The sequence below is a fragment of the Amycolatopsis sp. NPDC005232 genome, assembly GCF_040607795.1.
In the GTDB taxonomy this organism is placed as follows: Bacteria; Actinomycetota; Actinomycetes; order Mycobacteriales; family Pseudonocardiaceae; genus Amycolatopsis.
Genome location: NZ_JBEXHL010000054.1, coordinates 1 through 45,163 on the forward strand (window position 1 = coordinate 1; position 45,163 = coordinate 45,163).

Consider the following 45,163-nt stretch of genomic DNA (forward strand, 5'->3'; position numbering starts at 1 on the left):
TCTAAAAAAAAAAAATTAAAAAAAAAACAAACAACAAGAAACCCCCCCAGCTGAAACACAAAAACCCGGCGCCCCCGCACCCCCCGCCCCGCCCCCCGCCCCTCTTTTCGCCTGGTGTGTCAGCGGCGCTGCTGCGGCGGCCCGCCCTGGGGTCCGCCGAACGGGCCCTGCTGCGGGAACGGCCCGCTACCCGGACCCTGCTGACCCTGCTGGCCGCCGAACTGCTGCGGCGGGCCCTGGTACGGGCCACCCGGCGGCGTGGTCGGGGGCTGCGGCTGCGGGAGCGACGGCGGGTTCTGCTGCTGGACACCCGGCGGCGGCGTGCTGGGCGGCGGCGTGGCCGGGGCCGGCGGTGCGGGCGGCTCTTCCTCGGCCGGTGCGGCCGGAGCCGCGGCTTCCGGCGCCGGGGTGGGTCCACCGAGGGCGCGGCGCGGCAGCGCGGTGTTGAGCGGGCTCGGCACTTCCTTGCGCGCCACGGCTTCCGCCGCGGCGACGGCCTCGGCGACCTTCGGGTCGGTCGAGGTGTCGAACCAACCGGCGACCTCGTCGTCGTCGAGGTCGGGCTTTTCGGCGGTGTCGTCCTTCGGCGGCTCGTAGCGGAACACGCCGTCGTCGCCGGGAGCGCCGAGCGCGCGGGCGAAGCCTTCGAGGGCCTTGCCGTAGTCGCTCGGGATCATCCAGACCTTGTTCGCGTCGCCCTGCGCCATCTGCGGCAGGGTCTGCAGGTACTGGTAAGCGAGCACCTCGGGCGTCGGCCGGCCGGCCTTGATGGCGGCGAACACCTTCTCGATCGCCTTCGCCTGGCCCTGGGCCTGCAGGTAGCGGGCGGCGCGTTCACCCTGCGCGCGCAGGATGCGGGACTGCCGCTCGGCCTCGGCCGCGAGGATCGCGGCCTGCTTCTGACCTTCCGCGGAGAGGATCTGGCTCTGCTTCTGACCTTCCGCCGTCTTGATCGACGACTCCCGCTGGCCCTCGGCGGTGAGGATCATCGCGCGCTTCTCACGGTCGGCGCGCATCTGCTTTTCCATCGAGTCCTGGATCGACGGCGGCGGGTCGATCGCCTTGAGCTCGACTCGCGCGACGCGGATGCCCCAGCGGCCGGTGGCCTCGTCGAGCACACCGCGCAGCTGGCTGTTGATCGCGTCGCGCGACGTCAGCGTCTGCTCCAGGCTCATGCCGCCGACCACGTTACGCAGCGTGGTGGTGGTGAGCTGCTCGACACCGATGATGTAATTGGAGATCTCGTAGACCGCGGCGCGCGAGTCGGTGACCTGGAAGTACACGACGGTGTCGATGTTCACCGTCAGGTTGTCCTCGGTGATCACCGGCTGCGGCGGGAACGAGACGACCTGCTCGCGCAGATCGATCCGGGCGCGGACCTTGTCCAGGAACGGCACCAGGAAGGTCAAGCCAGGCGCGGCGACCGCGCGGAACCGGCCGAGTCGCTCGATCACCGCCGACTGGGCCTGCGGCACCACCATGATCGCCTTGACCACCGTGATGATGACGAACAGGACCAGCAGCGCGACCACGACGATCGCAATTGTGGACAAGAGCGTTTCCCCTTACCTAGTACCGTTTTCCGGAGTTCTCGCGATCACGACACGATGTCCACCACGGCGGTGGCGCCGGAGATCTCGACGACGGTGACGCTGGTGCCCGGCGCGATCGGCGGGTGCGACTCGTGCACGGCGCGCGCCGACCAGATCTCTCCCCGGATCTTCACCTGCCCGGCGTCATAGTCCACTGTGGACACCACGACGGCGCGGGCGCCGATGAGCGCGTCCGTGCCCGTGGGTGTGTGGGAGCCGGCGAGGAAGCGGCGCTTGAGCACGGGGCGGGCCAGCGCCAGCAGCGCGACGGAGCTGACGGCGAACACGGCGACGTCGATGAAGATGTTGCCGGTGATCGCTTCGGAGCCGGCGCCGAGCAGCGCGGCGATGCCGAGCATGATCAACACGAAGTCGCCGGAGATGACTTCCGCGATCATCAGGACGATGCCGATGATCAGCCAGATCAATGCTACTGCCATGTGGTCATGCTCTCAGATCGCGCCGGTTCGCACCGGGCAAGTGACTCGACGTGACCGACGCGTGACCTTGCCCGGAACCGGGCATACCGGGCTCATTTCGTGCTCATTCAGAGGGCTCGGTGACGAAGTCGATGAGCCGTTCGACGGCGCCGATGAGCGGGGTCTCGAGGTCGCGGAAACTGCTCACGGCGGCCAGGACCCGTTGCCAGCCTTCATAGGTCTCGCCCCAGCCGAGCGCCTCGCAGATGCCGACCTTCCACTCGGTGCCGCGCGGGATCTGCGGCCACGCGCGGATGCCGACGGCGGCGGGTTTCACGGCCTGCCAGATATCCACGTATGGGTGACCGGTCACGAGCACCTGCTCGTCGCGGACCTGCGCGACCAGCCGCGACTCCTTGCTGCCTTTCACGAGGTGATCGACCAGCACGCCGAGGCGGCGGCCGGGCCCGGTGCCGAACTCGGCGACCCTCTCGGCCAGCACGTCGACGCCGTCGAGCGGTTCCACGACGACGCCTTCCACGCGCAGGTCGTGGCCCCACACGCGCTCGACGAGCTCGGCGTCGTGCTTGCCCTCGACCCAGATCCGGGAGTCCCGCGCGACGCGCGCCTGCAGGCCCTGCACCTTCACCGACCCGGACGCCGACACCTGCTTGACGGGCGCGGCGGCCTTGCGGACCGGCACGAGCGTGACGGGCTTGCCCTCCAGCAGGAACGCCGCGGGGCCAAGCGGGAACACACGCTGGCGACCCTTGGCGTCCTCGAGGACGACGTTGCCGTACTCGATCTTCACGACCGCGCCGCAAAAGCCGCTGGCGGGGTCTTCGACCACGAGCCCGCGTTCGGCCGGGATCTCGGGGATCTTCCGCTTGCGCGGACCCGACAGCACGTCGTCGTACGAATGTGAGCGCACGGCTCCGAAACTAGCAGCGAAGCGAAGCTTCTCGGTTGAGGGTGGTGGCGGGGGCATGGATGGAGCTAGTGCGGTTCGTGGGGTGAAGTCCTGCCGCCACGCCGGGCGGCGGCTGATCCTTGACGCGCTTCGGTAGGCCGGAAATGTCGTACCCACGTGCGATTCTTCGGGTTCCTGCCGTTCCAAGGGGAGGTCGAGGTCATGGCGGGTGGGGGGCTCTTCGGGTCACTGACCGAAACGGTCGAGGCGCCCGGGCAATGGTTGGTGCTGGTGACGGGGCTGTTCGCGGCCGCGGTGTCGACGGGGACGTTCGCGTTCCTGACGAGCGAGAAGGATCTGCTGATCGGGCGCGCGAACGTGCTGGGGACGGTGTTCCACGAGGGCGGGCACGCGCTCGCGAGCGTCGTCACCGGCGGTGGGGTGTACCGGATCGCGATCACCAGCGCCGACAGCGGCGCCACGTGGTCGTGGACGCGATCGCCGTGGTCGCGGACGTTGACCAGTGTGGCCGGGTACGCGATGCCGTCGCTGGCCGGGCTGGGTGCCGCCGGGCTGCTGCGGCACGGCTACGCGCCCGCCGTCCTCGCGCTCACCACGCTGGTGATGGTGCTCGTGCTGGTGGTCACGCGTGACCTGATCACCTTCGTCGCGGTCGTCGCGCTCGGGATGGTCACCTTCACCGTCTGGCGGACGGCGCCGGGGTGGGTGCAGAACGCGGTCGCGTACGGCGAAGCGTGGCTGCTGCTCACCAGCGAGATCGGCGGGCTGGCCGCGCTCGTGTCCAACCGGGTGCGCCACGGCCTGCGGCACCACACCGACGACGCGGCCGGCCTCGCGGAGCTCACCTCGATCCCGGCGTTCGTGTGGATCGCCGGCTGGTTCGTGGTCATCGGCTGGGCACTGGAGAAGGCGGTGCCGCTCTTGTGGCCGTGACGTGCCGGTTCAGCGGGCGGGCGTGGATTCCTTCGGCGGGGTGCGGGTGCCGTGGAGGGTTTCGGCGAGGTCCGCGTACAGGCGCGGCGCCAGTTCGGCGACGGTGTCGCGGGCTTCGGCGGGCAGGTTGCCGAGTGCGTCCTGGACGGCGCCGGGGTCGCCTTCGTACATCATGATCCCGAGCACGACCGGGAGCTTCTCGGCGGGGAGCTCGGCCGCGCCCCGGGCGACCATGGTGTCCCACTCCGCGGCGGTGATGTGCTGTTCGATGAGCGGGAGCACGTAGTCCTCTTCCGCGCCGAGGTGTTCGTGCAGCACGGTGATCAGCGGGTCGAGGACGGCCAGCACGGCGTCGCGGTGCGCGGTGTTCGGCTCGGCGCGCCAGGCCGCGACGGCGTCGGTGAGGTCGACGCCGAGGAACGCGATGCGTTCGTGGTGGCGCTCCATGCCGTACACGAGTGGGGCGACGTCGGCGGGGCAGCGTTCGAGCAGGTTGGGCCAGATCTCGAGATCTTCGGCGTGATGGTGGTGGTGCAGGATCGTGCTGACGAGCCCGAGGTGGTCGGCGACGAGCGCGGCGCGCTGCGTGTCCCCTTCGGCGACGCCGGCGATCAGCTTCGGCATCAGCCCGAACTCGCGGCGCAGCGCGGTGTGCACCATGCGCATCTCGCGGGTCATCGCGCCGGGAGCCTTCGTTGCGGTCATGTCAGTCCTTCGGCAGCGGGAGCCGGCGCGTGCGCGCGCGGCATCCGCGACACGGGGCCTGAGGCGGCGGCGGTTGAACCCTAGGCCGAACAGTGACGAGCGCCACACCCGCTAAGGCAGGAGGGCGAGGACCGCGTCGGTGAAGGGCGTCGGGCCGGTGCGGCGCAGGGGTCCCATCGCCATCAGCGGGGCGAGCGCGACGCACCACGCGCGGGTGCGGTCGGGGTCGGGCAGCCGGGCGAGGCCGTCGTCGAGCGTGCCGCCGTCGGCGAGCGGGAGGAACGCCCAGTCGACGCCGTCGAGGGCGGGGTCGCCGACGCACGGGCGGGGGTCGATCGCGACGATGCCGCGGGCCGGGCCGGCGTCGAGGACGTTGCCGGGGTGCAGATCGCCGTGGACGAGGGCGACGGGACCGGTCGTGGCGAGGGTTTCGGCGCGGGTGCGTCCGGCGTGCAGGACGTCGAGCGGCAGCTGCTCTTCCGCTCTGCTGCCGCGCAGCCGGCGCTCGGCGAGGTCGAACATCGTGTGGACGCGCTCGAGCTGGGTCGGGAACGGGCCGTCCGCCGCGACCTCGTGGAGCTGGCCCAGCAGGTCGCGCACCTGATCCCAGGGTATGTCGGTGCCGGTCAGGGTCGTGCCGGGCACGAGGCCTTCGAGCAGGATCGCACCTGCGGCGAGGTCGGTGTCGAGCAGCTGCACGACCCGCGGCAGACCGGCCCACGCCTGCAATGCCGTGGCTTCGGCCTGGGCGATCCCGGGATCGGGGCACAGCTTCAGGACGTAGGGACCGTCGGGGCCGTCGCACAGCAGCGTCCGGCCGGTGTTGCCCGGGCGCGCTTCCCGGACAGTGAGGTGCCAGCGGTGCGCGAGGCGCGCGACGAGGTCGGGCAGCGCGTCGCACCACGGTCCGACGCCCGCGCCGAACCGGTCGACCAGCCGGGCGCGGGCCGCGGTGTCCAGCGAGTCGCTCAGAAGAGCGGCCAGGGGATCGCGCGCCAGTCGTCACCGGGTTCGGGAAAGACGCCTTCGGCGAGCAGGAAGTCGGCGCGCTGTGAGAGCGCGCGGACCTCGAAGGTGGTGATGTGCTCGCCGAGGTCGGCGCCGAGCTTGCCGTCGAGGTCGGACCGCAGCTTGCGCAGCTTCTCCGCGGTGTCGTCCCCGAGGCGCTCGCCGATCCAGCCCCACAGCACGGTCCGCAGCTTCGGGTCGGTGTGCAGGCAGATGCCGTGGTCGACGCCGTAGACACGGCCGTCGGTGCCCGCGAGCAGGTGCCCGCCCTTGCGGTCGGTGTTGTTCACGATGACGTCGAGCACGGCCAGCTCACGCATCCCAGGGTGGTCGGCGTGCACCAGCACCGCCGGGTCGCCGAGGCGGTCGTGGGCGTGCAGCACGGTGCGCCAGCCTTCGGGAACCTCGTCGGGGGCGCAGACGTCGACGACGTCGTCGTCCTCGGCGGTCTCCACCCACAGCTGGACCATGCCGGGCCCGAACGGCCCGTCACGCAGGACCGTGGGCGGGACGGCGCCGAGGCCGGACGCGTCGGCGATCATCGCGGTCGCGACCTCACGGCCGGCGAGGGTGCCGTCGGGGAAGTCCCACAGCGGCCGCTCCCCCGACACCGGCTTGTAGACCACACGGCCGGTGACGCCGTCGAGCTCGATCGCGCAGAACAGGGTGACGTTGGAGGCGTCGACGAGCCGGCCCTCGACGTCGATGCGGCCGTGGGTGACGAACTCGCGCGCAGCGGGGTCCGTCGGCTCCGGCGGAGTGCTGGCCACCGGCGCCCTCAGTCCTCGGCCACGTCGACGTCGCGGCGGTAGCCGTTCTGCCGCGGACAGATGTGCCCGGTCGAGTCGAGCGGCTCACCGCACAGCGGGCACGGCTTGCGCCCGGCGTTGACGACGCGGTCGGCGCGCTCGGCGAAGGCGCGGGCGCCGACCGGGGTGAGGAACACGCGCACGGCGTCGGGACCCTCTTCGGTGTCGTCGAGGACCACGGTCTCGTCGACCTCACCCTCGGTGATCGCGAGGAGCTCGATCACGACGGCGCTGGAGTCGGCGTCCCAGCCGAGACCCATGGTGCCGACGCGGAACTCCTCCTCGACGGGGACCGTGAGGGGGTCGACGTCGAGCTGGTCGTCGGGGACGTCGGTGGGCACGTCCGCGCCGAAGCGGCTGGCGACCTCCTCCAGAAGGGAGCCGAGGCGTTCGGCGAGAACGACGACCTGCTGTTTCTCGATCGTCACGCTGACCGTCCGGACATCTTCCGACGCCTGGAGGTAGAACGTGCGATCGCCGGGCTCGCCGACCGTTCCGGCGACGAACCGGTCGGGCTTGCGGAAGACGTGGATTACTCGAGACATAGCACCCCCGACCCTAGGCCACGGTCGCATGATCGGCATCCGCCGCCCCTGGTTGATCGGGATTTCGGTGCGGTGCGTGCGGGTGCGGATACGCAGCGGATCGCCGTTAGGCTTTCCGGGTGCCACAGATCTCTGCATACGGAACCTGGACCTCACCCGTTTCGGCGGCGGACGTGGCGGCCGCGGGAGGTGGCGCACAGTGGCCGGCGACCGTGGGTGACGAACTGTGGTGGGCCGAGGCCCGACCGGCCGAAGGTGGCCGCGTGGCGCTCGTGCGCGCGGTCCCGGGTGGCGGGGTCGAGGACGTGGTGCCCGCGCCGTGGAACGTCCGCAACCGGGTGCACGAGTACGGCGGCCGCCCGTGGGTCGCGATCGGTGCCGTCGTGGTTTTCACCCATTGGGCCGATCAGCGGGTGTACGCGTCCGTCGCCGGTGAGGTGACGCCGCTGACGCCGGAGCCGGCCGAGTCGCAGGGCGTGCGCTACAGCGATCTCCGCGCAGGCCGCGCCGGCGAGGTGTGGGCGGTGCGCGAGCGCAGCACCGGGCCGCGCCGCACGGACATTTCCCGCGAGCTCGTGGCCATCCCCCTCGCGGGCGGTGCCGAGCGGGTGCTCGTGGAGGGGCACCGCTTTTTCACGGCGCCGCAGCTCTCGCCCGACGGCGCGCACGCGGCGTGGCTCGCGTGGGACCACCCGGCGATGCCGTGGGACGGCACGGAGCTGTTCGTCGCGCCCGTGGACGGCGACGGGGTGTTCGGTGAGGCCCGCGTGCTGGCCGGTGGCATCGACGTGGCGGTCTGCCAGCTGGAGTGGGAGACGCCGGACCGGCTGCTGGCGCTGCTGGACCCGGACGGCTGGTGGAACCTGCACCGCGTCGGGCTCGACGGGTCGGTGGTGAACCTGGCGCCGGTGGAGCAGGAGATCGGCGGTGCGATGTGGAAGCTCGGCGCGAGCTGGTTCGCCCCGCTCGGCGGCGGGCGGCACGCCGTCCTCACGGAGGACGGGCTGGCGGTGCTCGACGAGCACGCCGGTTCGGTGACGCCGGTGGTGCCGGAGCTGAGCGTGTGGTCGACGTCGGGGCTGGCCGCGGTGCCGGGTGGTGTCGCGGGGATCGCCGGGGGCGCGGATCGCGAGAGCGCCGTGGTGCGGGTGGATCTCGAGGCGGGCACGTGGACGGCGCTGACGCCGCAGCCGGCCGACCTGCCGTCGTCGGATTACCTGCCGATGCCGCAGGAACGCGTGTTCACCGCGGCGGACGGTTCGCGGATCCCGGCGTTCGTGTTCGCGCCGCGGAACCCGGACTTCACCGGTCCCGAGGGTGAGCGGCCGCCGTTCCTGGTCCACGTGCACGGCGGGCCGACCGGGCGCAGCGACGCGGCGCTGGACCTGACGATCGCGTACTTCACCAGCCGCGGCATCGGCGTGGTGGCCGTGAACTACGGCGGCTCGACCGGCTACGGGCGGGCGTTTCGGGAGCGGCTGCGCGAGCAGTGGGGTGTGGTGGACGTCGGCGATTGCGTGGCGGTGGCCGAGGCGCTCGTGGCCGAGGGCGCCGCCGACGGCGCGCGGCTGGGGATCCGCGGCGGCAGTGCGGGCGGGTTCACGTCGGCGGCGTCGATCACGATGACACGCACGTACGCGGCGGCGACGGTGAAGTTCCCGATCCTGGACCTCGCCACGTGGACGGGCGCGGGCGGCGAGACGCACGACTTCGAGTCGCAGTACCTGGTGGGGCTGGTCGGGCCGTACCCGGAGACCGAGCAGCGCTACCGGGAGCGCTCGCCGATCACGCACGCGGGTTCGCTGGCGGGGCCGGTGCTGTTCCTGCAGGGGCTGGAGGACCAGATCTGCCCGCCGGAGCAGGCGGACCGGTTCGTCGCCGGGCTGGCCGGCAGCGGCGTCGACCACGCCTACCTGCGGTTCCCGGGTGAGCAGCACGGGTTTCGGCGGGCGGAGACGATCGTGACGGCGCTGGAGGCCGAGCTGTCGTTCTACGGCCAGGTGTTCGGGTTCGCGACGCCGGACGTGGCGAAGCTGGAGTTGTCCCGATGAGACCACCCCGGCTGGTGCCCGGGGACACGGTGGCGCTGGTGGCGCCGTCTGGTCCCGTGGCGCCGGACCTGCTCGACGCGGCGCTGCCGGTGCTGCGCGGCTGGGGCGTGAAGGTGCGGGTCGGCGAGGCGGTGCACGGCTCGACGTCGGGCTACCTGTCGGCGCCGGACGAGGTGCGGGCGGCGGAGTTCACGGCCGCGTGGCTCGACCCGGAGGTCTCGTGCGTACTCGCGGCCCGCGGCGGGTACGGCTCGCAGCGGATGCTCGACCTGATCGACTGGGCGGCGTTGCGAGCTGCCGGCCCGAAGGTGCTGGCAGGCTCGTCCGACGTGACGGCGCTGCACCGCGCCGTGGCCACGCACCTGGACCTGGACACGCTGTTCTCGCCGATGCCCGCTTCGGTCCTGTTCGACGAAGCCGCGGCCGAGCACCTGCGCCGCACGCTGTTCGAACCGGAGCGCACGCGTGTGCTGTGGGCGCCGGAGGCGGACGTGCTCGTGCCGGGCCGCGCGTCGGGGGTGCTGGTGGGCGGGAACCTGTCGCTGCTCGCGGCCGGGCTCGGCACGGCCGAGCAGGGGTCGGCCGAGGACGGGATCGTGCTGCTGGAGGACGTGACCGAGAGCGTCTACCGGATCGACCGGATGCTGACGCAGCTGCTGCGCTCGGGCTGGTTCGTGGGGGCGCGGGGCGTGGTGCTGGGTTCGTGGGCCGCGTGCGGCGACCCGGCCGAGATCCGGTCGCTGGTGCTGGACCGCTTGACGCCCTTGGGGATCCCCGTGCTGGGCGACTTCGGGTTCGGCCACGTGGCGTCATCTCCGACCTTGCCGCTGGGCGCGCGGGCTTCACTGGACACGGAGCTGGGCACGCTGACCCTCGACTCCCCCGCGCTGGCATGAAGCTCTCCGCCGACGAAGCCCGTTCCCGCTTCGCCGCCGCGCGTGTGGCCCGCCTGGCGACGGCGTCGGCTTCGGGCGTGCCGCACCTGGTGCCGGTGACCTTCGCGGTGTCCGGCTCGGAGATCGTCTTCGCCGTCGACCACAAACCGAAGTCTTCGACGGCGTTGCGGCGGCTGGCGAACATCGCGGAGAACCCGTCGGTGTCCTGGCTGGTCGACGCGTATTCCGACGACTGGACGCAGCTGTGGTGGGCCCGGGCGGACGGGGTCGCGCGGGTGGTGGCCGAAGGTGAGCGGGCCGAGCGGGTGGCGTGGTTGGTGGCGAAGTACCCGCAGTACGCGTCGCGGCCGCCGGAGCATGCGGTGGTGTCGACTTCCGTCGGCGATTGGCGGGGTTGGGCGTTCGCGTAACGATCGTCCGGTGATCGGCGATCATGGGGCGTGCTGAGGAAAACGGTCGTGCTGGCCGGTCTGGTCGTGCTGCTCGCGGGGTGCTCTTCGGGTGCGGTCGGGTCCGCCTCGGGCTCGTCGGCCCCGAAGCCGTCGCCGACGAGCTCGCATTCGCCGAAGCCGAAACCGCCGGATCTGTCCCAGTTCCTGCCGACGGACGAGGCCTTGGCGCCGACCGGCTTCGCGCTCGACGACGAGGTGCGGTCGGTCATCAACGCCGTGTACCCGAAGAAGCTCATGGCCGCGTGCGGGCGGAAGACACTCGAGGCCTGGGACCAAGCCGAGGTGGAGGGCAACTCGGCGGGCTTCTTCAAGCTCGGCGCGGGCCCCGACCCCGGGCTGACGTCCGAGGTCGTCGATGAGCGCATGGGCCGGTACGACGGAATGACCGGCGCGCAGGTCATCACCAAACTCAAAACCGCACTGGCGTGCGGCACCTTCACGGATTCCGCCGTGGACTTCCGGATCGACGGCGCGTTCGACGCCCCGACCCTGCCGGGAGTCGACTCGCAATACGGCTTCTGCGCCACACAGACCGATGACGACGAGAGCCATCGCTGCGTCCTGCTGCTCTCTCACGGTGACCGGGTGGAATCCCTTCAATCCGTCGAGTTCGACAACGGGAACCTGCCGGCCGGCACGGCGAAGGAGGCCGTGCGCTCCACGTTGCCGATGTTCGCCGCGGCCTTCACGAAGGACCGGTAACGATCACCGGGTGATCGACGATCTTGGTGCGTGCACAGACAGATTATGTGGAAAACAGCGCTGGTGTCCGGTCTCGCGGTCCTGGTCGCGGGGTGTTCGTCCGGTGCGGCGACGACGCCGCCCAGCGTGACGGCGAAGGCGCCGCCCGTGTCGAGCAGCGCGCCGCCTTCGCCGGTGGTGCATCCGCCGACCTTGGAGCGGCTGCTGCCGACCGACGACGAACTGGCGAAGGTCGGGCAGGACGAGTACGTGCAGCCGGTCGAGTACATCATCGGCGAGACCACGCCGTTGCGGCTGGTGAACGCCTGCGGTGCGGCGCAGCCGTGGGATGCGAAAGCCAAGCTGGGCGCCCAGGCGCATTCGAGCGATCGCAGCGGGGAGATCGCGCAGCTCGTGGCCGAGTACGACGGTTACACAGGTGCTCAGGTCGTGGATGGCGTGAAAAAGGCGCTCGCCTGTGGCCACGTGACGGTGCAGCACCTTGATTTCGCGTCGGTCCGCGAGTTCACGGCGCCGAAGGTGGCGGATGCGCAGTACGGGTTCTGCGCGGCGCCGACCGAACCCATCGGGGTGCGGATCTGCGTGCTGGTGCTGGGCAAGGGTGATCGTGCCGAGGCGCTCGTGTTCAAGAACATCGACTGGGTCGACAAGGCGGGCCAGTCCGTGTTGAAGAAGGTCGCCCCGGTGTTCGCCGGGGCGCTCGCGCGGCCTTAGTCCTGGGAAGCAGAGGAAGCAGCAGGAGCCGCGGGGAGGAACTTGTCTTCCCGCGGTCGCCGCCACGCCGCGATGAGGCCCAGCGGGTCCGGGCGCAGCAGCGACGCGGCCGCGTAGAGGCTCACCACCACGACGATCGCGATGAACCACCAGTCGTACAGGGCCTGCTCGCCGGTCGGGTAGTACACGAGGGTCACGAAGACTGACACGGCGACCACGGCGGAGAGGTTGCGGCGTCCCCAGGGGAACGCGGAGATGAGCACGAAGCCCCACGTGAGGTACCACGGCAGGGTCGGCGGCATGAGGATCGCGACGGCCAGCAGGGTGATCGCGGCGCGGTAGACGGCCGTGGCGCCGCCTTCGCGGGCGAGCCACCACTGGCGGATGCCGAAGGCTGCGAGACCGAGCATGGCGATCGCGCGGGCGACGGTGACGAACGGCGAGGATTGGACGTTGGCGACGAGGTGCACGAGGTTGTACACGGCTTCGCCGATGCCGGTCGGGAAGTTGAGCCAGTTGGCGATGAGCTGGGGCGCCGCGAGGCCCGACCACCAGCCGAGGTTGAGCGAGCCCAGTGAGAGCCACGTGCCGGCGACGAACACGGGCAGGAAGAGCCCGACGGACGCGGCGCCGGCCTTGAAGAAGTTCTTGACCTTCGACTCGCCGGTCATGTTCGCGGCCCACATCCACACGAGGAAGGGCAGCGCGACGGCGGCGGTCGGTTTGATCAGCATGCCGATGGTGACGAGCACGACGGCGACGATGTACTTGCGTTCGAGCGCGGCGAGGACGCCGGTGGTGAGGAACCCGAGCATCATGAGGTCGTTGTGCGGGCCGCCGAAGAGGTGGATGACCATCATCGGGCTGGCGACCGCGAGCCACAGCGCCACGGGCAGCTTGCCGCCGAGGTGCTTCACGAGCCGTGGCAGCGCCCACAGGGTCATGCCGAGGCCGACGAGCAGCACGACGCGGGTGAGGATCACGCCGGCGATCATGTTGTCCTGCGTGATGGACACGATGCCCTTGGAGATCAGCAGGAACAGCGGCCCGTACGGGGCGGGCGTGGTCTGCCACAGCGGGTGGACGTTCTGCACCACGTTGGGGAGCACGTCGAGCTCGGCGGGGCCGTTGGCGTACGGGTCGAGTCCGTAGAGCAGCTGCGCGCCCTGGCCGAGGTAGGAGAAGACGTCGCGGGTGAACAGCGGCGGCGACACCAGCAGGGGCGCCATCCAGCACAGCGCGGCGATGAGGATCGGTTTGCTGCCGATGCGGCCGGCGAGCACGTAGCGGCCGAGGCGGACCCAGGCCCAGACGACGAGCGCGAAGCCGAGGTAGAGCAGTGCGTTGGCGAGCGCGCGGCCGTGGCCGTAGCGGATCCACGAGAGGGGCCCGTGGCCGAGGACGGGGTCGCGGATCAGGATCCCGCCGGCGCCGAGCGCGGCGAGCATGAGCAGCGTGGTCCCGATGGTGCCCATCGCGATCGTGCGGTACGGGAACCGCGAGGGCGTGAGGAATCGCGCGTCCGGGGCGCTGATCGCGGACGGCTGCGCGGAGTCGGTGGTGGTCGCCATTTCGATCCAGGAGATTACCGGGTGAATCTTCGCCTCACCGCACGGGCTCCCGCTCCGATGCCATTTCGCGCACCTGTTCGGATGGCCGGCGTGCGGTCCGGGTGAATCTTCCGCCCGTGGGTGGTGAACGTCGGTTTTTCCGGAAGTGGCCCGGAACGCTCAGCTGCCGCTGGTCGCGCGCTGAGCCGTGCCGCCGGGCAGGGCGGCGAGCAGGGATCGCGTGTACTCGTGCCGGGGGTCGAGCAGGACCTGTTCGACGGTGCCCGTTTCGACGAGCTCGCCCCGGTACATCACGGCGACGCGGTCGGCGATGTTCCAGGCCAGGCCCAGGTCGTGGGTGATCACGAGCCCGGCGAGGCCGAGCTCGCGCCGCAGCCGTAGCAGCAGCGCGAGGATCTCGCCGCGCACGGACGCGTCGAGCGAGGCGACGGGTTCGTCGGCCACGAGCACGGCGGGTTCGAGCGCGAGGGCACCGGCGATGACCACGCGCTGGCGCTGGCCGCCGGAGAGCTCGTGGGGCAGGCGGTCGAGGAACTTCTCCGGGGGCCGCAGCTCCGCCGCCTCCAGGGCCTTGAGCACGGTCTCGCGTTCGGCGGGCAGGCCGTGGATGCGCGGGCCTTCCGCGACGGCTTCGTAGACCGTGTGGGCGGGATTGAGCGCGCTGGTGGGGTCCTGCAGCACGAGCTGGACCTTGCGCCGGTACGCGCGCAGCGCGGCGCCCCCGGCGGGAATGGGTTTGCCGTCGTGGCGGACCGCGCCGGAGTCGCCTTTCTGCAGACCGAGCAGCGTGCGCGCCAGCGTGGTCTTGCCGGAGCCGGACTGGCCGACCAGCGCCACGATCTCGTCGCGGCGCACGGCGAGGTCGACGCCGTTGACAGCGTGGATGCGCTTGCCGGTGCGGTCGCGGAAGCTCACGTGAAGGTTCTCGGCTTCGAGCAGCGGCGTGTCGTCGGGCCCGGCGCGGTGCTCGGGTTCGGGGGGCAGCGGGGTGCTGGTGGCCGGGGCGAAGCGGGACACGGGGTCGCCGACGGTGGGGAACGCGGCGGCGAGCGCGCGGCTGTGTTCGTGGTGCGGGTCGGCCATGAGCTCGGCGCTGGGGCGTTCTTCGACGAGCTGCCCGTCGTACATCACGGCGATGCGGTCGCAGGTGGCGGCGAGCACGGACAGGTCGTGGCTGATCATGACGAGCCCGATGTCCTGTTCGGCCACGAGCTTCGACAGCAGCGCCAGCACCTGGGCCTGCACGATCACGTCGAGCGCGGTGGTGGGCTCGTCGGCGATCACCAGGCGGGGTGAGCAGGCCAGGGCCATCGCGATCATCACGCGCTGCTTCTGCCCGCCGGACAGCTCGTGCGGGTAGGCGCCGGCGCGCGAGGTCGGCAGGTCCACTTGTTCGAGCAGCTCGGCGACGCGGGCCTTCACCTGGGTCTCGCTGAGCGCGCCGGTCTCGGGTGGGTGCAGGCGCAGGGGTTCGGCGATCTGCTCGCCGACGCGGCGCACGGGGTTGAGCGCGTGCATGGCGCCTTGGAACACCACCGACGCCTCGGCCCAGCGCACGGTGCGCAGCCGGCCCCAGCGCATGGTGCTCACGTCTTCGCCGTCGAGCAGGATTTCACCGGTCACCGCGGCGCTGCGCGGGAGCAGCCGCAGGACACTCATGGCGACGGTGGACTTGCCCGAGCCGGACTCCCCCGCCACGCCGAGCGTGCCGCCCGCTTCGAGACGCAGGTCGACGCCGCGGACGGCGGGGATCTCGCCACCGCCGGTGCGGTAGGTGACGCCGAGGTTTTTGAGTTCGAGCAGGGCGGTCACTGGTGTTGTCCTTTGAGCCTCGGGTTCAGCACCGTCTCCAGCCCGCGCCCGACCAGGGTGAAGAACAGCACGACGAGCACGATCGCGATGCCCGGCGGCAACAGGTTCCACCAGGCTCCGCGGGTGACGGCGCCGGTGGAGAGGGCGGTCTGGAGCATCGCGCCCCAGGAGATGGCGTTCGGGTCGCCGACGCCGAGGAACGCCAGGGTCGCGTCGGCGATCACGGCGTTGCCGACGACCAGGGTGGTGTTGGCGAGCACGAGCGGCAGCACGCCGGGCAGCACGTGCCGGCCGATGACGTGGAGGTGGCCGCCGCCGAGAGCACGGGCGCGCTCGATGTAGGGGCGGCTCTCGATGGTGAGGGTCTGGGCGCGCACGAGCCGGGCGGTGCTGGGCCAGGCGGTGAGACCGATGGCGAGGATGATCGTGCGCGGGCTCTGCGGCAGCACCGCCGAGAGCGCGATCGCGAGGATCAGCGACGGCAGCACGAGGAAGAAGTCGGTGAATCGCAGCAGGATCGCCGAGAACCAGCCGCCGAAGTGCGCGGCGGCGATGCCGACGATCGCACCGATCAGCACGCTCAGCACGGTGGCGGAGAATCCGACGAGCAGCGAGAGCCGGGTGCCCCAGATCGTCATGAGCAGCACGGAGCGGCCGTCGATGTCGGTGCCGAGCCAGAACTGCCCGTCCGGTGGGCTGAGGGGGCGGCCGGTGGCCTTGGTGACGTCGAGACCGTCGGAGTCGCTGATCAGGGGTAGCAGGATCGCGACGACGACGGTCACGGCGAGCAGGCAGAAGCCGATCAGCGCACCCTTCTGGGTGGCGAAGTCGCGCCAAGTGCGCGCGACCGCCGCGCGCCGCCGGCGCCAGGTGATGGCGCGCGAGGTCTCGGTCGGGGCGGAGGTGGTCATGCGGTGCGCACCCTCGGGTCGAGTACGCGGTAGAGCAGTTCCGCGAACAGGTTCATCAGGACCACGGCGCTCGCCAGCACGACGAGCACGCCTTGCAGCACCGGGAGGTCGGGCCCGTGGATCGCGTCGTAGGTGAGCTGCCCGAGACCGGGCCAGGAGAACACGGCCTCGACGGTCACGGCGCCGGAGACGACCATGCCGAACTGCATGAACACCAGCGTCACGGTGGGCAGCAGCGCGTTGGGCACGGCGTGGCGGCGGCGCACGAGGTCCTCGCGCAGGCCTTTGGCGCGGGCGGTGGTGAGGTAGTCGGCGTTCATCTCCCCCAGCAACGACGAGCGCATCACCAGCATGTACTGCGCGTAGAAGACCACGAGCAAGGTCACGCACGGCAGGATCAGGTGGTGCAGCACGTCGAGCGTCTGCGGGAGGAAGCCGGGCGCCGCGTCGGGTGAGTGCATGCCGCGGCTGGGGAACAGGCCGCCGGTGGCGACGAGCAGGATCAGGCCGAGCCAGAACTGCGGGACCGACCACAACGTCAGGGCGATGCCGGTCTGGGCGCGGTCGAAGAAGCTGTTTCGCTTCCACGCGGCGCGGATGCCGAGCCACAAGCCGATCGCGACGGCCAGCACGGTGGCGCTGCCGACGAGCAGCACGGTGGGCCAGAGGCGTTCGCCGATCATGTCGAGCACGGGCCGGCGTTCGATGTAGGACTCGCCGAAGTCGCCGCGGAACAGGCCAGTGAAGTAGTCCCAGAACTGCGTGAGCATGGGCTTGTCGATGCCGAGGCGGTCGCGCAGTTCGGCGATCTGGGCGGGGTCGGTGGGACGTTCGCGGACCATGAACGCCACCGGGTCGCCCGGCAGGAGCCGGAACAGCAGGAAGCCCAGCACGATCACGAGCAGGATGCTGGCGACGGCTTCGGCGACCTTGGTCAGGACGAAGCGGAGGGTCCCGGTCCCGCTTCGCTGCTCGTCGGGGTCGACGAGCAGCGAAGCCGGGTCCGAAGGGGAAAGTGCCTGCGTCAAGAGGATTTACTCCCGGTCGTCCGCGGCTTTGCCGCGCCGGCCGATCAGGACGCCGCCGCCGACGAGCACCACGACCACGACCGCGCCGAGCACGATCCACAGCACGGTGTTCGAGCCGCCGCTCTCGGCGGCGGTGTTCTCCGTGCCTGCGGGGACGGCGCCGTAGACGCCCCAGTATCCGGTCTGCTCCAGGATCGAGCCCTGGGGCTGCGGCTGGGTCTGGAAGCCGGAGAACTTGTCGGAGCGGTAGGCCTCGAGCGCGTTGTCGTAGTCGAGGACGACGTTCACGGCCTGGCTGTAGAGGCGCGCCTGGGCCTGCTTGACGTAGCCGGCGCGGGTGGCCGGGTCGGTGTTGGTGAGCTGCTGCTTGTAGAACCCGTCGTAGGTCGGGTCGCAGAAGAAGGTGTCGGTAGTGGCGCCCTTGCCCTCGGCGTTGGGCCGCGAGGCGCAGGTGTGCAGTGCGAGCGCGTAGTCCGGGTCGGGGTTGGTGGCGTAGCCGGAGATCACGAGGTCGTAGTTGCCGGCGGTGGTGCGGTCGTTGAGCTCTTCGTCGGAGACGAGCTCCTGCTTGACCGAGATGCCGATCTGCTGCAGCCAGCCCGTGACGTACTGCGCGGTGCGCTGGTCGAATGCGCGGTTGGCGTGGCCGGTGAGGCGCAGCTCGAGGCGCGCGCCGCCCGGGGCGATCCGGACGCCGTCCGGGCCCTTGGTGTAGCCGGCCTGGTCCAGCGCCGCGTTGGCGGCGGCGAGGTCGAACTTGCGGGCCTCGGTCGGTGCGGGATCCCAGTGGTAGGCGGAGTAGATCGGCGGGACGACGCCTCCGCCGAGCTGGCCGTAGCCCCCCATGACCTTGTCCACGATGGTCTTGGTGTCGATGCTCTGGGCGATGGCCTGGCGCAGACGGAGATCCTTCAGCACCGGGTTGCCGTTGCCGATGGGCTTGTTGTTCACGTCTTCGACGCCGAAGTTGATGTTGATCTCGTTGTAGCGGCGCCCGGGTGCCTTGTTGGTGGCGATGTTCGGCTGGCCCGCGAGGGCGTCGAACTGGGTCGGGGTGAGCCGGTTGATCACGTCGACCTCGCCCTGCTTGAGGGCGTTGACGGCGGCCTCGACGTCCTTGAACACGAGCAACTGCAGCTCGTCGACCTTGGGCGCGCCGCGCCAGTAGGACGTGTTGGCCTTGAACTTCACGTACTCGTTCTGCTTGTACTCGGTGAGCTGGTACGGGCCGTCGCTCACGCCGACCACGGACAGGTCGTCGGTCTTCGGGTCGTTGAGGTCCTTGATCGGCGCCCAGATGTGCTCGGGCACGATCGGCACGTCGAGCAGGTCCATGGTGGCCTGCACGGCCTTCGTCTTGACGACCAGCGTCGTGTCGTCCGGCGCGGCGACGCTCTGGAAGTTGGCGACGTAGTTGCCGTTCGCGGTGCGCGCGGTCTCGTCGTCGAGCATGCGCTGGAAGGTGAACGCCGCGTCCTTGGCCGTGACCGGCTGCCCGTCGGACCACTTCACGCCCTGGCGGATCTTGAACGTCCAGGTGAGCTTGTCGGGCGAAGTCGTCCACGACTCCGCGAGCGCGGGCGAGGCTTCGGCCTTGTCCGCGCTCGGGATGGTGAGGAACTCGTAGATGAACCGGCCGACCTGCGTCGACGCCGCGAGCGACGCCGTGAACGGGTTCAGGTGATCGATCCCGGTCGTGAGCGCCACCCGCAGCACTTTCGGCTGCGCCGGCTGCTGTGCCACGGCGGTGCCCGCCAGCGGCAGAATCGCCATGGTTCCCGCGGCCAGAACCGCGATGGCGCGGTTCACCCCGCGCCGAACGTGCTTGATCCGCACTTGAAGACCACCCCATCGTCTAGCCCCAGATTCGAAAAGTAACCACATACCGAGGGAAGGGCGCAATATGTTCCGACAACTGTGCGGGTCCGATCGTTATGTGCGAAGCGGGGTCACCGTGGGTGACCTCGGGTGTTCCGCCGCGGGCCGGACGTAGGATGACTAGAGTGCCCGCATGCGGATCATGGTCTCGGCGGACATGGAAGGCGCCACGGGCGTCACGTGGACCGACGACGTCGTGCCCGGCACCGAGCCCTGGCAGCGGTTCCGGCGGTTGTTCACCGGCGACGTCAACGCGGTGCTGGAGGGGTTGTTCGATGCCGGTGCGTCCGACGTCCTCGTGAACGAGGCGCATTCGTCGCAGCGGAACCTGTTGCTGGAGGAGCTGGACCCGCGGGCGCGGATGCTCACGGGGCGCCACAAGCCGTTGTCGATGATGCAGGGCATCGATTCCGGTGTGGACGGTGTGGTGTTCCTCGGATACCACGCGGGCGCCGGGTTCGACGGGGTGCTGTCGCACACCTACCTGGAGAACCAGATCACCGGGGTGTGGCTGGACGACGTGCCCGCGAGCGAGGGCCGGCTCAACGCGGCGCTGGCCGCGGAGTACGGCGTGCCGGTGCTGCTGGTGAGCGGTGACGACCAGGCGTGCGAAGACGCCCGTGACTACGCTCCGGAGGCGGAGCTGGTGCCGGTGAAGGAGTGCGTGAGCCGGTACGCGGCGATCTGCCTGCCGCCGGCGCGCACGGCGGAGCTGCTGAGGACGGCGGCGCTGGACTCGTGCGTGCGGGCCGGGAGGGTGGAGCGGTTGCCGGGGCGGCACCGGATCGAGGTGGAGTTCGACGCGAGCCACCTGGCGCAGGCGACGGCGGTGATCCCGACGGTGGAGCAGATCGGCACGCGCCGCGTGGGGTTCGACGCGCCGAGCATGACCGAGGCGATGAAGGCGTTCAAGGTGGTCACGGCCATCGCGGCGGGGGCGGTGCAGGGCATCTATGGCTGACGTCGTCGAGGTCTGCGCGGACTTGATCCGGTTCGACACGACCAACCGCGGTGGCGGCGACTCCGAGGGCGAGCGGGAGGCGGCGGAGTACGTCGCCGAATTCCTGGGGCGGCACGGGGTTTCGGCGAAGATCGTGGAGTCGGCGCCGCGGCGGGCGAATGTGATCGCGCGGATCCCGGGTGCCGATCCGGCGTTGCCGGCGCTGCTGGTGCAGGGGCACCTGGACGTGGTGCCGGCGGACGCGGCGGACTGGTCGGTGGCGCCGTTTTCCGGTGAGGTGCGTGACGGGTTCCTGTGGGGCCGGGGCGCGGTGGACATGAAGGACTTTTGCGCGATGGTGCTGTCCGCCGTCGCGTCGGGGCTGCGGCCGCGCCGGGATCTGGTGCTGGCATTCGTGGCGGACGAGGAGGACAAGGGCGACTTCGGGGCGCATTGGCTGGTCGAGCGGCACCCGGAGCTGTTCGAGGGCTGCGTCGCGGCGATCAGCGAGTCGGGTGGCTACAGCTACCACGTGCCGGCGGCCGACGGGCGCACCGTGCGGCTGTACCCGGTCGGGACGGCCGAACGCGGCACCGCGCACATCAAGCTGACCGCGCGCGGCCGGGCCGGGCACGGTTCGCGCCCCAACGACGAGAACGCCGTGACCCTGCTCGCCGACGCGTTGCACCGGATCGCCGGGCATCGCTGGCCGGTGCGGCTGACCCCGACCGTACGGGCGTTCCTGGACCGCACCGGTGCGGCTTTGGGTGTGCCCGTCGACCTTTCTTCGGGTGACGCGGTGGACGCGACGGTGGCGCGGCTCGGTCCGGCGGGTTCGCTGGTGGTGCCGACGGTCCGCAACAGCACCACGCCGACGATGCTGTCCGCCGGCTACAAGGTGAACGTGATCCCGTCGACCGCGACGGCCCAGGTGGACGTGCGAGTGCTGCCGGACGCGGAGGACGAGCTGTTCGAGGCCCTCGACTCGCTGCTGGGTCCCGGGGTGACGCGGGAGTTCGTGGCGCACCAGCCGCCCGTGGAGGCGCCGGTGGACTCGCCGTGGTTCGACGCCATGGCCGCCGCGCTGCGCGGCGAGGATCCCGACGCCGTGGTGGTGCCGTACTGCATGGGTGGCGGCACGGACGCGAAGGCGTTTTCCAAACTGGGCATGGCGTGTTACGGCTTCGCTCCCCTGTCGCTGCCCGAGGGGTTCCCGTACCGCGCGATGGCGCACGGCGTCGACGAACGCGTGCCGGTCGAGGGGCTCCGGTTCGGGACGCGGGTGCTGAAGCGGTTCCTGGAGTCCTGTTAGGCGCCCTTGTCCCGCGGGGGTTCTGGTGACCGGCGGGCGAAGCGGGTTGTGGGCGATCGCGTGGTCGTTGGAAGGTGGCGGCCTCGAACGGCCGCATCGGATAGTGAAACCGGTGGATTGGCCGGCCGGCCGTTGAGTCTCAGCGTTGTGTGATCAGTCGGGCCACTGGTCGCAGTATTCGATGTGGAGTTCGCGAGCGTGGGCCAGGATGCCGTCGCCTACGTGCAACTCTGTGCAGTAGTGCGGGTAGTTCGGGGTTGCGACGAAGGCTGGCCCCTGTCTTGCGATGTCGAGGAAGCGCCCGGCGGTCTCTCGGAACACCTTCGCGCTGCCGGTCATGAACAGTGTCTCGGCGTGCAGGTGTTGGTGGAACTTGTCGTGGTTGTCCCGGTAGTGGCGGGCCGCGTAGTCGATGGACATCTCATCGGCGTGGTCTGCCTCGGGCAGGGTGGCGGTCTGGGGGCGGCCGGGGCTGAGCCGTTGTCGCACTTGCTTCCATCAGGCCGGGGCTGAGCCGTTGTTGCACTTGCTTCCATCAGGCCGGGGTGAACTGTAAGGAATGGTGCAGCAGCACCAGGTCGAGTCGGGGGCTGGTGGTGCCAGGGCAGTTGCAGGCTGGCGGGCGGTTGGCCCGTATCGGCAAGTGGGTCAGTGAGCGTGGTGAGCGGGCGGCGAGCATCCACAGGCCGGCGATCATGAGGGCGGCGTCCTGGGCGAGGTATACGGCCAGGTGCCAGTCACGGTCCGTGAGCAGCGTGTGTGTCAAGGGACAGGCGGGCCGGATGACCCTGAACTCGTCGGTTCCCAGACGGGCGTGGTGGATGGTGACGGGCAGCTTCATCTGGCGCGGTGGCCGTCCGTGACGCTAGGCGCGCCAGGCGCCCGGCAGGTTCTGCGGGTGCGTGCGGTCGAGTTCCGCTTCGAGGGTGGCTTGGCGCTGTTCGGCGGCTTCGGCGCTCGGGAGGCCGAGGCGTTCGGCGATGCGTTCCCAGGACCAGCCGCGCCGGCGGGCCTGGTTGATGAACTCGGGTTCGGACTGGTCGACGATTCGGCGGCTGGTGACGACTTCGCGGCCCCAGGCGTCGAGCACGTCGTCGGGGGCCGCGTGGCCGAGCTGGGCGGCCATGAGCAGCGCGGTGAGCACCTCGGTCGGAGGAAGGTCCGGGAGGTGCTCGGTGAACCAGCGTTCGAGGATCGGGTTCACGTCAGGCCGTCCGGGTGAACTGGGCCCACCAGCGGCTGCCGTCGCGGACGCGGTCGACGGTGGTGGCCTGGACGCCGTCGCGGGCGAAGGAGACGAGTTCGGCGCGGTTGAGCGGCCAGGGTGGTCCGGACCAGGTCGCGAGGTCGATGCTCTCCTCGGCGAAGGCGCCGACGACGAGAGTGCCGCCGGGCGCAAGGAAGCCGGCCACCGACGCGATCGCCGCGTCGCGCACGGACTTCGGCATGGACTGCACGGTGAGGATCTCGACGACGACGTCGAAGGCGTGGTGCCATTCGGCGGGCGGGTCGAGCAGGTCGGCGGTGCGGTAGGAGACGCGCGTGTCGGGGAAGCGGTTCAGCACGGCCTTGATCGCGCTGGGCGAGACGTCGAATGCAGAGGTCGCGTAGCCGGCCTCTGCGAGCAGTTCCGCGTCGTCGCCCATGCCGCACCCGACGACGAGCGCGCTGCGGCCCTGGCCGGGGTTCGCCGCCGCCCAGGCCGCGAGCTCGGGACCCGGTTCGCCGCGGTACCACGGCACGACGGCCTGCCCCGCTTCGGCCGCGGCGTAGAGGGGTTCGAACCATCCCGTCGGGTCGCCGGAGGCCAGCGCGGTCTCGGCGCGGCGGCGCGCGGCGTCGTCGGCCGCCGCCTGGTCGATGGCTTCAGGGGGCATCTTCCCCTTATACCGGCGGCGGCCATCCGGTGCGCGAGATTTCCGGATGCGCCACCCGGCCGCGCAAGGCTCCCTGGTGTGAACCCGGTGACGGCCGACTGTGCGGCTGCGGTTCACTGATCGCCATGGACCGACTGCCCGACCTCCAGACCAGCCTGCTGATCCGCACGGACTTCGCCGATCCGGCGGGTTGGGACGCGGTCTGCACCGCCGTGACGACCCCGATCGAAGAGGATTTCCTGCCGGACCTGCACGTGGTCGACGACCCGGCGTACCGCGACGCGACCGCGGACCAGTTGGTCGCGCTGGCGCCGGAGTGGGCGCTGCTGGTGCTGGCGGACCGGACGGCGCTCGCGTCGGCGGAGCTGCCGTTGCTGGTGGTTCGGGTAAGCCCGCGCGTGAGCGGGCGGCTGCGGGTGGTCGCGGAGCACCTGTACTCGATCGAGAACAACATCGCGCTGGCCAACATGGATTGGGAGGAGTTCACGTCGGCGGCGGACGAGGACGGGGTGTTCCGCGGGTTCTGATGCGTCCGGCGACCGGATGCGCCAGCGGGTACGTCCGGCGTTGTCCGTTTCCGGCCAGGTTTGCCCACCGGATCTTGACATCGATGTCACACGCGGGTTTCCCTTCCGTAGCGCCGCCGCCGGGAGGGTTCCTGCGCGGGCGCGCCCGACCCGCCCCGACAAGCTGGGAGCAACGATGCCCCGAAGCGTCAGATCCGTCCGCGCCGCGCTGGTCGCGGTCGTGGCGGCGGCCGGATTGGTCGCCGTGCCGGCGACCTCGACCGCCGCGGCGGACGCCCCTCCGCCGGATTTCTCGTCCTCGTTCGAGCCGTCCGATCCGCAGCCGACGTGGCAGGACACCGTTGACACCGATGCCGCGGGGCAGCCGCGGACCTCGGGGGTCAACGGCGCGAACGGTGCCACGATCCCGGGTGACATCCGGGGCAAGGTGACCGAGACGAGCGCGAGCAGCGAGAACACCGACGGTGGTGAGGTCTCGGCGAACCTGGTCGACGGCACGACGGACACGAAGTGGCTTTCGTGGGAGCCCACGGCGTGGGCGCAGCTGACGTTGTCGGAGCCGGTGGCGATCACGCACTACGCGATCAGCTCGGCCAACGACTTCCCCGGCCGTGATCCGCAGGACTGGACGCTGCAGGGGTCGAACGACGCGCAGCAGTGGACGGACCTGGACAAGCAGTCGGATCAGTCGTTCGACGCGCGGTTCCAGGAGCACCAGTACAAGCTGGTGGCGCCGAGCGCGGCCTACCGCTACTACCGCCTCGACGTGACGCGCAACCACGGCGACGACATCCTGCAGATGTCGGAGCTGCTGCTGGCCAACGACGACGCGCCGCCGCCGCCGTTGCCGAACATGCGCAGCTTCGTCGACTCCGGGCCCACCAGCGGGTACACCAACAAGAACCGCGTGGGCTTCACGGGGAAGAAGGCGTTCCGCTACGCCGGCACGCAGACCGCGGCCGGGCACGGATACTCCTACAACAAGGTGTTCGACGTGAACCTGCCGGTGGTCCCGACCACCGAGCTGTCCTACAAGGTGCAGCCGCAGCTCACGGGCAACGACCTGAAGTACCCGAGCACGAACGTCGCGATCGACCTGGCGTTCACCGACGGCACGTACCTGTCGGGGCTGGGCGCGACGGACCAGTACGGGTTCCCGCTCACGCCGTCGGGCCAAGGCGCGAGCAAGATCCTGTACGCGAACCAGTGGAACCTGGTGCGTTCGGCGGTCGGCACGGTCGCAGCGGGCAAGACGATCGACCGGATCCTCGTGGGCTACGACAACCCGAACGGGCCGGGCGCGTTCCAGGGCTGGCTCGACGACGTGAAGATCTCAGCGACCCCGACGCCGCCGGCGAGCCAGCGCCCGAGTGACAACGTGCTGACCACGCGCGGCACGATGGCCAACGGCACGTTCTCGCGGGGCAACAACTTCCCGGCCACGGCGGTGCCGCACGGGTTCAACTTCTGGACGCCGGTGACGGACGCGGGTTCGGATAGCTGGCTGTACAACTACTCGACGCAGAACAACGCGGACAACCGTCCGCAGCTGCAGGCGTTCTCGGCGAGCCACGAGCCGAGCCCGTGGATGGGTGACCGGCAGAGTTTCCAGGTCATGCCGTCGGCCGCGGCCGGGGTGCCGGACGCGAACCGCGACGCGCGGGCACTGGCGTTCTCCCACGACAACGAGGTCGCGCGGGCGCACTACTACGGCGTGACGTTCGACAACGGGATCAAGACGGAGATCGCGCCGACCGACCACGCGGCGGTCATGCGGTTCTCCTTCCCGGGCAACGACTCGAGCCTGATCTTCGACAACGTGAACAACTCCGGCGGGCTCACGCTCGACCCGGCCACGGGCACGCTGACCGGGTACTCGGACGCGAAGAGCGGGCTGTCCGCGGGTGCCGGGCGGATGTTCGTCTACGCGAGCTTCGACAAGCCGGTGACCGCCGGGGCGAAGCTGACCGGCCAGGGCCGCGACAACGTGACCGGCTACCTGCGGTTCGCCGCGGGCGCGGACAAGACGGTGACGATGCGGATCGCGACGTCGCTGATCAGCGTGGAGCAGGCGAAGAAGAACCTCCAGCAGGAGCTCGCCCCGACGGCCACATTCGACTCCGTGCGCGACGCCGCGCAGCAGGCGTGGGACAAGCAGCTGGGCGTGATCGAGGTGCAGGGCGCGTCGAAGGACCAGCTGGAGACGCTGTACTCGAACCTCTACCGGCTGTTCCTGTACCCGAACGAGGCGTTCGAGAACACCGGCACGCCGCAGGCCCCGGCCTACAAGTACGCCAGCCCCGTGGCAGCCAAGACCGGCTCGGACACCGCGACGCAGACCGGGTCGAAGATCGTGGACGGCCAGATCTACGTCAACAACGGTTTCTGGGACACCTACCGCACTACGTGGCCGGCGTATTCGCTGCTCACGCCGGACATGGCCGGGAAGATGGTCGACGGGTTCGTGCAGCAGTACCGCGACTCGGGCTGGATCGCGCGCTGGTCCTCCCCCGGTTACGCGGACTTGATGACGGGCACGAGCTCCGACGTCGCGTTCGCCGACGCCTACCTCAAGGGCGTGACGAACTTCGACGTGAAGTCGGCCTACGACGCGGCGCTGAAGAACGCCACGGTGACCCCGCCGAACTCGGCGGTGGGCCGCAAGGGTCTGGACCAGTCGATCTTCCTCGGCTACACGCCGAACACGACGGGTGAGGGCTTCTCGTGGGCGATCGAGGGCTACGTCAACGACTTCGGCATCGCGAACCTGTCGAAGAAGCTCTACGACGAGGCGCCGGCGAGTGACCCACGCAAGGCGGAGTACCTGGAGAACTACCAGTACTTCACCAGCCGCGCGCAGCAGTACGTGAACCTGTTCGACCCGAGCATCGAGTTCTTCCAGGGCAAGGACGCAAACGGCAAGTTCACCAAGACGGCCGACCAGTACGACCCGCGGGTGTGGGGCGGGGACTACACGGAGACCGACGGCTGGAACATGGCGTTCACCGTGCCGCAGGACGGGCAGGGGCTGGCGAACCTCTACGGCGGCAAGGACAAGCTGGCGCAGAAGCTGGACCAGTTCTTCGCAGACCAGGAGACCGCGACCTTCCCGGGCACCTACGGCGGCGCGATCCACGAGATGCGGGAGGCGCGGGACGTGCGGATGGGCCAGTACGGCCACTCCAACCAGCCTTCGCACCACCTGCTCTACATGTACGACTACGCGGGTCAGCCGTCGAAGACGCAGGCCAAGGTGCGTGAGGCGCTCTCGCGGTTGTACTCGGGCAGCGAGCTGGGCCAGGGTTACGCGGGCGACGAGGACAACGGTGAGATGTCCGCGTGGTACGTGTTCGGCGCGATGGGTTTCTACCCGTTGCAGATGGGCAGCCCGAACTACGCGATCGGGTCGCCGCTGTTCACCAAGGCGACGCTGCACCTGCCGGGTGGTGACGTGGTGATCAACGCGCCGAAGAACTCGGCGAAGAACGTCTACGTGCAGGGCCTGAAGATCAACGGCAAGGCCTGGACGTCGACGTCGCTGCCGCAGGACGTGCTCTCGCACGGGGCGACGCTCGACTTCGACATGGGCCCGAACCCCTCGGTCTGGGGCACGGGTGCCGACGACGCGCCGAAGTCGATCACCACGGGCGACGCGGTGCCGACGCCGCTGCACGACGAGACGGGCGCCGGCAAGGGCACGCTGTCCACTTCGGACGGTTCGAACGCGGCGGCGCTGATCGACAACTCGTCGCGCACCGAGGCGAAGGTGACCGGCGCGGTGACCTACCAGCTGAACTCGACGGACGAGGCGGTCACGCACTACACGCTGACCTCGCCGAAGGGCGCGGGTGATCCGAAGAGCTGGCAGCTCGAGGGTTCCTACGACGGGAAGACGTGGGCGGTCGCCGACCAGCAGACCGGTCAGACGTTCCCGTGGCGGCAGCAGACGCGGGCGTTCGCGGTGGCCAACCCGGCGCACTACGCCTACTACCGGCTCACGGTGACCGACAGCAGCGGCGGTCCGGCGTCGCTGGCGGAGTTCGAGCTGCTGGGCCGGCCGGACGCGTCGTGCACGAAGACGCTGACGGGTGTGCAGAAGGGTCCGTTGGCGGTGTCGAGCGGCACGGTGTGCCTCGAGGGCGCGACGGTGTCCGGTCCGGTGACCGTGTCCGCCGGTGCGTCGCTGGTCGTGCGCGGTGGCTCGATCGCGGGTCCGCTCGCGGCGACGGGTGCGGGCCAGGTGGTGCTGAACCGCACGAAGGTGTCGGGTCCGGTGGCGATCACGGGCACGACCGGGGCCGTCTCGGTCGAGCTGACCGACATCGGCGGCCCGGCGACCTTCACGGGCAACCACGGGCCGGTGCTGGCCGGCAGCACTGTGGGCGGGCCGCTGGCCTGCACGGGCAACACGCCCGCCCCGACCGACCACGACCTCGCCAACACCGTCCGCGGCCCGGCCGCAGGACAGTGCGCGAAGCTGTAGCCGGCTGAGCTGACAGGTGTGGCCCCGCAGGGTTTCCTGCGGGGCCACACCTGTGTCCGGAGGTTCGCTACTTCGGTGCCTGGAAGCCGCCGATCTCGCGTTCGAGCAGATCTGCCAGCCGCAGTGGGGTGCGGTCCTCGAACATCGGGCCGATGAGCTGCACTCCCACCGGCAGGCCCTCCGGGGAGCGGCCCGCCGGGATGGCCGTGGCGGGCAGACCGGGCATGGTGGCGAGACCGGCCCAGACGAGCTGGTCGAAGTACGGGTACCCGACGCCGTCGATGTCGAGGCGCCGTTCCAGTGGGTTGGGGTCGTGGTCGTGCGGGAACGCGGGGGTGGGGGTGATCGGGCACACCACGGCGTCGAACTCGGCGAACAGCTGCCGCCACGCGTGGCGGTGGAGTTCGCGACGGTAGTTCGCCTCGAGCCAGTCGCGGTGGCTGAACACCATGGCGCGCAGCCGCACGGCGTCGAGACTCCGGTCGTCCGGGCTCAGCCCGGCGGCGCGGGCCTGCAACTGCTCGTATCCGTCGAGGGGAAACCGCGCGACGGAGCCCGAAATCAGCAACTGCATGTACAGCGTCGCCCCTTCGGCCAGGTCAGGCAGCAGCGGACTGTGCCGGTGGACGCGGGCACCGCCGTCGACGAGCGCGTCGGCCACCCGGTTCACGCCCGCCCGCACGGCGGACCCGATCGGGATGAGCGGATGGTCGTCGAGGACCAGGACGCGGAAGTCGGACAGCTTCTCGTGGCGTGCGGGCGGCAACGTCACGTGGTGCGCCTTGCCGAGCGTCAACGGGTCCGGTCCGGCCATGACGTCAAGCAGGAGCGCCAGGTCGCGGGCGGTGCGAGCCATCGGACCGACGACGGCGAGGTCGAGGTCGACCGGCAATGGCGGTGCCGGCGGCGCGACCATGCCGCCGCGGGTGGCCGCCAGCCCGAGTGTCGGCTTGTGCGCGTAGATGCCGCAGAAATGCGCGGGGGTGCGCAGCGAACCGGCGAGGTCGGAGCCGATGGACAATGCGCCGAATCCGGAAGCCAGGGCCGCCGCTGATCCGCCGGAGGAGCCGCCCGGCGTGCGATCGTGATCCCACGGATTGTTACTGGTGCCGTAGATCTCGTTGAAGCTCTGGATGTCCTGCAGACCCAAGGGCACGTTGGTTTTTCCGAGCACCACCGCGCCGGCGGCTTTCAGCCGCGACACCTGCACCGCGTCTTCGGCCGGCACGTGGTCGCGGTGCGGTGGCAGGCCCCAAGTCGTGGGCAATCCGGCGATGTCGTAGGACTCCTTGACCGTCACCGGAATGCCGAGCAGGGGCCGGTCCTCGCCGCGGGCGCGTGCCTGGTCGGCACGGTGCGCGGTGGCCCGTGCCCGGTCGAAGTCCGGCACGCAGATCGCGTTGATCGCCGGGTCGTCCCGTTCGATCCGGGAGATCGTTTCGTCGGTCAGTTCCACCGAGGTCACCTCGCCGGCCCGCAAGGCCGTGGCGAGCTGTTCGGCCGAGTGAAAACTCCATTCCATGAAATCCGACCCTAGCCGCGATAAAAGTCCACGCCCGGAAAAGGACGTGATGAGTGTTGAGACATCCATCCCGTTGCCGGAAACGGAATTTCGTGGCCTGAGAGGGCGAAATCGGCTCGCCACACAATGGCGACAATGTCAATTCGAAATCCCCCTACCGGCAATTCGCCGGATCAGTGGTGCCCGGGAGGTCGTGGTCACGGCAGGCCGACCAGTGGCGCAGCGACTACCGTGAGCGCGTGACCAGCGCCGGGTTCTTCTCATCGTTCGAGGCGGGTGACCCGCAGCCGGTCGCCTCCGGTGTCCGCGTGGACAGCGGACCCGATCGGTCCCCCACCTCGAAACCAGGTGTGGGGTTCACCGGCGTGCGCGCGCTGCGCTACAGCGGTGTGGCGCGGACGGTGCTGTTCGAGACCGACGTCGAGGTCACCGCCCACAGTGCACTGTCCTACGTGGTCTTCCCGGCGTCGGACGCGTCGGTCCCTTCCTACCGCAGCACGTTCGTCGCACTGGACGTCGAGTTCGACGACGGCAGCACCGCCGGGTTCTCGGCCACCGAGCAGGGGCACGCGAAGACGATGCTGGTGGACCAGTGGAACCTCGTGCGCCGGCCGCTGGGCGCGTTCGCCGGGCGCCGCGTGCGCCGGATCGTGCTGCTCACCGACGCGCTGGGCGGCCGTGACGTCAAGGGCTGGCTCGACGACGTGCGCATCGGCGAGCACCACCCGCGCACCGGCGACGCGGTCGACCACGTCCGCACGACACGGGGCACGCACTCCGGTTTCGGCTTCTCGCGCGGCAACACGTTCCCGGCCACGGCCGTGCCGCACGGGTTCAACTTCTGGACCCCGGTCACCGACGCGCGGTCGCTGGACTGGTTCTACTCCTACCACCGGCACAACACGGCGGCGAACGAGCCGGCGCTGCAGGCGTTCGCGCTGAGCCACCAGCCGAGCCCGTGGATGGGCGACCGCCACACCTTCCACCTGATGCCCGGCACCGGTCCCGTCGAGACCGACCACCGGCGCCGCGCGCTCGCGTTCTCCCACGAAGACGAGACCGATCGGCCGCACCACTACGGCGTGCGGTTCGGCAACGGCGTCGCGGCGGAGGTCGCGCCCACCGACCACGCGGCGATGTTCCGGTTCACCTTCCCCGACGGCGCCGGCTGGGTGGTCTTCGACAACGCCCGCAACCGCGGCGGCCTGCGCGTGCACCCGTCGACCGGGGTGGTCACCGGGCACACGTGGGTGCGCAGCCGCCTGTCCACCGGAGCGCGGCGGATGTTCGTCTACGCGCAGGCCGACGTGCCCGCGTCCGGCGGGGGCCGCGGCCCGTTCCGACGCCGGGTGGCCGGCCACCTGGAGTTCGCCGCGCCGGAGGTGACCCTGCGGATCGCGACGTCGCTGATCAGCCTCGCACAGGCGCGGCGCAACCTGGAGCTGGAGATCCCGGCCGGCACCACGTTCGACGAGGTCCGCGACCGCGCGCGGGAGAAGTGGCAGGACCTGCTGGGGCGCGTCGAGCTCGAGGGCGCGAGCGAGGACGAGCTGGCCACGTTCTACTCGAACCTCTACCGGCTCTACCTCTACCCGAACCGCGCGCACGAGAACACGCCCGACGGCATCCGCCACGCCAGCCCCGTCGCCCGCGGCCGCGCGTTCAGCACCCGCAAGCACACCGGCGCGAAGATCGTCGACGGCGAGCTGTACGTCAACAACGGCTTCTGGGACACCTACCGAACCACCTGGCCCGCGTATGCGCTGCTCACCCCCGGGCGCTGCGGCCGGATGATCGACGGGTTCGTGCAGCAGTACCGCGAAGGCGGCTGGATCGCCCGCTGGTCCTCTCCGGGCTACGCCGACCTCATGACCGGCACCAGCTCCGACGTCGCCTTCGCCGACGCCTACCTCAAAGGCGTGCGCAACTTCGACGTCGAGTCCGCCTACGACGCCGCGCTGAAAAACGCGACCGTCGCCCCGCCCCGCGCCGGCGTGGGCCGCAAAGGCCTCGACACCTCACCGTTTCTCGGCTACACGCCCACCTCGACCCGTGAAGGCCTCTCGTGGGCGCTGGAAGGCTGCCTCAACGACTTCGGCCTCGCCAACCTCGCCGACGCGCTCGCCCGCGAAAGCGAAGGCCCCCGGGCGCGCCGCCGCGCCGACAACGCCGCCTACCTGCGCCAGCGCGCCCAGCACTACGTGCACCACTTCGACCCGCGCATCGGCTTCTTCCAGGGCCGCACCCCCGACGGCGGCCGGCACTTCCCGGCGCGGGGCTACGACCCCAAGGCGTGGGGCGGCGACTTCGTGGAGACCAACGCTTGGAACACGGCGTTCTCCGTGCCCCACGACGGGCCCGGCCTCGCCGCCCTGCACGGCGGCACCGCCGGCCTCGAAGCCAAGCTCGACACGTTCTTCACCACCCCCGAGACCGGCCGCAAACCCGGCGCCTACGGCGGCCTCATCCACGAGATGACCGAAGCCCGCGACGTACGCATGGGCCAGTACGGCCACTCCAACCAGCCCTCGCATCACATCCCGTGGATCTACGCCTACGCCGGCGCGCCCGCGAAGCTGCAGCGCACCGTCCGCGAGGTCCTGCGCCGCCTCTACCTCGGCAGCGAACTCGGCCAGGGCTACCTGGGCGACGAAGACAACGGCGAGATGTCCGCCTGGTACGTCTTCGCCGCGCTCGGCCTGTACCCGCTCACGGTCGGCAGCCCGCGGTACGTGGTGTGCGCGCCGCTGTTCCGCCAGGCGACCCTGCACCTGGAGAACGGCCACGACCTCGTGATCCGCGCCCCCGGCGCCGCGACGGCCGCCGACACTGGGGACACGGTCGACACGCCCTACGTCCACGGCCTCACCATCGACGGCCGGCCCCACCACGCCGCGACCCTCTCCCACGCCGTGCTCGCCCGCGGCGCCGTGCTGGAATTCGACGTCCGCAGCGAGCCCGGCACCTGGGGTACCGAACCCGCCACGCCGGCGAAGCCCGCGCCGCTGACCGACCTCGTCGGCACCGCCTACAGCCCCGACGGTCCCGCCGCGCTCCTCGTCGACGACACCAGCCGCACCGAAGCCACCTTTACCACCCGCACCCCGGTGGTCGAGTTCTCCGTGCACGGCAACCCCCGCGAAGTCACGATGTACACACTCACCTCGGGCAGCCGCGACGGCGACCCGACCGCGTGGGTGCTGGAAGGCTCCGCCGACGGCCGCCGATGGACGGTGCTCGACCGTCGCAGCGACGAGTTGTTCCGCTGGCGCCGCCAGATTCGCCCGTTCGTCCTCGACAACCCCGCGGCCTGCGAGCACTACCGTTTGCGTGTCACGGCGGCGAACCGCCGCCGCGTCACCCTCGCCCAGTGGGAGCTGCTCGCCCGATGATCGCCGACCTCCGCGACGCCGCCCTCGACCGGCTGGCGGGAGCCGATCCCGGCCTCGTCCGCCTGCGGCTGGCCGGCTCCGCCGTGCTGGGCATCATCATCGCCATCCTCGTGCTGCAGCCCCTGCACTTCCCGCTCACCACGTCACTGGTCGCCGCCATCGCCGCGATGATGAGCGCGTTCACCGTCAACGACCCCACCAGCGCCGGCCAAGCCGTGACGCTGTGCCTCGCGGCCGTCGTCGGCGCCTGCTCCATCACCCTGGCCACCATCGGCGCCGCCTACCCACCGCTCGACAGCATCGTCTTCGTCCTGCTGATCTTCGTCGCGGTCTACATCCAGCGTTTCGGCCCCCGCGGCACCGCACTGGGCTCCATGGCGTTCTTCCTGTTCTTCTTCCCCATGTTCCTGCAGGCCCACCTTTCCCAAGCCCCGCAGCTGCTCATCGCCATGGCCACCGGCATCGCCGCCAACGCCCTCGTGCGCTTCGCCCTGCTGCGCCGCAACGCCGAAACCGAATTCATCCGCATCCGCCGCGCCTTCCGCGCCCGCGTCGCCGCCACCGTGCGCGCCACCGAGGCCTACATCGCCTCCGCCGGCAGCGACCGCAGCAACCGCCAGATCCGCACCGCCCTGGCCCGCCTGCACGAATCCGTCCTGCTCATCGAGGACAACGCCCCCGACGTCGTCGACGCCCGCAACGCCGACCTCCTGCGCCGCCGCGCCATCGAGGTCGAGCTCGCCGTCCAATGGCTCACGATCACCGTGCAGCGCACCTACTCCCACCCGATGCCCGAAGGCGTCGCCGACGACCTCGTCGCCCGCCTGGCGAAGTTCCGCTCCCTCATGGAACGCGACCCCCGAGAACTGCCGCTCATCAGCGAGACCGGCGAATACAGCCGCATGCTCGTGGAAGGCAGCCGCATCGACGAGAAAGCCCACCCCGGCGACGGCGTCCGACGCGCCATCGCCGAGCTCGCCGTCGCCGACGACCGCGCCCAGCGCGTCGCCCGCCGCGAGGCCACAGTGGACTACTCCCCCGACGAAGACGACGACGAACCCGAACCCACCAAAGCGTTCGCCTACGACAACCAGACTCGCAGCGCCATCCAGGCCGTCATCGGCGGCGGGCTCGCCGTCCTCGCCGGACAGCTCATCTCCCACCAACGCTGGTACTGGGCCGTACTGACCGTCTTCGTGGTCTTCGTCGGCACCTCCAGCGCCGGCGCCCGATTCGTCAAAGGAGTCCGCCGCACCGCCGGCACCCTCATCGGCATCGTCGGCGGCGTCGCACTGGCCCTGCTCGTCAGCGGCAACACCATCGCGATCCTCGCCCTGATCATGGTCTGCGTCTTCGGCATGGTCTACATGGCCCGCGTCTCGCAGTTCCTCATGGCCTTCTTCGTCACCAGCATGCTCGGCCTGCTCTACAGCCTGCTCGGCACCTTCAGCATCGAGGTCCTCTGGATCCGCGTCGCCGAAACCGCCGTCGGCGCCGCCTCCGGACTGCTCGCCGCCATGGTCATCGTCCCCGTCCGCACCCGCTCGGTGATGCTCGACGACATCGCGACCGTCCTCGACGAGCTGCACGAGTTCGTCGAATCAGCCGAAACCCTGCTCTCCGGCCGCGACAACGTGAACATCATCGAGATGTCCCGCGACCTCGACCGCTCCGTCGAACAGGTCCGCAAGACGATCGAACCGCTCACCCACCCCATCAACCTCCGCAGCGCACGGCGCGACTACGGCTGGCACGTGCTCACCACCCTCGAAGGCATCGCCTTCCGCGCCCGCCACGTCGCCGCCCGCGCCCAGCCCGGCCAGCTCGACGGACCCGTCGCCGACCGCCTCGACCTCTTCGCCGGCCGCGTACTCGCCAACATCGACCTCGTCGGCGAAGCCGTCCGCCACCCCAACACCGCCCCCACGGACAAGCTCCTCCGCGACGACGGCACCCCCGTCGTCGACCGCATCGACGACTCCGAAACCCGCGCCGTCGTCTCCAGCTTCAGCCACCTCGACGAAGGCGTCATCGCACTGGGCCGCGTGTTCAACGTCGACGCGACCCAGCCCGCACCGGCCGGCGCTAACCGGCCCTCGTGAGCAGCTCCATGTTGTGCCCATCCGGATCGTCGAAGTAGAACCCGCGCCCGCCGAACATCCCGTTGATCCCCGTCGTGCGGTGCAGCGGATCGGCGTAGATCGCCGTCCCCGACGCCGTGAGGCGCTCCAGCGCGGCGTCGAACTCCGCGTCACTCACCAGAAACGCGTAGTGCTGACCGGCGACTTTGTGGGCCCTGCCCGCCTGCGCGAAGTCCAGCGTCACCCCATTGCCCAGCACCACCGGCAGGAACGGCTCCGTCTCCTCACCCACAGCCAACCCCAACACACCCGCGAGGAACTCCGCCGACGCGCCTCGATCCGTCGCCCAGACGATCGTGTGGTTCAGCTCCGCCATCACGCACCCCCGCGCGCGAACGCCGGCGGCGCACCGATCGGGCTCAGGTGCATCCCCGCCAGCAACCACCGGCCGTCCTCGCGCACCAGCACGTGCGTCGACCGGAACTGCCCGTCCACCGCGTTGCCCTGGTGCGTCGCCTGCTGCTCGTGCACGCCGACCGCGATCGCCGAGTCACCGTGCTCGCGCACCTCGACCTCGCGCCAGTCCAGCCGGCGCATGACGAGCCCGCCGCCTTCGTAGCGCTGCAGCCACTGGTCGCGGTTCAACACGAAGCCCAGCGGGCCGACCAAGGTGAAGTCACCCGTGGTCATCCCGGCCAGCGTCGTGGTGTCCCCGGCCGTCTCGGCCGCGACCCAGCGTTTCCCCAAGTCGGTGATCTCTTCGGTGGTGCCCATGATCCCTCCCGCGGTCAGTGGAGCAGCTTGACGCGATAAACGTTAGAACTCTAATCGTTAGGTGTCAAACACTTAGACTTCGATCAATCTGCGATACGGTGCACCCGTGCCACGACCAACCACCGCCCCCATCGGCGTCGTCCTCGCCCGCACCGCCAAAGCCGCGGGACAAGCCTTCGACCAGACCCTCGCCGCCGTCGGCGGCTCGCAGCCCATCTGGCAGATCCTCATCGCCCTCAAAACCCACCAGCACACCAGCCAACGCCAGCTCGCCGACGCCGTCGGCATCCAAGGCGCCACCCTCACCCACCACCTCAACGGCATGGAAACCGCCGGCCTGCTCACCCGCACCCGCGACCCCGAAAACCGCCGCGTCCACCACGTCGAACTCACCGACCACGGCGAAACCACCTTCCACCGCCTCGCCGAAGCCGCCGTCGCCCACGACAACCGCATGCGCACCGGCCTCACCGACCACGAGATCGCGACCCTCGCCACACTCCTGGGCCGGCTCGCGGCCAACGTCACGACACCCACCGGAGAGTGACTGGACGCACCCGAACGATCGCACCCGCGAGTACTAGAGTCGCTGTACTAGCCAAAGTCGTCTCAAGCTGGAGAACCCGCTATGACCCAAGCCCCTGTCAACGTCACCGTCACCGGTGCGGCCGGCCAGATCGGCTACGCGCTGCTCTTCCGCATCGCGTCCGGTCAGCTCCTCGGCCCGGACACCCCGGTGAAACTGCGGCTCCTCGAGATCCCGCAGGCGGTCAAGGCGGCTGAGGGCACCGCGATGGAGCTCGACGACGGCGCCTTCCCGCTCCTGTCCGGGATCGACATCTTCGACGACCCCAAGCAGGCGTTCTCCGGCACCAACATCGCCCTGCTCGTCGGCGCCCGCCCCCGCACCAAGGGCATGGAGCGCGGCGACCTGCTCGAGGCCAACGGCGGCATCTTCAAGCCCCAGGGCGAAGCCATCAACGCCGGCGCGGCCGACGACATCCGCGTCCTCGTGGTGGGCAACCCGGCCAACACCAACGCCCTCATCGCCAAGTCCCACGCGCCCGACGTACCGGCCGACCGCTTCACCGCGATGACCCGCCTCGACCACAACCGCGCCCTCGCGCAGCTGTCGAAGAAGCTCGACGTCCCGGTCTCGGACATCAAGCGCCTGGCCATCTGGGGCAACCACTCGGCCACGCAGTACCCGATGATCACCCACGGCACCGTCGGCGGCAAGAACCTCGCCGAGGCCGTCAACGACCAGACCTGGGTCGAAGAGACCTTCATCCCCACCGTCGCCAAGCGCGGCGCGGCCATCATCGAAGCCCGCGGTCTCTCCTCCGCGGCCTCCGCGGCATCGGCCGCCATCGACCACGTCTACACCTGGGTCAACGGCACCGACGAAGGCGACTGGACCTCCGCGGCGGTCATCTCCGATGGCTCCTACGGTGTCCCCGAGGGCCTCATCTCGTCCTTCCCCGTCACCGCCAAGGACGGCAAGTACGAGATCGTGCAGGGCCTCGAGATCGACGACTTCTCCCGCACCCGCATCGACGCCACCGTCGGCGAGCTCGCCGAGGAGCGCGACGCCGTGCAGAAGCTCGGCCTCATCTGAGTTGAGCACTGCTTCTTCTGAGGGCCGCCCCGGATCCGTCCGGGGCGGCCCTCGCCTCATCCACCTCAACGGACCGTCGGGCATCGGGAAGTCCACCGTCGCGCGCCTCTACGCCGACCGCCACCCCGGCGTGCTCGACCTCGACACCGACCACGTCGTCTCCCTCATCGGCGGCTGGCGCGACGACTTCTTCGCCACCCTGCCCGTCGCGCGCCGCCTCGCCGTCGCCATGGCGGAAACCCATCTGCGGTCCGGGTTCTCCGTCGTGATGCCCCAGCTGGCAACGCACCTGAAAGAGGTCTCGGGGTTCGAAGCCGCCGCGCGCGCCGCAGGAGCTTCGTACGTCGAGATCGTGCTGACCGCGGCGAAGCCCCACGCGTTCGACCGCTACTCGTCCCGCTCCAGCGACAGCGGACCGGCCCGCGACATCGACGAGATCATCACCCGCGCCGGCGGGCTGGAGCTGATCGACCGCGTCCACGACCACCTCGCGGCGTACCTGCGGCAGCGTCCGAAATGCACTGTGGTCGATACGGAAAGCCTTGACGTGGAACAGACCTACGACGCCGTGGTCGGGATTCTCGCTGGTCTTTAGCTGGGTTTTGGTGGTGAGTTGGGCTCCTGGAGGACAGATTGTCTCCCACACCCAGCCCGCCGTATAGGTCGTTATACATTTTGAGAGAGACTGTCTACACCGGACTTGGCGCGACCCGTCAGGATCAGTCTGGGAGTGATTCGGGAAAGCCGAACAGGGTGACCAGGGCCGCGTCGTGGAACGCGACGACACGGGACACGCCGGCGGCGGTCGGGTCCAGCACCACGATGCCTCTCCCCCGGAACACGCCGGCTTCGTCTCGGCGGTACTCGACGGCAGCGGGCTGGCCATTGGCGGTGGTGGCGAGCATCCGCCAGTCCCCCGGTGCGCCCAGCACGTCCGCGGCGAGCATGCGGATGCAGTTCACCAGCCCGGCCTGCCACTCGCGGAACGGTGTCGCCTCGAGCGTCGCGTCCGCGCGCAGCACCTGTGCCAGGAGACCGGCATCCGAGCGTTCGAAGGCCGCGATGTAACCGTCGAGCAGTGCCCGGGCCCGCTGGTCAGCCGGTTCCAGCAACTGCTCCGGCCGCGGTTCCAGCTCACCCAGCCGCGCCCGGGCCCGCTGCAGCCCGCTCTTCACCGCCGCCGTGGTGGTTCCGAGTAGCTGCGCGGTTTCGGCCGCGGAGAACGCGAGCACCTCACGCAGGATGAGGATCGCGCGCTGGCGGGCGGGCAGGTGCTGCAGGCTCGCGATGAGCGCCAGGCGCAGTGATTCGCGCGCGACGACCGACGTGGCCGGGTCGTCGGCGGCGGCGGTGGTCCACCGGTCCGGCCACGGCTCGAGCCACGAGACCTCATCCGGCGCGACGGGGTTGGCCGAGGTCTCGGATCCCTCCTGGGGACCGCCCAGGCCCGAGGGCAGCATCCGGATCTTGCGCGGCTCCACCGCGGTCAGGCAGACGTTGGTGGCGATCTTGTAGAGCCAGGACCGGATCGACGCACGGCCTTCGAACCCGGCGTAGGACCGCCAGGCCCGCAGGTAGGTTTCCTGCACCAGGTCCTCGGCGTCGTGCGCAGAACCGACCATGCGGTAGCAGTGCGCCAGCAGCTCCCGCCGGAACGGCTCGGTTTCGGCGGTGAACCGGTCCCGATCCGCCGGCTCCCGCACCTGGGCCGTCATGCGGCGAGCCCAGGTCGCGGCATGACGATGACCGTGGATTGCCTGGTGACCATGCCCTGCTCCTCGTCTGGACCGCTCCCGAGGATCGGGACCGTCACCCCATAAGACCCCCAAAGTGGCACGAAGGTATCGAACCCCAGGTCAGCGCGACGTCAGGGCCGCAGGGCGAGCTTGCCGACGGTCACCCTCGACTCCAGCGCGGCGAGGGCTTGCGGGCCGTCGGCCAAGTCGTAGACGACCGGGCGTTCGGGCGGGAGGACACCGGCGGCGACGAGGGCCGACAGCTCACCCATGACCTCACCGAAGATCCGGGGAGCCGCCCGGATCAGCATCCCGAGGTTGAGGCCGACGACGTGGACCTGGTGGCGGTACACCAGGTCCCAGTTGGTGATCGCGGCTTCGCCGCCCGCCAAGCCGTAGACGACGACCCGGCCGGTGACCGGCTTGGCCGACGCCAGGCCGGCCGCGAAGCCGGCACCTCCGGCGGACTCCAGCACCAGATCGGCACCGGCACCACCGGTCAGCCGCAGGACTTCGGCGGCGAGTTCGGGGGTGGCGGAGTCCAGGACGTGATCGGCGCCGAGCGCCCGCACGGTCTCGTGCTTGCCCCGGGAAGCGGTGGCGATGACCGTCGCGTCGTAGTGCTTGGCCATCCTCACCGCGGCCTGGCCGGTCGCGCCTGCCGCGGCGTGGACCACCACCGTCTCCCCCGAGGTGAGCCGGCCCAGCGGCTTGAGCGCCGCGAGCGCGGTCGGCCGGTTCACGACCAGGCCCAGCGCCTGCTCGGCCGTCCAGCCGGCAGGAACCGGCATCGCCGCGGCCGCGGGCAGGACCGTGTACTCGGCGAAAGCACCGGGCCCGACGCCGATGACCGGGCTCCCCGGCCCCAGGCCGGTTACCTCCTCACCCAGCGCGACAACGTCGCCCGCGGCCTCGAAACCCGCCAGGTACGGCGGCTGCGGGCCACCCCGGAACACCCCGCTGGCCTGCGAGAGGTCGGCGAAGTTGACCCCGGCGGCCCGGACCCTGATCAGCACTTCACCCCGGCCGGGAGCCGGCACCGGCGCGTCGGTGATCAACCGCAGGTCTTGCGGCCCCTCGAGCGAAGTCTGCTCCAGCGCGCGCATGGTCGCGGGAATGCTCACGGCGATCAGCTCTCTTCTCGGGTTGCCGAACCGCGGCCGGCTCGGGGCGAGCCGCACCGTCGAAGAGGTAGACCTCGCGCGGAGCCGAAAGGAATCGGCCGCCGTCCGCGTGCCGGTCTTTGCAGGGGTTTGGGGGTACGTGGGGGCTTTGAGGGACCACTTGGTTTGTGCACAACGCCCAGCGGTATAGGTCGTTATACACTTCAAGGGGTGCCATCTCGCGCGGATCGTCCTCAGAGGACTGAGCGGATCGCCTCCACGACAGCGTCTTCGTGCTCCAGGTGCATCGTCTGGTGCGCCGCACCGTCGAGTGCGCGGTGCTCACCTCGCGGCACGGACGCGGCGATCGACGCGTGCAAGGCCTTGATCCCCGAGAGCATCGAATCCATCAGCTCCGGGGAGGCGAACTGCGCCCAGTACGGGTTGGCCCCGAGTGCGCTCAGCACCACGAGCGGTACGTCCGGCAGCACTCCCCCGGCGCGGACCTGGTCGTACACCTCGGTTTCGAAGTTCCGAGTCTCCAGGACCGCCGTGCGCCACTCCGTGAGGTGCTTGTCCACCAACGCGTCCCGGACACCGTCGGGCCAGCTCGCGTACAGCTTCAGCAATGCGTCACGCGACGCGTCCAGTTGCGCGGGAGTCGGCTCGGGCAGGGCGGCCAGGTCGGGCTTGAGGCTCTCGTTCAGCTCGGCGGCCTCCTTCGGCAGGAATTCCAGGATGTCCTCGTGGCCCGGATCGAGGAACACCAGGCCGGCGACCTCCCCGGGGAAGCGCTGCGCGTAGCGGCGGGCATACAGCGCCCCGAGCGAATGTCCGGCCAGCACGTAGGGCCCGGGCACGTCCGCGGCCGTCAGCAGGGCCCGCAGTTCATCCGTCACCTCGTCCGGTGTGCGGGGCAGCTCGACAGCGTCGCTCCAGCCCGTGCCGGCCCGGTCGTACACCACGCTCGTGGTGAACTCCGCGACGCGCTGCTGCACGTTCAGGAAGTCATACGCCATCAAGCCCGCGCCAGGCAGGAACACCACCGGCGGCCCGCCGGAGCCGCAGCGATGCAGCAGCAGCCGGCGCCCGGCCACGTCGTAGTGCTCGCCCAGTGGTGCCACGTCGACCTTCATCGCCGAATCTCCCGTCCCGGGCCCCCAGCGGCCCAACGTTCTCAACATTGAGAACGGTAGCAGATGTGCGAACATAACGGCGTGGACGATCTGGAACTCCTGGTGCACCCGGTGCGGCTGCGTGTGGTGCACGCCCTCTCCGGCGGGCGCCCCCTGACCACCACCCAGCTGGCCGAGCGCATCCACGACGTGTCGAAGGCGACCCTGTACCGCCACGTCGGCCTGCTCGCCGAAGCCGGAATCCTCGAAGTGGCCGAGGAACAACGCGTCCGCGGCGCCGTCGAGCGCAGCTACCGGCTGCGGCGTGACCGCGCGGTGATCGACGCGGACGCGGCAGCCTCGGCGACGCTCGACGATCACCGCAAGGTGTTCGCGACCGCGATGACGACGTTGATCGCCGAGTTCACCGCATACCTGGGCCGGGCCGGTGCAGATCCGGTCGAGGACCTGGTGGGCTACCGCCAGCACTCGGTCTGGCTGAGCCACGAGGAGCTCGCCGAGCTCATCACCGATCTCCGCGAAGTACTCCTCCCCCGGCTGCGCAACGAGCCCGCCGCCGGCCGGCGCCAGCACCTCATCAGCCCGATCTTGTTCCCTCTGGAGTGACCACGCCGGACCAAACCCCGGCCGTATAGGTCGTTATACAGTCCACAGGAGACAAAAGTGGGGCCGCCCGAGAACGGCCGGCCCCACCCGAAAAGACGATCAGGCCCCCGCGAGACCCCGGCGCTCCAGCAGCGGCTGGATCTCCGGCTGACGACCGCGGAAGTTCGCGAACGCCTCCATCGGGTCCACACTCCCCCCGCGTCCGAGCAGCGTCGAGCGGAAGTGGTCGCCGTTCTCGCGCTTGAGGCCGCCGTTCTCGCGGAACCACTGCACGGTGTCGGCGTCGAGGACCTCGCTCCAGATGTAGGAGTAGTAGCCCGCGCTGTAACCGCCGCCGAAGACGTGGTTGAAGTACGTGGTGCGGTAGCGCGGCGGCACGCTTTCCAGCGCGACGCCGGCCTTCTCCAGCGCGGCGGACTCGAAGCGCTGCACGTCGTCGACGTGGTCGTCCACGCCGAGGCGGTGCCAGGCGAGGTCGAGCAGCGACGCGGCGAGGTACTCGGTCGTCTTGAAGCCCTCGCCGTACTGCTGCGCGGCTTCCAGCTTGGCGACCTGCTCGGCCGGCAGCGGCTCCCCCGTCACGTGGTGCTTGGCGTAGTTCGCCAGCACCTCGGGCCACAGCATCCACATCTCGTTGACCTGCGACGGGTACTCCACGAAGTCCCGCGGCACGCTCGGGCCGGAGAACGTCGGGTATTCGACGCCCGAAAGCAGCCCGTGCAGCGCGTGGCCGAACTCGTGGAACACAGTGGTGACCTCGTCGAGCGTCAGCAGGGTCGGCTCCCCCGCCGGCGGCTTCGCGACGTTGAGCACGTTGACCACCACGGACTTGCGCCCCAGCAGGTCCGACTGGCTCACGAAGTTGTTCATCCACGCGCCGCCGCGCTTGGAGTCACGCGTGTAGTAATCCACGAGGAACAGGCCCATGCCGCCGCCGTCGGCGTCGAAGACCTCGAAGGTCCGCACCTCCGGGTGGTACTTCGGCAGGTCGTCGCGCTCGGTGAAGGTCAGGCCGTACAGGCGGTTCGCGGCGAAGAACACGCCGTCGGTCAGCACGCGGTTCAGCTCGAAGTACGGGCGCAGCGCCGCGGTGTCCACCTCGTAGCGCTCGCGGCGCACCTTCTCGGCGTAGAACGCCCAGTCCCACGGCTTCAGCGTCGCGCCCGGGACGTCCGCCTCGAGGTGCTGCTGCAGCTCGGCGGCCTCCACGCGGGCGTTGGCCACGGCGACCGGCGCCAGCCGCTCCAGCAGGCCCGAGGCTGCGTCGGCGGTCTTGGCAGTCTCGTCGGAGATCACGTACGACGCGTGGTCCGGGTAGCCCAGCAGCGCCGCGCGTTCGGCCCGCAGACGGACGATCTCGGCGGCGACGGAGTTGTTGTCGTACTCGTTGCCGCGGTTGCCCCGCGAGACCGAGGCGGTGAAGACGCGCTCGCGCACCGCGCGGTTCTCCAGCGACTCCAGGGCCGCCTGTGCGGTCGGGAGCGTGAGGTTCAGGACGTATTTGGCCTCTTCGCCACGAGCGGTAGCCGCTTCGGCGGCGGTGGCGATCGCGCCCTCGTCGAGCCCGGCCAGGTCGGCGACGTCGTCGAGGACCACGGCGAGCTCGTTGGTGTCGCGCAGCAGGTTCTGCTGGAACTTCGTCTGCAAGGTCGAGAGCTGCTCGTTGAGCTTGCGCAGCTTCTCCTGCTCGGCCTCGGGCAGCCCGGCGCCGGCGCGGCTGAAGTCGGTGTGCCGGCGCTCCAGCAGACGCAGCGACTCGGGGTCGAGGCCGAGGCTCTCGCGCCGCTCGTGCAGCGCGCTGATCCGCGCGAACAGCTGCGGGTCCAGGTGGATCGCGTCGGAGTGCGCGGCCAGCTTCGGGGCCAGCTCGGCCTGGATCTCCTGGATCTCGTCGGTCGAGTCCGAGCCGGAGACGTTGAAGAACGTGCCGGACGCCCGCTCCAGCAGCTCACCCGCCCGCTCCAGCGCGGCGATCGTGTTCTCGAACGTGGGCTCCGCCGGGTTCGCGGCGATGTCGTGGATCTCCGCGGCGTGGGCGGTCAGGCCCTCGTCGAACGCGGGCCGGAAGTGCTCGACCGTGATGCGGTCGAACGGCGGCAGGGCGTAGGGCAGCTCACTCGGGGTGGCGAACGGGTTGTCCGGCGAAATCATCGGGTTGGGCTCCTGGTTCTTCACGTGCTTTCCCGCGCTGATCCCGCCACCCTACGGGTTTCGCGGCCCTGGTCGAGCCGCTTTCCGCCGAGGGCGTGTCCGCCGGGCTCAGCGCCCGGTGCTACCCCCGACCACCGCGTCGCTGTCGCTCGCCTTCTTGCCGCGGCCGGTCTTCTTCGGCGGCGGCGGCACGATGCCCTTCAGGTCGCCGGCGTTCTCGTTCACGCGCAGCACGAACGGCCGCGTCTCGGTGTAACGGACCACCGACACCGACGCCGGGTCGACCACGATGCGCTGGAACGCGTCGAGGTGCTGGCCCAGGGCATCGGCCAGCACCGCCTTGATCACGTCGCCGTGGCTGCAGGCGATCCACACGGCATGGTCGCCGTGCTCGGCGGTGATGCGTGCGTCGTGCGCGCGGATCGCGGCCACCGCGCGGGCCTGCATCGCGGCCAGCCCCTCACCGCCGGGGAACACCGCCGCCGACGGGTGGGACTGGACCACCCGCCACAGCGGCTCCTTGACCAGCGTCTTCAGCTCACGACCGGTCCACTCGCCGTAGTCCACTTCGGACAGGCGCGGCTCCACGGTCTTGTCCAGACCCAGTGCGGTCGCCAACGGCGTCACCGTCTGCTTGCAGCGCAGCATCGGCGACACCACCAGCTCGGCGACGGGCACGCCGGCCAGCCGCTCGACCAGCCGCTCGGCCTGCGCGCGGCCGGTGTCGTCGAGACCGACCTTCGGCGTACGCCCCGCCAGGACGCCGGACCCGTTCGCGGTGGACTTCCCGTGCCGCAGCAAGATGACCGTACTCACCAGGCAACCCTAACTGTGTTTTTGGCCCCGCCTTCGGCAGGGCGGGCGAGATCGCCTTGGAGCCGGCTTCTGGATTGTCGCGTGCGTCGAGGAGATCGTGGACGACTCCTTCATCCGGCGGCACAACTCGCT

The 45,163-nt window shown here is 70.3% G+C and carries 40 protein-coding genes; 16 read left to right on the forward strand and 24 right to left on the reverse strand.

Annotation, left to right across the window (positions count from 1 at the left end; translation table 11 throughout):
* Positions 1-119: 119 nt before the first annotated feature.
* The 3 genes from ABZU76_RS48230 to ABZU76_RS48240 form a co-directional block, all read right to left on the reverse strand.
* Complete coding sequence (locus tag ABZU76_RS48230) at positions 120-1,544, reverse strand: SPFH domain-containing protein (protein WP_354884286.1); 1,425 nt, start codon at positions 1,542-1,544, stop codon at positions 120-122.
* A 53-nt stretch (positions 1,545-1,597) separates the two neighbouring features.
* On the reverse strand, positions 1,598-2,032 hold the full coding sequence (locus ABZU76_RS48235) for an NfeD family protein (protein ID WP_354884185.1): 435 nt from the start codon (positions 2,030-2,032) through the stop codon (positions 1,598-1,600).
* A gap of 103 nt (positions 2,033-2,135) precedes the next feature.
* Entirely contained in the window at positions 2,136-2,942 is an 807-nt protein-coding gene (locus ABZU76_RS48240; RefSeq protein WP_354884188.1) for a DUF3097 domain-containing protein, read from the reverse strand.
* A 156-nt stretch (positions 2,943-3,098) separates the two neighbouring features.
* Between ABZU76_RS48240 and ABZU76_RS48245 the strand changes: the two genes are divergently transcribed.
* Positions 3,099-3,875: a M50 family metallopeptidase gene (locus ABZU76_RS48245; RefSeq protein WP_354884191.1), complete on the forward strand. Its 777-nt coding sequence runs from the start codon at positions 3,099-3,101 to the stop codon at positions 3,873-3,875.
* A gap of 9 nt (positions 3,876-3,884) precedes the next feature.
* Here the strand turns inward: ABZU76_RS48245 and ABZU76_RS48250 are convergent, their stop codons facing one another.
* The 4 genes from ABZU76_RS48250 to ABZU76_RS48265 form a co-directional block, all read right to left on the reverse strand.
* Entirely contained in the window at positions 3,885-4,580 is a 696-nt protein-coding gene (locus tag ABZU76_RS48250) for a hemerythrin domain-containing protein (protein ID WP_354884194.1), read from the reverse strand.
* A gap of 111 nt (positions 4,581-4,691) precedes the next feature.
* Positions 4,692-5,579 (reverse strand): phosphotransferase, encoded by an 888-nt coding sequence (locus tag ABZU76_RS48255; RefSeq protein WP_354884288.1) that lies wholly within the window; start codon positions 5,577-5,579, stop codon positions 4,692-4,694.
* Complete coding sequence (locus tag ABZU76_RS48260) at positions 5,549-6,358, reverse strand: SCO1664 family protein (RefSeq protein WP_354884197.1); 810 nt, start codon at positions 6,356-6,358, stop codon at positions 5,549-5,551. The genes ABZU76_RS48255 and ABZU76_RS48260 overlap by 31 nt, the downstream gene beginning before the upstream one ends.
* Positions 6,359-6,366: 8 nt before the next feature.
* Positions 6,367-6,942: a DUF3090 domain-containing protein gene (locus ABZU76_RS48265; protein ID WP_220240689.1), complete on the reverse strand. Its 576-nt coding sequence runs from the start codon at positions 6,940-6,942 to the stop codon at positions 6,367-6,369.
* Positions 6,943-7,061: 119 nt separating this feature from the next.
* Here ABZU76_RS48265 and ABZU76_RS48270 point away from each other — a divergent pair, with 119 nt between their 5' ends.
* From ABZU76_RS48270 to ABZU76_RS48290, 5 genes are read left to right on the forward strand one after another with little or no spacing between them, the layout of a single operon-like run.
* Positions 7,062-8,993: a prolyl oligopeptidase family serine peptidase gene (locus ABZU76_RS48270; protein ID WP_354884202.1), complete on the forward strand. Its 1,932-nt coding sequence runs from the start codon at positions 7,062-7,064 to the stop codon at positions 8,991-8,993.
* Positions 8,990-9,889, forward strand: a complete 900-nt coding sequence (locus tag ABZU76_RS48275) for an LD-carboxypeptidase (protein WP_354884205.1) — start codon at positions 8,990-8,992, stop codon at positions 9,887-9,889. Before ABZU76_RS48270 ends, ABZU76_RS48275 begins: the two co-directional genes overlap by 4 nt.
* Complete coding sequence (locus tag ABZU76_RS48280; protein WP_354884208.1) at positions 9,886-10,299, forward strand: TIGR03668 family PPOX class F420-dependent oxidoreductase; 414 nt, start codon at positions 9,886-9,888, stop codon at positions 10,297-10,299. Before ABZU76_RS48275 ends, ABZU76_RS48280 begins: the two co-directional genes overlap by 4 nt.
* A 30-nt stretch (positions 10,300-10,329) precedes the next feature.
* Complete coding sequence (locus ABZU76_RS48285) at positions 10,330-11,043, forward strand: hypothetical protein (RefSeq protein WP_354884211.1); 714 nt, start codon at positions 10,330-10,332, stop codon at positions 11,041-11,043.
* 30 nt (positions 11,044-11,073) lie between these two features.
* Entirely contained in the window at positions 11,074-11,757 is a 684-nt protein-coding gene (locus tag ABZU76_RS48290) for a hypothetical protein (RefSeq protein WP_354884214.1), read from the forward strand.
* On the opposite strand, the gene mptB is transcribed toward ABZU76_RS48290, so the two are convergent.
* The 5 genes from mptB to ABZU76_RS48315 all read right to left on the reverse strand — a co-directional run bounded on the left by mptB (position 11,754) and on the right by ABZU76_RS48315 (position 18,852).
* Positions 11,754-13,328 (reverse strand): polyprenol phosphomannose-dependent alpha 1,6 mannosyltransferase MptB, encoded by a 1,575-nt coding sequence (gene mptB, locus ABZU76_RS48295; RefSeq protein ID WP_354884217.1) that lies wholly within the window; start codon positions 13,326-13,328, stop codon positions 11,754-11,756. The genes ABZU76_RS48290 and mptB overlap by 4 nt on opposite strands.
* A 159-nt stretch (positions 13,329-13,487) precedes the next feature.
* Positions 13,488-15,140, reverse strand: a complete 1,653-nt coding sequence (locus ABZU76_RS48300; protein ID WP_354884220.1) for an ABC transporter ATP-binding protein — start codon at positions 15,138-15,140, stop codon at positions 13,488-13,490.
* Entirely contained in the window at positions 15,137-16,051 is a 915-nt protein-coding gene (locus tag ABZU76_RS48305; RefSeq protein WP_220240681.1) for an ABC transporter permease, read from the reverse strand. The genes ABZU76_RS48300 and ABZU76_RS48305 overlap by 4 nt, the downstream gene beginning before the upstream one ends.
* On the reverse strand, positions 16,048-17,079 hold the full coding sequence (locus ABZU76_RS48310; protein ID WP_354884223.1) for an ABC transporter permease: 1,032 nt from the start codon (positions 17,077-17,079) through the stop codon (positions 16,048-16,050). The genes ABZU76_RS48305 and ABZU76_RS48310 overlap by 4 nt, the downstream gene beginning before the upstream one ends.
* A gap of 6 nt (positions 17,080-17,085) precedes the next feature.
* On the reverse strand, positions 17,086-18,852 hold the full coding sequence (locus ABZU76_RS48315) for an ABC transporter substrate-binding protein (RefSeq protein ID WP_354884291.1): 1,767 nt from the start codon (positions 18,850-18,852) through the stop codon (positions 17,086-17,088).
* A 238-nt stretch (positions 18,853-19,090) separates the two neighbouring features.
* Here ABZU76_RS48315 and ABZU76_RS48320 point away from each other — a divergent pair, with 238 nt between their 5' ends.
* Positions 19,091-19,918, forward strand: a complete 828-nt coding sequence (locus tag ABZU76_RS48320) for a M55 family metallopeptidase (protein ID WP_354884226.1) — start codon at positions 19,091-19,093, stop codon at positions 19,916-19,918.
* The gene (locus tag ABZU76_RS48325) at positions 19,911-21,209 is read left to right on the forward strand and encodes a M20/M25/M40 family metallo-hydrolase (RefSeq protein WP_354884229.1); all 1,299 of its coding nucleotides are present in this window, start codon (positions 19,911-19,913) and stop codon (positions 21,207-21,209) included. Before ABZU76_RS48320 ends, ABZU76_RS48325 begins: the two co-directional genes overlap by 8 nt.
* Before the next feature lie 153 nt (positions 21,210-21,362).
* Here the strand turns inward: ABZU76_RS48325 and ABZU76_RS48330 are convergent, their stop codons facing one another.
* Genes ABZU76_RS48330 through ABZU76_RS48345 form a run of 4 tightly spaced genes read right to left on the reverse strand, consistent with a single transcriptional unit; the run spans position 21,363 to position 23,086 of the window.
* A complete protein-coding gene (locus ABZU76_RS48330; RefSeq protein WP_354884232.1) occupies positions 21,363-21,698 on the reverse strand; it encodes a hypothetical protein in 336 nt (111 codons plus the stop codon).
* A gap of 46 nt (positions 21,699-21,744) precedes the next feature.
* Positions 21,745-22,050 carry a hypothetical protein gene (locus tag ABZU76_RS48335; RefSeq protein ID WP_354884235.1) on the reverse strand — a complete coding sequence of 102 codons (306 nt, stop codon included), beginning with the start codon at positions 22,048-22,050 and terminating at the stop codon, positions 21,745-21,747.
* Between the two features lie 24 nt (positions 22,051-22,074).
* Positions 22,075-22,413 (reverse strand): hypothetical protein, encoded by a 339-nt coding sequence (locus tag ABZU76_RS48340; RefSeq protein WP_354884238.1) that lies wholly within the window; start codon positions 22,411-22,413, stop codon positions 22,075-22,077.
* Between the two features lies 1 nt (position 22,414).
* Complete coding sequence (locus ABZU76_RS48345) at positions 22,415-23,086, reverse strand: class I SAM-dependent methyltransferase (RefSeq protein ID WP_354884241.1); 672 nt, start codon at positions 23,084-23,086, stop codon at positions 22,415-22,417.
* A 125-nt stretch (positions 23,087-23,211) separates the two neighbouring features.
* Between ABZU76_RS48345 and ABZU76_RS48350 the strand changes: the two genes are divergently transcribed.
* Together ABZU76_RS48350 and ABZU76_RS48355 are read left to right on the forward strand one after the other, a co-directional pair.
* Positions 23,212-23,613 carry a hypothetical protein gene (locus tag ABZU76_RS48350; protein WP_354884244.1) on the forward strand — a complete coding sequence of 134 codons (402 nt, stop codon included), beginning with the start codon at positions 23,212-23,214 and terminating at the stop codon, positions 23,611-23,613.
* A 175-nt stretch (positions 23,614-23,788) separates the two neighbouring features.
* Positions 23,789-28,096 (forward strand): GH92 family glycosyl hydrolase, encoded by a 4,308-nt coding sequence (locus ABZU76_RS48355; protein ID WP_354884247.1) that lies wholly within the window; start codon positions 23,789-23,791, stop codon positions 28,094-28,096.
* 67 nt (positions 28,097-28,163) lie between these two features.
* Here ABZU76_RS48355 and ABZU76_RS48360 read toward each other — a convergent pair whose 3' ends face one another.
* Positions 28,164-29,618 (reverse strand): amidase, encoded by a 1,455-nt coding sequence (locus tag ABZU76_RS48360; protein ID WP_354884250.1) that lies wholly within the window; start codon positions 29,616-29,618, stop codon positions 28,164-28,166.
* A 239-nt stretch (positions 29,619-29,857) separates the two neighbouring features.
* Here ABZU76_RS48360 and ABZU76_RS48365 point away from each other — a divergent pair, with 239 nt between their 5' ends.
* A complete protein-coding gene (locus tag ABZU76_RS48365; protein WP_354884253.1) occupies positions 29,858-33,010 on the forward strand; it encodes a GH92 family glycosyl hydrolase in 3,153 nt (1,050 codons plus the stop codon).
* Positions 33,007-35,112: an FUSC family protein gene (locus tag ABZU76_RS48370; protein WP_354884256.1), complete on the forward strand. Its 2,106-nt coding sequence runs from the start codon at positions 33,007-33,009 to the stop codon at positions 35,110-35,112. Before ABZU76_RS48365 ends, ABZU76_RS48370 begins: the two co-directional genes overlap by 4 nt.
* Here the strand turns inward: ABZU76_RS48370 and ABZU76_RS48375 are convergent.
* Both ABZU76_RS48375 and ABZU76_RS48380 read right to left on the reverse strand, forming a co-directional pair.
* The gene (locus ABZU76_RS48375; protein ID WP_354884259.1) at positions 35,096-35,467 is read right to left on the reverse strand and encodes a VOC family protein; all 372 of its coding nucleotides are present in this window, start codon (positions 35,465-35,467) and stop codon (positions 35,096-35,098) included. The genes ABZU76_RS48370 and ABZU76_RS48375 overlap by 17 nt on opposite strands.
* Positions 35,467-35,865, reverse strand: coding sequence for a nuclear transport factor 2 family protein (locus ABZU76_RS48380; RefSeq protein WP_354884262.1), 399 nt, complete (start codon positions 35,863-35,865; stop codon positions 35,467-35,469). The genes ABZU76_RS48375 and ABZU76_RS48380 overlap by 1 nt, the downstream gene beginning before the upstream one ends.
* Positions 35,866-35,971: 106 nt before the next feature.
* On the opposite strand from ABZU76_RS48380, the gene ABZU76_RS48385 reads away from it, so the two are divergent.
* From ABZU76_RS48385 to ABZU76_RS48395, 3 genes are all read left to right on the forward strand, one after another.
* On the forward strand, positions 35,972-36,412 hold the full coding sequence (locus ABZU76_RS48385) for a MarR family winged helix-turn-helix transcriptional regulator (RefSeq protein ID WP_354884265.1): 441 nt from the start codon (positions 35,972-35,974) through the stop codon (positions 36,410-36,412).
* An 81-nt stretch (positions 36,413-36,493) separates the two neighbouring features.
* Entirely contained in the window at positions 36,494-37,483 is a 990-nt protein-coding gene (locus tag ABZU76_RS48390) for a malate dehydrogenase (RefSeq protein ID WP_220240662.1), read from the forward strand.
* A gap of 1 nt (position 37,484) precedes the next feature.
* A complete protein-coding gene (locus ABZU76_RS48395) occupies positions 37,485-38,078 on the forward strand; it encodes an AAA family ATPase (protein WP_354884268.1) in 594 nt (197 codons plus the stop codon).
* Between the two features lie 124 nt (positions 38,079-38,202).
* Here the strand turns inward: ABZU76_RS48395 and ABZU76_RS48400 are convergent, their stop codons facing one another.
* From ABZU76_RS48400 to ABZU76_RS48410, 3 genes are all read right to left on the reverse strand, one after another.
* On the reverse strand, positions 38,203-39,198 hold the full coding sequence (locus ABZU76_RS48400) for a sigma-70 family RNA polymerase sigma factor (RefSeq protein WP_354884271.1): 996 nt from the start codon (positions 39,196-39,198) through the stop codon (positions 38,203-38,205).
* A 152-nt stretch (positions 39,199-39,350) separates the two neighbouring features.
* Positions 39,351-40,400 carry a zinc-binding dehydrogenase gene (locus ABZU76_RS48405; protein WP_354884274.1) on the reverse strand — a complete coding sequence of 350 codons (1,050 nt, stop codon included), beginning with the start codon at positions 40,398-40,400 and terminating at the stop codon, positions 39,351-39,353.
* A gap of 176 nt (positions 40,401-40,576) precedes the next feature.
* The gene (locus ABZU76_RS48410; protein WP_354884277.1) at positions 40,577-41,458 is read right to left on the reverse strand and encodes an alpha/beta hydrolase; all 882 of its coding nucleotides are present in this window, start codon (positions 41,456-41,458) and stop codon (positions 40,577-40,579) included.
* A gap of 81 nt (positions 41,459-41,539) precedes the next feature.
* Here ABZU76_RS48410 and ABZU76_RS48415 point away from each other — a divergent pair, with 81 nt between their 5' ends.
* A complete protein-coding gene (locus ABZU76_RS48415) occupies positions 41,540-42,064 on the forward strand; it encodes a helix-turn-helix domain-containing protein (protein ID WP_354884280.1) in 525 nt (174 codons plus the stop codon).
* A gap of 99 nt (positions 42,065-42,163) precedes the next feature.
* On the opposite strand, the gene ABZU76_RS48420 is transcribed toward ABZU76_RS48415, so the two are convergent.
* Positions 42,164-44,215 (reverse strand): M3 family metallopeptidase, encoded by a 2,052-nt coding sequence (locus ABZU76_RS48420; protein ID WP_354884294.1) that lies wholly within the window; start codon positions 44,213-44,215, stop codon positions 42,164-42,166.
* A gap of 108 nt (positions 44,216-44,323) precedes the next feature.
* Positions 44,324-45,031 (reverse strand): histidine phosphatase family protein, encoded by a 708-nt coding sequence (locus ABZU76_RS48425; protein WP_354884283.1) that lies wholly within the window; start codon positions 45,029-45,031, stop codon positions 44,324-44,326.
* Positions 45,032-45,163: the final 132 nt, after the last annotated feature.

Bases quoted from the DNA above. Each gene is read 5' to 3' on its own strand.
- ABZU76_RS48235 (WP_354884185.1), bottom strand. From the start codon at position 2,032: ATGGCAGTAGCATTGATCTGGCTGATCATCGGCATCGTCCTGATGATC.
- ABZU76_RS48250 (WP_354884194.1), bottom strand. From the start codon at position 4,580: ATGACCGCAACGAAGGCTCCCGGCGCGATGACCCGCGAGATGCGCATG.
- ABZU76_RS48265 (WP_220240689.1), bottom strand. From the start codon at position 6,942: ATGTCTCGAGTAATCCACGTCTTCCGCAAGCCCGACCGGTTCGTCGCC.
- ABZU76_RS48275 (WP_354884205.1), top strand. From the start codon at position 8,990: ATGAGACCACCCCGGCTGGTGCCCGGGGACACGGTGGCGCTGGTGGCG.
- ABZU76_RS48280 (WP_354884208.1), top strand. From the start codon at position 9,886: ATGAAGCTCTCCGCCGACGAAGCCCGTTCCCGCTTCGCCGCCGCGCGT.
- mptB (WP_354884217.1), bottom strand. From the start codon at position 13,328: ATGGCGACCACCACCGACTCCGCGCAGCCGTCCGCGATCAGCGCCCCG.
- ABZU76_RS48305 (WP_220240681.1), bottom strand. From the start codon at position 16,051: ATGACCACCTCCGCCCCGACCGAGACCTCGCGCGCCATCACCTGGCGC.
- ABZU76_RS48315 (WP_354884291.1), bottom strand. From the start codon at position 18,852: ATGGCGATTCTGCCGCTGGCGGGCACCGCCGTGGCACAGCAGCCGGCG.
- ABZU76_RS48320 (WP_354884226.1), top strand. From the start codon at position 19,091: ATGCGGATCATGGTCTCGGCGGACATGGAAGGCGCCACGGGCGTCACG.
- ABZU76_RS48325 (WP_354884229.1), top strand. From the start codon at position 19,911: ATGGCTGACGTCGTCGAGGTCTGCGCGGACTTGATCCGGTTCGACACG.
- ABZU76_RS48335 (WP_354884235.1), bottom strand. From the start codon at position 22,050: ATGAAGCTGCCCGTCACCATCCACCACGCCCGTCTGGGAACCGACGAG.
- ABZU76_RS48345 (WP_354884241.1), bottom strand. From the start codon at position 23,086: ATGCCCCCTGAAGCCATCGACCAGGCGGCGGCCGACGACGCCGCGCGC.
- ABZU76_RS48350 (WP_354884244.1), top strand. From the start codon at position 23,212: ATGGACCGACTGCCCGACCTCCAGACCAGCCTGCTGATCCGCACGGAC.
- ABZU76_RS48355 (WP_354884247.1), top strand. From the start codon at position 23,789: ATGCCCCGAAGCGTCAGATCCGTCCGCGCCGCGCTGGTCGCGGTCGTG.
- ABZU76_RS48360 (WP_354884250.1), bottom strand. From the start codon at position 29,618: ATGGAATGGAGTTTTCACTCGGCCGAACAGCTCGCCACGGCCTTGCGG.
- ABZU76_RS48370 (WP_354884256.1), top strand. From the start codon at position 33,007: ATGATCGCCGACCTCCGCGACGCCGCCCTCGACCGGCTGGCGGGAGCC.
- ABZU76_RS48375 (WP_354884259.1), bottom strand. From the start codon at position 35,467: ATGGCGGAGCTGAACCACACGATCGTCTGGGCGACGGATCGAGGCGCG.
- ABZU76_RS48380 (WP_354884262.1), bottom strand. From the start codon at position 35,865: ATGGGCACCACCGAAGAGATCACCGACTTGGGGAAACGCTGGGTCGCG.
- ABZU76_RS48390 (WP_220240662.1), top strand. From the start codon at position 36,494: ATGACCCAAGCCCCTGTCAACGTCACCGTCACCGGTGCGGCCGGCCAG.
- ABZU76_RS48400 (WP_354884271.1), bottom strand. From the start codon at position 39,198: ATGACGGCCCAGGTGCGGGAGCCGGCGGATCGGGACCGGTTCACCGCC.
- ABZU76_RS48410 (WP_354884277.1), bottom strand. From the start codon at position 41,458: ATGAAGGTCGACGTGGCACCACTGGGCGAGCACTACGACGTGGCCGGG.
- ABZU76_RS48420 (WP_354884294.1), bottom strand. From the start codon at position 44,215: ATGATTTCGCCGGACAACCCGTTCGCCACCCCGAGTGAGCTGCCCTAC.